The 57,671-nt window shown below is 46.6% G+C and carries 54 protein-coding genes and 1 pseudogene; 8 read left to right on the top strand and 47 right to left on the bottom strand.

Translation table 11 applies throughout. The annotated features are described in order from the left end of the window. Positions 1 to 111: 111 nt before the first annotated feature. Together ytfJ and ligD (L7E55_RS02625) are read right to left on the bottom strand one after the other, a co-directional pair. Complete coding sequence (gene ytfJ, locus L7E55_RS02630) at positions 112 to 576, bottom strand: GerW family sporulation protein (RefSeq protein ID WP_277442453.1); 465 nt, start codon at positions 574 to 576, stop codon at positions 112 to 114. Positions 577 to 667: 91 nt separating this feature from the next. Further along, positions 668 to 1,561, bottom strand: coding sequence for a non-homologous end-joining DNA ligase (gene ligD, locus L7E55_RS02625; RefSeq protein WP_277442452.1), 894 nt, complete (start codon positions 1,559 to 1,561; stop codon positions 668 to 670). A 253-nt stretch (positions 1,562 to 1,814) separates the two neighbouring features. On the opposite strand from ligD (L7E55_RS02625), the gene L7E55_RS02620 reads away from it, so the two are divergent. Further along, positions 1,815 to 3,158 (top strand): serine hydrolase domain-containing protein, encoded by a 1,344-nt coding sequence (locus L7E55_RS02620; RefSeq protein WP_277442451.1) that lies wholly within the window; start codon positions 1,815 to 1,817, stop codon positions 3,156 to 3,158. 20 nt (positions 3,159 to 3,178) lie between these two features. Here the strand turns inward: L7E55_RS02620 and ligD (L7E55_RS02615) are convergent, their stop codons facing one another. The 10 genes from ligD (L7E55_RS02615) to L7E55_RS02570 all read right to left on the bottom strand — a co-directional run bounded on the left by ligD (L7E55_RS02615) (position 3,179) and on the right by L7E55_RS02570 (position 13,375). Next, the gene (gene ligD / locus L7E55_RS02615; protein ID WP_277442450.1) at positions 3,179 to 4,135 is read right to left on the bottom strand and encodes a non-homologous end-joining DNA ligase; all 957 of its coding nucleotides are present in this window, start codon (positions 4,133 to 4,135) and stop codon (positions 3,179 to 3,181) included. 17 nt (positions 4,136 to 4,152) lie between these two features. Next, positions 4,153 to 4,998 (bottom strand): non-homologous end joining protein Ku, encoded by an 846-nt coding sequence (gene ku, locus L7E55_RS02610; RefSeq protein ID WP_277442449.1) that lies wholly within the window; start codon positions 4,996 to 4,998, stop codon positions 4,153 to 4,155. A 47-nt stretch (positions 4,999 to 5,045) separates the two neighbouring features. Beyond that, positions 5,046 to 7,523, bottom strand: a complete 2,478-nt coding sequence (locus L7E55_RS02605) for a mannose-1-phosphate guanyltransferase (RefSeq protein WP_277442448.1) — start codon at positions 7,521 to 7,523, stop codon at positions 5,046 to 5,048. A 22-nt stretch (positions 7,524 to 7,545) separates the two neighbouring features. Further along, positions 7,546 to 8,787 carry a glycosyltransferase family 4 protein gene (locus tag L7E55_RS02600; RefSeq protein WP_338091152.1) on the bottom strand — a complete coding sequence of 414 codons (1,242 nt, stop codon included), beginning with the start codon at positions 8,785 to 8,787 and terminating at the stop codon, positions 7,546 to 7,548. Between the two features lie 155 nt (positions 8,788 to 8,942). Next, the gene (locus L7E55_RS02595; protein ID WP_277442446.1) at positions 8,943 to 9,320 is read right to left on the bottom strand and encodes a carbohydrate-binding protein; all 378 of its coding nucleotides are present in this window, start codon (positions 9,318 to 9,320) and stop codon (positions 8,943 to 8,945) included. Positions 9,321 to 9,512: 192 nt separating this feature from the next. Beyond that, entirely contained in the window at positions 9,513 to 10,013 is a 501-nt protein-coding gene (locus tag L7E55_RS02590; RefSeq protein ID WP_277442445.1) for a 3-isopropylmalate dehydratase small subunit, read from the bottom strand. Positions 10,014 to 10,021: 8 nt separating this feature from the next. After that, positions 10,022 to 10,159: a hypothetical protein gene (locus L7E55_RS02585; RefSeq protein WP_277442444.1), complete on the bottom strand. Its 138-nt coding sequence runs from the start codon at positions 10,157 to 10,159 to the stop codon at positions 10,022 to 10,024. A gap of 10 nt (positions 10,160 to 10,169) precedes the next feature. Continuing rightward, positions 10,170 to 11,423: a 3-isopropylmalate dehydratase large subunit gene (locus L7E55_RS02580; protein ID WP_277442443.1), complete on the bottom strand. Its 1,254-nt coding sequence runs from the start codon at positions 11,421 to 11,423 to the stop codon at positions 10,170 to 10,172. Positions 11,424 to 11,425: 2 nt separating this feature from the next. Beyond that, entirely contained in the window at positions 11,426 to 12,559 is a 1,134-nt protein-coding gene (gene nifV / locus L7E55_RS02575; protein WP_277442442.1) for a homocitrate synthase, read from the bottom strand. Positions 12,560 to 12,808: 249 nt separating this feature from the next. Further along, positions 12,809 to 13,375, bottom strand: a complete 567-nt coding sequence (locus L7E55_RS02570) for an acetate uptake transporter (RefSeq protein WP_277442441.1) — start codon at positions 13,373 to 13,375, stop codon at positions 12,809 to 12,811. A gap of 688 nt (positions 13,376 to 14,063) precedes the next feature. Here L7E55_RS02570 and L7E55_RS02565 point away from each other — a divergent pair. Both L7E55_RS02565 and L7E55_RS02560 read left to right on the top strand, forming a co-directional pair. Further along, on the top strand, positions 14,064 to 14,441 hold the full coding sequence (locus tag L7E55_RS02565; protein ID WP_277442440.1) for a carbonic anhydrase: 378 nt from the start codon (positions 14,064 to 14,066) through the stop codon (positions 14,439 to 14,441). 106 nt (positions 14,442 to 14,547) lie between these two features. Then, positions 14,548 to 15,759, top strand: a complete 1,212-nt coding sequence (locus L7E55_RS02560; RefSeq protein WP_277442439.1) for an L-lactate MFS transporter — start codon at positions 14,548 to 14,550, stop codon at positions 15,757 to 15,759. Between the two features lie 89 nt (positions 15,760 to 15,848). On the opposite strand, the gene gatB is transcribed toward L7E55_RS02560, so the two are convergent. The 6 genes from gatB to pcrA form a co-directional block, all read right to left on the bottom strand. Continuing rightward, positions 15,849 to 17,288 carry an Asp-tRNA(Asn)/Glu-tRNA(Gln) amidotransferase subunit GatB gene (gene gatB / locus L7E55_RS02555; protein ID WP_277442438.1) on the bottom strand — a complete coding sequence of 480 codons (1,440 nt, stop codon included), beginning with the start codon at positions 17,286 to 17,288 and terminating at the stop codon, positions 15,849 to 15,851. A gap of 66 nt (positions 17,289 to 17,354) precedes the next feature. Continuing rightward, on the bottom strand, positions 17,355 to 18,818 hold the full coding sequence (gene gatA, locus L7E55_RS02550; RefSeq protein ID WP_277442437.1) for an Asp-tRNA(Asn)/Glu-tRNA(Gln) amidotransferase subunit GatA: 1,464 nt from the start codon (positions 18,816 to 18,818) through the stop codon (positions 17,355 to 17,357). A 21-nt stretch (positions 18,819 to 18,839) separates the two neighbouring features. Beyond that, entirely contained in the window at positions 18,840 to 19,121 is a 282-nt protein-coding gene (gene gatC / locus L7E55_RS02545) for an Asp-tRNA(Asn)/Glu-tRNA(Gln) amidotransferase subunit GatC (protein ID WP_277442436.1), read from the bottom strand. A 128-nt stretch (positions 19,122 to 19,249) separates the two neighbouring features. Then, a complete protein-coding gene (gene ligA / locus L7E55_RS02540) occupies positions 19,250 to 21,271 on the bottom strand; it encodes an NAD-dependent DNA ligase LigA (RefSeq protein ID WP_277442435.1) in 2,022 nt (673 codons plus the stop codon). Between the two features lie 88 nt (positions 21,272 to 21,359). Continuing rightward, positions 21,360 to 22,232: a lipid II flippase Amj family protein gene (locus tag L7E55_RS02535; protein ID WP_277442434.1), complete on the bottom strand. Its 873-nt coding sequence runs from the start codon at positions 22,230 to 22,232 to the stop codon at positions 21,360 to 21,362. Between the two features lie 206 nt (positions 22,233 to 22,438). Then, entirely contained in the window at positions 22,439 to 24,646 is a 2,208-nt protein-coding gene (pcrA, locus tag L7E55_RS02530; RefSeq protein WP_277442433.1) for a DNA helicase PcrA, read from the bottom strand. Positions 24,647 to 24,915: 269 nt separating this feature from the next. Between pcrA and nadE the strand changes: the two genes are divergently transcribed. Then, a complete protein-coding gene (gene nadE, locus L7E55_RS02525; RefSeq protein WP_420851998.1) occupies positions 24,916 to 26,796 on the top strand; it encodes an NAD(+) synthase in 1,881 nt (626 codons plus the stop codon). Between the two features lie 267 nt (positions 26,797 to 27,063). Then, on the top strand, positions 27,064 to 28,911 hold the full coding sequence (gene asnB / locus L7E55_RS02520; protein ID WP_277442581.1) for an asparagine synthase (glutamine-hydrolyzing): 1,848 nt from the start codon (positions 27,064 to 27,066) through the stop codon (positions 28,909 to 28,911). An 80-nt stretch (positions 28,912 to 28,991) separates the two neighbouring features. On the opposite strand, the gene L7E55_RS02515 is transcribed toward asnB, so the two are convergent. The 19 genes and pseudogenes from L7E55_RS02515 to L7E55_RS02425 all read right to left on the bottom strand — a co-directional run bounded on the left by L7E55_RS02515 (position 28,992) and on the right by L7E55_RS02425 (position 47,691). After that, on the bottom strand, positions 28,992 to 29,393 hold the full coding sequence (locus L7E55_RS02515) for a DUF134 domain-containing protein (protein WP_277442431.1): 402 nt from the start codon (positions 29,391 to 29,393) through the stop codon (positions 28,992 to 28,994). Positions 29,394 to 29,410: 17 nt separating this feature from the next. Further along, the gene (locus tag L7E55_RS02510) at positions 29,411 to 29,938 is read right to left on the bottom strand and encodes a gamma carbonic anhydrase family protein (RefSeq protein WP_277442430.1); all 528 of its coding nucleotides are present in this window, start codon (positions 29,936 to 29,938) and stop codon (positions 29,411 to 29,413) included. Between the two features lie 278 nt (positions 29,939 to 30,216). Beyond that, entirely contained in the window at positions 30,217 to 30,369 is a 153-nt protein-coding gene (locus L7E55_RS17565; RefSeq protein ID WP_338091147.1) for a phosphoribosyl-AMP cyclohydrolase, read from the bottom strand. 52 nt (positions 30,370 to 30,421) lie between these two features. After that, the gene (locus L7E55_RS02500) at positions 30,422 to 31,378 is read right to left on the bottom strand and encodes a Ser-Thr-rich GPI-anchored membrane family protein (RefSeq protein ID WP_277442429.1); all 957 of its coding nucleotides are present in this window, start codon (positions 31,376 to 31,378) and stop codon (positions 30,422 to 30,424) included. A gap of 217 nt (positions 31,379 to 31,595) precedes the next feature. Then, entirely contained in the window at positions 31,596 to 32,183 is a 588-nt protein-coding gene (locus tag L7E55_RS02495) for an imm11 family protein (RefSeq protein WP_277442428.1), read from the bottom strand. Continuing rightward, positions 32,180 to 32,473 (bottom strand): annotated as a pseudogene (locus tag L7E55_RS02490) (AHH domain-containing protein); the annotation flags it as partial. The pseudogene L7E55_RS02490 and the gene L7E55_RS02495, both read right to left, overlap by 4 nt. An 18-nt stretch (positions 32,474 to 32,491) precedes the next feature. After that, positions 32,492 to 38,017, bottom strand: a complete 5,526-nt coding sequence (locus tag L7E55_RS02485) for a GLUG motif-containing protein (RefSeq protein ID WP_277442427.1) — start codon at positions 38,015 to 38,017, stop codon at positions 32,492 to 32,494. Positions 38,018 to 38,280: 263 nt separating this feature from the next. Beyond that, a complete protein-coding gene (gene hisI / locus L7E55_RS02480) occupies positions 38,281 to 38,667 on the bottom strand; it encodes a phosphoribosyl-AMP cyclohydrolase (RefSeq protein ID WP_277442426.1) in 387 nt (128 codons plus the stop codon). Between the two features lie 52 nt (positions 38,668 to 38,719). Next, a complete protein-coding gene (hisF, locus tag L7E55_RS02475; RefSeq protein WP_277442424.1) occupies positions 38,720 to 39,478 on the bottom strand; it encodes an imidazole glycerol phosphate synthase subunit HisF in 759 nt (252 codons plus the stop codon). A 2-nt stretch (positions 39,479 to 39,480) separates the two neighbouring features. After that, on the bottom strand, positions 39,481 to 40,221 hold the full coding sequence (gene hisA, locus L7E55_RS02470; protein ID WP_277442423.1) for a 1-(5-phosphoribosyl)-5-[(5-phosphoribosylamino)methylideneamino]imidazole-4-carboxamide isomerase: 741 nt from the start codon (positions 40,219 to 40,221) through the stop codon (positions 39,481 to 39,483). Beyond that, positions 40,215 to 40,826, bottom strand: a complete 612-nt coding sequence (gene hisH / locus L7E55_RS02465; protein ID WP_277442422.1) for an imidazole glycerol phosphate synthase subunit HisH — start codon at positions 40,824 to 40,826, stop codon at positions 40,215 to 40,217. The genes hisA and hisH overlap by 7 nt, the downstream gene beginning before the upstream one ends. A gap of 50 nt (positions 40,827 to 40,876) precedes the next feature. After that, entirely contained in the window at positions 40,877 to 41,467 is a 591-nt protein-coding gene (gene hisB, locus L7E55_RS02460) for an imidazoleglycerol-phosphate dehydratase HisB (RefSeq protein WP_277442421.1), read from the bottom strand. Positions 41,468 to 41,484: 17 nt separating this feature from the next. Further along, complete coding sequence (gene hisC / locus L7E55_RS02455) at positions 41,485 to 42,564, bottom strand: histidinol-phosphate transaminase (RefSeq protein ID WP_277442420.1); 1,080 nt, start codon at positions 42,562 to 42,564, stop codon at positions 41,485 to 41,487. A gap of 1 nt (position 42,565) precedes the next feature. Beyond that, positions 42,566 to 43,891, bottom strand: coding sequence for a histidinol dehydrogenase (hisD, locus tag L7E55_RS02450; protein WP_277442419.1), 1,326 nt, complete (start codon positions 43,889 to 43,891; stop codon positions 42,566 to 42,568). A gap of 66 nt (positions 43,892 to 43,957) precedes the next feature. After that, positions 43,958 to 44,257, bottom strand: coding sequence for a YerC/YecD family TrpR-related protein (locus L7E55_RS02445; protein ID WP_277442418.1), 300 nt, complete (start codon positions 44,255 to 44,257; stop codon positions 43,958 to 43,960). An 87-nt stretch (positions 44,258 to 44,344) separates the two neighbouring features. Continuing rightward, the gene (locus L7E55_RS02440) at positions 44,345 to 45,919 is read right to left on the bottom strand and encodes an adenylate/guanylate cyclase domain-containing protein (RefSeq protein ID WP_277442417.1); all 1,575 of its coding nucleotides are present in this window, start codon (positions 45,917 to 45,919) and stop codon (positions 44,345 to 44,347) included. An 89-nt stretch (positions 45,920 to 46,008) separates the two neighbouring features. Further along, positions 46,009 to 46,800, bottom strand: a complete 792-nt coding sequence (locus tag L7E55_RS02435; RefSeq protein WP_277442415.1) for a hypothetical protein — start codon at positions 46,798 to 46,800, stop codon at positions 46,009 to 46,011. 266 nt (positions 46,801 to 47,066) lie between these two features. After that, positions 47,067 to 47,213, bottom strand: coding sequence for a hypothetical protein (locus L7E55_RS02430; RefSeq protein ID WP_277442413.1), 147 nt, complete (start codon positions 47,211 to 47,213; stop codon positions 47,067 to 47,069). Between the two features lie 340 nt (positions 47,214 to 47,553). Further along, positions 47,554 to 47,691, bottom strand: coding sequence for a hypothetical protein (locus tag L7E55_RS02425; protein WP_277442412.1), 138 nt, complete (start codon positions 47,689 to 47,691; stop codon positions 47,554 to 47,556). A 413-nt stretch (positions 47,692 to 48,104) separates the two neighbouring features. Between L7E55_RS02425 and L7E55_RS02415 the strand changes: the two genes are divergently transcribed. Then, positions 48,105 to 48,296: a hypothetical protein gene (locus L7E55_RS02415; RefSeq protein WP_277442411.1), complete on the top strand. Its 192-nt coding sequence runs from the start codon at positions 48,105 to 48,107 to the stop codon at positions 48,294 to 48,296. Positions 48,297 to 48,468: 172 nt separating this feature from the next. Here L7E55_RS02415 and L7E55_RS17655 read toward each other — a convergent pair whose 3' ends face one another. After that, entirely contained in the window at positions 48,469 to 48,750 is a 282-nt protein-coding gene (locus L7E55_RS17655) for a YmaF family protein (protein WP_420851995.1), read from the bottom strand. Positions 48,751 to 49,257: 507 nt separating this feature from the next. Between L7E55_RS17655 and gad the strand changes: the two genes are divergently transcribed. Further along, entirely contained in the window at positions 49,258 to 50,160 is a 903-nt protein-coding gene (gad, locus tag L7E55_RS02410; RefSeq protein ID WP_277442580.1) for a glutamate decarboxylase, read from the top strand. A gap of 461 nt (positions 50,161 to 50,621) precedes the next feature. Here the strand turns inward: gad and L7E55_RS02405 are convergent, their stop codons facing one another. Continuing rightward, positions 50,622 to 50,960, bottom strand: a complete 339-nt coding sequence (locus tag L7E55_RS02405; RefSeq protein ID WP_277442409.1) for a hypothetical protein — start codon at positions 50,958 to 50,960, stop codon at positions 50,622 to 50,624. Positions 50,961 to 51,368: 408 nt separating this feature from the next. On the opposite strand from L7E55_RS02405, the gene L7E55_RS02400 reads away from it, so the two are divergent. After that, entirely contained in the window at positions 51,369 to 51,692 is a 324-nt protein-coding gene (locus L7E55_RS02400; protein WP_277442408.1) for an ORF6N domain-containing protein, read from the top strand. A 668-nt stretch (positions 51,693 to 52,360) separates the two neighbouring features. Here L7E55_RS02400 and L7E55_RS02395 read toward each other — a convergent pair. The 8 genes from L7E55_RS02395 to L7E55_RS02360 all read right to left on the bottom strand — a co-directional run bounded on the left by L7E55_RS02395 (position 52,361) and on the right by L7E55_RS02360 (position 57,496). After that, on the bottom strand, positions 52,361 to 52,651 hold the full coding sequence (locus tag L7E55_RS02395; protein ID WP_277442407.1) for a type II toxin-antitoxin system RelE family toxin: 291 nt from the start codon (positions 52,649 to 52,651) through the stop codon (positions 52,361 to 52,363). After that, a complete protein-coding gene (locus L7E55_RS02390; protein ID WP_277442406.1) occupies positions 52,644 to 52,883 on the bottom strand; it encodes a hypothetical protein in 240 nt (79 codons plus the stop codon). Before L7E55_RS02390 ends, L7E55_RS02395 begins: the two co-directional genes overlap by 8 nt. 672 nt (positions 52,884 to 53,555) lie before the next feature. Next, positions 53,556 to 53,774 (bottom strand): hypothetical protein, encoded by a 219-nt coding sequence (locus tag L7E55_RS02385; protein WP_277442405.1) that lies wholly within the window; start codon positions 53,772 to 53,774, stop codon positions 53,556 to 53,558. Between the two features lie 28 nt (positions 53,775 to 53,802). Further along, on the bottom strand, positions 53,803 to 54,135 hold the full coding sequence (locus L7E55_RS02380; RefSeq protein WP_277442403.1) for a hypothetical protein: 333 nt from the start codon (positions 54,133 to 54,135) through the stop codon (positions 53,803 to 53,805). Positions 54,136 to 55,256: 1,121 nt separating this feature from the next. Then, positions 55,257 to 55,421: a hypothetical protein gene (locus L7E55_RS02375; RefSeq protein WP_277442402.1), complete on the bottom strand. Its 165-nt coding sequence runs from the start codon at positions 55,419 to 55,421 to the stop codon at positions 55,257 to 55,259. A 521-nt stretch (positions 55,422 to 55,942) separates the two neighbouring features. Continuing rightward, a complete protein-coding gene (locus L7E55_RS02370) occupies positions 55,943 to 56,251 on the bottom strand; it encodes a hypothetical protein (RefSeq protein ID WP_277442401.1) in 309 nt (102 codons plus the stop codon). 437 nt (positions 56,252 to 56,688) lie between these two features. Continuing rightward, entirely contained in the window at positions 56,689 to 57,198 is a 510-nt protein-coding gene (locus L7E55_RS02365) for a hypothetical protein (protein WP_277442400.1), read from the bottom strand. Beyond that, on the bottom strand, positions 57,191 to 57,496 hold the full coding sequence (locus L7E55_RS02360) for a hypothetical protein (protein WP_277442399.1): 306 nt from the start codon (positions 57,494 to 57,496) through the stop codon (positions 57,191 to 57,193). The genes L7E55_RS02365 and L7E55_RS02360 overlap by 8 nt, the downstream gene beginning before the upstream one ends. Positions 57,497 to 57,671 lie beyond the last annotated feature (175 nt).

The raw sequence follows: 57,671 nt of genomic DNA, 5'->3' as shown, positions 1-57,671 counted from the left end.
AAATTTATTTTTATCGCCGTAATTAAAAAGGATGCCAGGAAGCATCCCCTTTTGTAAATATAATCCGCAGATCTAAATATATTTCCTTATGCAATATAGATATTTTCAGTTTTACTGCAATGGCTGGGTAGATATAGATGAAGCCGGTTGGGCGGCAACGTTCACTTTGGCTCCCACTTGTGACTCACCACAGCCAAATATTGACTGGATTTGTGAAAGTAAATGCGGCGCCATGTCGATTAAACGATCAGCCAACAAATTTCCGTCCACCGGGAGCATTCTCACCTGCCCGTTGCCGACTACCAAAAAACCAATCGGCTTTACTGAAACCCCCGCACCGCTACCGCCCCCAAAAGCAGGCTCTTGCGCATCACCTTCATTTTGTTTAGAATCCCGGCTGGCTTCAAAATTGCCGCCTCCCGCCACAAAACCGCAAGCGACACGTGAAACAGGAATGATCACTGTTCCATCCGGCGCCTCAACGGGGTCGCCGACAACTGTATTCACATCCACCATTTCCCTGATGCTTTCCATAGCCGTTTTCATCAAACCTTCAATAGGATGGTTTTCGGGCATAATGGTCCCCCACATTTCCTTTTTTAAATAATCTGTCCTGTAAAAAAAATAAATATACAGGGGAATTCTGCAACAGACAGGTTAGCTATTTTCAAACCATTTTCAACAATTCATCCAATAATTGTCTCCGGCTGAGTACCCCTCTGTAGATATCCCCTTGTGTTTCAACACGGGTAAAGATTGTCTTCACGTTAAAATCCTGTGGGTGTATATCTCCTTTTTCCACCTCGCTCCAGTCCAACGGAGTTGAAACAGGAGCGCCGGGTAAAGGCCGCAGGCTGTATTGAAAGGCCATCGTCTTACCCCTGCCGTTTTGCAAATAATCCAGATACACTTTACCCGCTCTCTTTTCGATTTTTCTCTCGACAGTCGCTTTATCCGGATATACTCCCGCCACAGTTTCCGCCACGAATTTCATGGCGGCTGTAACAGCTTGCCACGGGTAAACCGGTTTAATCGGGATGAATATGTGCAGCCCGCTGGCCCCGGATGTTTTCGGGAAACAAGTCAGATTGAATTGCTCCAGAGCGCCACGGACCAATAAGGCTACCTCCATTGTGTCGCGGAAAGTTGCCCCTTCAGCCGGATCCAAATCCATGACAGCCAGATCGGGACTTTCCAGGTTTTCTAACCGTGCCAGCCAGGCATGCATCTCAACACAACCAAGATTAGCCAACCACAGTAATGTTTGCATGTTATTACATACAACGTAATTTACCATTTTGCTAGAATGCTTCACTGGATACCTCATTATCCACTGGGGAGCAAAGTCCGGACATTCTTTTTGATAAAACGCCTCTCCTTCAATACCATCCGGATAACGTTTCATAACAATCGGCCTGTTATAAAGATGGGGTAAAATATTCGTTGCAATACGGCAGTAATAGTCTATCAAATGGGCTTTTGTCAGCCCTTCCGCTAACATCACCTTGTCAAGACTGGTCAATTTTAATTCATTTCCATCAATCCTAACAACTTTATCCATAACTACTACACACCTTATATTTTTAATTAAATTTAAAAGGCCGTTTGTCTATATTAAATTTCTTATGCCAAACAATTGATTTATTGCCTTTGGTTGCACAGTATTTAAAATATATGTACTTACCTGAAAAAGCGTGAATATTAATTCATGCTTTTATTATTTGATAATATTCGAACAATATTACTTATTTGTTCAAAAAATGTTCACATATAAAAGTTATAATGGCATTAGAAAATGGGGGGAGTAATAAGCCATGAAGATATATCACAATGGAATACAATTTCATAGCAAGTTATTGAAAATAAGAACAATATGTATTGCGTTATTCATTATATATTCCGTTGTTTATTTAACTAATATACACTTACTATTGGCAAATGCATTGGAATTATCCTCTAATGCTATTTCAGGGCAGAATATTTCTTATAATAATTTAAATAATGAACTAGATAGCGCTATTTTAGCGGAAATGAATAAATATGATATTATCGGGGTTTCAGCGGCATTTGTTAAAGACGGACAGGTTATCTGGTCAAATGGTTATGGGTGGTCGGATCTAGAAGAAAATAAGCAGGCCACTCCCGATACGATTTATAGGTTAGCTTCTATTTCCAAGACTATTACCGCCACTGCGTTAATGCAACTTTGGGAACAGGGTAAGTTCGGACTTGATGATGATATAAGTAATTATTTGGGATTTGAAGTCAGAAACCCTAATTATCCTGATGATAAAATAACCTTTAGAATGTTGCTCACACATACTTCCAGTATTTTGGACGGAAGCAGTCAGGGAGGTTACAACAAGGCTATAAATTCGACAAATCCGCCGCTCTTAAAAGATCTTTTAGAGCGCAGCGGTTCTGCATACAGCGATTTGACATGGGGTAATTACAGGCCGGGTACCAACTTCAACTACTCAAATTTTTGCGCTGGAATTATCGCCTGTCTGGTAGAAAAAATTTCCGGGGAAGGTTTTGAACAATATACTATTGACCATATATTCAAGCCGTTGGGGATGGATGCCGCATATGACGCGGCTGATATAACCAATGTTGATGATATTGCCGTTCTATATCGTCTGAGCGGCGATGACATTGTCCCTGTTTATGACGACTTTCAGGCGGGTGAAAAACCTCAAAAGAGAGAATACGGATTGCCCCTGGGCAATTATTATATTGGCCCCGCCGGCGGAGTACGGGCTAGCGTGACAGATCTGGCGAAATTTATGATTGCCCATATGAATGGCGGAGTATATAACGATGCGCGCATATTAAACAAGGGTACGGTAGATTTAATGCAGCAGATGCAGTGGTCCGGCAATGGTTTAGGCGGTTTTTACCGGCAAATGGGATTAATTTTTCACATTACCGATCAGTTGGCGGGACGAACACTTGTTGGACATGCAGGTGAGGCCTATGGCTTAGTTAGTGACATGTATTTTGATCCCGTCAATAATTGCGGGGTGATATTCGTAACCAACGGGGGGAATTACAGCTTTTTAAGCAACGGCTTTACCAATATTGAAACCGCTGTAATAAACCATATATTTAATAAGCTGGCCAATTCGCCTGTTGCATTGACAAGTAATATGACTTAGACTTCCTTATATAGCGGCTTTCATTCTCCTGTCACTGCCGGGCACTCGTCAGGTGACTTGTCCCAACGCACACCCTGAAAAACAGGATGCCGGAGATACCCGCCGGCTGTAGCGGTAAGGTACACCACCGTACAAACCAGCAAGGGCCGTACCCACCTGGTGCGGCCACGTTCATTCACCGGGAGGTCCTCCAGAGGCGCGTCCGCCGTTTCAATTTTATGCAATCCGTCCAGTAAGATTTCTGCTTCCCGGCTGTTAAAACCTGTCCCCACCTTACCCTGGTAAACCAGTTCGCCGTGCCTTATGCCGCCCAGTACGAGTGACCCCAGACCCCGGCCGTTCACACCGGGCTGATAACCACATATAACCAGATCGGCTTCCCTGGTATTTCTGAACTTTTTCCAGGAAGCCGACCGGCGGCCCGGCAGGTAGACACTTTCCACTTTTTTAGCAACGGCGCCCTCCAGCCCTTCTTTGACACAGGCGTTGTAAAAATCAATACCGTCCCTGAAAACATAACGGGACAGCAAAATATCGTCTCCAGGCAAAACCATTTCTTTTAGGATGTTCTTTCTGTCAGCCAAGGGCTGTCTCAGCACTGACTTCCCATTAGCATATAACACGTCGAAAGCTATAAAAACAACCGGGTAAAAGCCAGCCCGGCTGTTTTGACCAGCACCGGCCATCTTGCCGCGCGACTGAAGACTGGCAAAAGAAGGCTTCCCCTGCACTAAAACAACTATCTCACCGTCAATAATCGCCGGCAACCGCCGCACTTTTTTATGCAGGCCGGCCAACTCAGGAAATTTGCCGGTTAAGTTGATCAGGTTACGGGAACGGATCACTGTGCCCGCGTCAAGATAAGCAAGACCACGATAACCGTCCCATTTTATTTCGTACAGATAAGCGGCGCTGTCAAATGGCTCCGAACTGACTGCCAGCATCGGGCGCAACAGAGGTAATTGTTCTCCATTCATTGCCGTGATCGCACCTCTTACGATGTTTTTCGCTTCGCCGCAACCTTTCCCGTTCGAGCCCTTGTTTGTGCATTCCCCTTTTTATCCCGTTCTTCCCTGGCCAATTCTATACTTGCTTTCAACGCTTCCATCAGGTCGACAACTTTACCGGCTTCAGTTTTCTCCGGCACCGCCACGGCTTCACCTGCTATTCTGGCCTGGATTACTTCCATGAGGGCTTGCCTGTATGTATCGTTGTATTTTTCCGGCTGAAATTCGGCTGACAGGCTGTTAATTAGATTCACCGCCATTTTAACTTCATTATCATGCAAGTCAACCTGGTAATTTAATTCCGGCAAGGTGCCGGCTTGTCTAATTTCATCAGGATAATGCATAGTACTCATGACCAGGATATTCTTGCTCTCCCTGATCGCCGCCAAGGCTTCCCTGTTGCGTATGATTACCCTGGCTACCGCCACTTTTCCGGTATCTGCTATGGCCCGTCTAAAAAGTTCGTAAACCTTGGCGCCACCCTCGCCGGGAGCCAGGTAATAAGCCTTTTCATAATAAACCGGGTCTATTTCCTCAAGATTTACAAAATCCATTATTTCTATGCTTCTGCCGCTTTTGGCCCCGGCTAGCTTTTCAAAGTCATCTTCGTTAATAATGACGTACTTCCCTTTTTCATATTCATAGCCTCTGACAATTTCCTCCATAGGTACTTCAACCTGGCAATGCGGGCAATAACGCTTGTACTGCACCGGACTTTTACATTTCTCATGCAGGTAATTGAATTTGACGTCCTTCTGCTCAGTCGCGGAATACAGCTTTACAGGCACATAAACCAAGCCGAAGCTTAACGCGCCTTTCCAGATCGGGCGCATTTCCATCACCACATTTCAATTTTAGATATTAAATCAACCGGCCTGTTTTAATTTTTTACACCCGCTATGTCGGCTATTTTATTAATATAAAACTCGCTAAGAGACTCGGCGATTTCCATAGTGTTGCCTTCACTGAAAACCCGGCAGACGGGCTCGTCAGGGTCCGGCAGCACCAATGCCCAGCCATCCCGGTGATAAACTTTAACACCGTCAAGTAATTCCAACCGGCTAGTAGGAGGATCTTGAATCAAATACCTGATTACCCTGCCCTTGGCATCCCAGGAAACCGGAACTTCCCGCTTGTCCGTATAAAACGACGGTATTTCATCCAGCATATCCGATAGAGAAGCATTGTGACGTGCCATTAACTCTAATACTCTAACCAAAGCCGAAAGAGCGTCAAAGTGCAGGAAGAATTGGGAAATTCCCTCCAAGCCTGGATTACCACCGGTCAGCACTTTATCCAGGAAATCCTGCAGGGCGGTCTTTGTCCGCACCACCTTGCCCTGATAGCGCTCGGCCAATGTCTCTATCGCCCTGGGAGCGGTTACCGGGACCACAACCGAACCTCCATGCCCCTTCAGGATAACCAAAGAGATTAAAGCGACAAGTAAATCGTCTTGCACGACCCGCCCTTTGTTGTCTATTAAAATCAGGCGGTCAGCGTTGGGATCCAGCACCGCGCCCGCGTCGGCACCGGTTTCCATAACATTGCGGGCCAGAGACGGCAGCATTTCCTGGTAGGAGCGCCAACTGCGGTATTCTGTGCAACCCCTGTTAAGGCCATCGCCTTCCAGGGAAAGCCCCAACTCCCCACAGATACCGGCAACAAAAGTTTCAAGGTTGATTCGGTCATAGCACAACAGCAGTTTAAAACTGGCTTCCCGCAGGCTGCGCCCGTTCAGCCCGGCGCATACGGCTGAAATATAATCCCTTGACATACTATGCACTGCCGCCGGCGGTATAATCCTGCTTACTTCAACCCGTGGAAAATCTTCCCTGGCCAACGCGTTCTCGATCTTTCGCTCCATACCTCTGGAGATGTTTCCACCCCGGGCGTCCGTGAAGACCATGACCACCTTATCAGATGTCAACGGCGAAACCTTGATATGCACACCTCCCTTGCAGTTCAGGGAGCGTACACTGTAACGGTGCATCGGCGTGATCCCGGTCCCTAAATCTAAAACCTCGGCACCCGCCGACTGCATTCCGCTTATTACCGCTTCCTTGATCATGAGAGACGCGTTGTAATTATCGGCACTCACGGCCAGACGCGCCCCAACCCCGGACACAGAGCCAAAAGCGGCGCCCACCCTGGCGGCAAATTCAGGAGTGACTTCCACATTGATGAGACCGCTGATTCCTTCGAAACCAAAAATTTTCTTCGGCGAGCATGTCCCCCAGATCAGGCTCTGTTGCACAGTAGCCCCGGTTTCCACCAGCTTGTGAGGCCACAACTTGACATCGGGCTTTAAAAGACTGTTTTCCATGATAATAGAATCGTCGCCTACCACTGCGCCTTCATAAATGCCGGCCTGGGACTGTACCTGCACCCGGTTGCCCACCACCGCGCCCCGAAGAGCCGCGCCGGTTCCCACGTAAATATTGTTCCAGAGTACGCTCCTTTTAATAGAGGCCCTCTCTTGAACCAGGCAGCCGGGGCCGAGCACAGTAAAGGGTTCGATTATCGCTCCCGCACCCAGTTGGCAGTTGGCCCCGATCAGGGCAGGACCTTTTATTGATGCTTCCGGATTGATGAGGGCACCTTCTCCCACCCAGACGCCAGGTGATATTTCCGTACCCGGGATATTTATGTTAACCTTACCTGACAGGGCTTCATGATGTGCTTGCAAATACTGTGTAAGATTGCCAATATCACACCAGTAACCTGAGAGAACCAGACCGAATAAAGGCTTTTGATTTCTTAACAGCAGCGGGAATAAGTCCTGGCTGAAGTCAAATTTCTGACCGGGAGCGAAATATTCCAACACTTCCGGTTCAAGCACGTAAATACCGGTGTTGACCGTATCGCTGAAAACTTCACTCCAACCGGGCTTTTCCAAGAACTGAGTAATTTTTCCGTCCTTACCGGTGATCACTACCCCGTATTCCAGCGGGCAATCAACTCTGGTAAGCACCAGGGTAGCCATCGCACCCTGCCTTTTATGAAACTCCACCGCCCGGGAAAGATCCAGGTCTGTTAATGCATCCCCGCTAATTACCAGGAAAGTCTCACCGAGAAAACCGGACGCGTTTTTAACGCTGCCGGCAGTTCCTAAAGGAGTTTCCTCCACAAAATACTGTAGATTTACACCATACTCCGCGCCGTTAGAAAAATGATCACGAATTGCTTCCGGTTGGTATTGCAGGGTCACACCTATATCAGTGATGCCGTTTTTTTGTAAAAGCTCAACAATATGAGTCATGACCGGCCTGTTTAATACCGGAACCATTGGCTTGGGTCTGCCGCAGGTGAGCGGTCTGAGACGTGAACCTTCACCGCCGGCCATAATAATTGCTTTCATGAGACATCCTCCGTTTGCAAGTCTAACTATACCTGGTCAACATCCGGCCAAACCGGTTGAATATTCTTTCCTGCCTTCCGGCAGCCGACCAGGCGGTACTCTGATGCGCTTCCAACACCTCCCGGTAAACCGAAGCTGTCTGCCAGGCGATTTTTCCCCAATTGAATTCATTTAAAACGCGGTAATAAGCGTTTTCTCTCAATTTATCGCCGAACTGAGGCTGTTTTAAGACTGACAAAATGTTCTGCGCCAGGGAATGGCTGTCACCGGTATATGTTTTAAGGCCGTCTATGCCATGGTTTATAATTTCACCAAGTCCGCCGCTATCGGCAACTACTACCGGCGTCCGGGCCGCCATTGCTTCCAGGGCCACAATCCCAAAAGGCTCGTATAAACTTGGGAAAACAGCCACGTCGGCCCAACTGTACAGGTTGTTCCGAACCGTATCATTTATGTATCCGGTAAAGTACACCCTGTTTGCGATGCCGCTTAGCATAGCCTGTCTTTTTAGGGAATCCATAAAGGGACCTTTGCCCGCTATAACAAATTTGGTCTGGGGATGATGAGCGAGAATCTCTGGCGCCGCGTCCAGCAAAACTTGAACTCCTTTTTCCCTGACCAGCCTGCCCACGTAGAAAACTATCCGCTCATCCGGGGCGGCATAATCACTGCGCCGGGCATCGCTTTCCCGGACTTTAAAATTTGTATGATCGACACCGTTTGGAATAACTTTTATTTTATCCTGCGGAATCTGAAAAACGTGCCTCAATTCACCCTCCATATAATGGCTGCAACAAATTACCCGCCAGGATTCGTAGGCGAGCCACCACTCAATATCGCTGATATGCCTTTGTGTGTCATTATGTAAACCATTATTACGTCCGTATTCAGTAGCGTGCAAGGTAGTAACCAGCGGAATCTTCCAAGAGTGTTTGAGCGCCCGCGCGGCATAGGCGACAAGCCAATCATGGGCGTGCAGAATGTGGATTTCACCCAAATCACTTGAGATTGAAATGGCGCGTTCCAACAAGGCGACGTTAAACTGAGCAACCCAGGTAACAAAATCAGGTGATGATATTTGGTACGGCTCAACCCGGTGCACTTTAACCCCATGCACTTTTTCAAAAGCGGGAGTCCCCTGGCCGCCTGAGGTAATCAGGTGAACATCCACACCATTTTCCGTCAAAGCGTTAGTCAAGTCATATACGTGCTGAGCCAGCCCACCGACACTTTTAGGCGGGTACTCCCAGGACAACATCAGCACTCTCAATAATTCCAAACCCCCTTCATTTATTTTTTCATATAAAACAAATTAGCTTTTAGCAACCTTTGGGTATATTACGAGGCTCATGTTCGGACAGAGAGTATAGTTGCCAAGCGACCCAAAATCCCTACCGGGATTTTGGGTAGAGGTTCCTACTAATAACTTTGGCTGCCGTCATGAATCTGAAAGCTCCAGTTTGTCCCGTTATTGTTATCCCAATTATTCGCGCCGTCCTTGAAGCAAAAGCTTAACCTGCCCTCAAAGTTTTGCACGGTAATGTCACTCACCCAACCCCAACCCGTACGTTCCATCCGCATATCTTTCACATCGCGCCAATTTTTGTCCCGGCCATAACCATAGTGCAAGTAAACCTGTCCATTCCCTTCCTTGCCAAGCAAGCCGTTATAGAAAATCGTCACTTCCTGGCCAGCGGTAATCGGGGTTGGATCCACCACAACGCCACCAGGGTATTCAGCTTCATGCATAGCTTTAAGTCGCGCTTCACCTTCACCGAATCTAGTCGGGTTAGCCAAAATAATCAACTCCTCGGGAAAATTTTTCTTTATTAGTATGGTTTGCAAATAAATTTTTATACAAAATGAGTTCTCTGTATAAGCGCCAAAATCGCCGCTAAATTAACGAAAAAAAACGGATGGAATCATCCATCCGGTCTTATTACTTAATTATTTTATATTTATCATTACATAATTAAATTTTTGTCTACCTCAATCAAAATTAAACCCGCCAAATTTCCTGAAGTGAGCAGCCAGGCCACCGTCGTTCAATATCTTGATCATTACAGCCGGCAATGGTTTTATCGGAATCACATTACCTTTTGTTTTATTATTAATCACTCCGGCCGCCAGATCAACGATTATTTCGTCCCCCTGGCCGATCTGGTCGGTGTCGCATTCCACCACGGGCAAACCCGTATTAATAGCATTACGGTAAAAAATACGGGCAAACGATTTAGCCAACACAGCGCTTACGTCCGCGTATTTGATGGCCAGGGGAGCCTGCTCGCGGGAAGAACCACAACCAAAGTTGGAACCGCCGACAATGAAGTCACCGGACGCAACTTTTTGATAAAAATCCGGGTCAAGATCTTCCATTACATGTTTGGCCAGTTCTTTCATGTCAAGCGTTTTAAATTTATATTTGCCTGAGATAATATAATCCGTATTTACATCATTGCCAAACTTATGGGCTTTTCCATTAAACTGCATAAAAACACCTACTTTGCAAATATTCTTATATGCTTATCAAGATTGCTCAGGCGTATGGCGTAGCGCTTATCAACAGGCTCATCTTCGCCTTTTAAAATCGCCCTCCAGGTAAGCGCCACGTCATACTGAACTAACTTTATAGTCATATATTTTTATCTATATGAACTCCCGTGGGTCGGTAATCTTCCCGGTCAAAGCGCTGGCGGCTACTGTGGCGGGAGAAGCGAGGAAAATTTCAGCATTAGAATTACCCATCCTCCCTTTAAAATTACGGTTGGCAGTTGAAATAACCGTTTCACCATCAGAAGGCACACCATTGTGCGTACCCACGCAAGGTCCGCAACCGGGTGTAACTATAGCCGCGCCAGACTCTACCAAAGTTTGGATAATCCCTTCCGCCATGGCATCCAAGAATATCCGCCGGGATGCCGGCGCCACGATCATGCGGACCTCCGGGTGGACTTTGCGATTAGCCAGAATGCCGGCGGCAATACGCAGGTCTTCCAGCCGGCCGTTAGTGCAAGTACCGAGCAATGCCTGCTGAATAGGCTTCCCCGCCACCTCGCCGACAGGAGCCACATTGTCCACTTTGTGAGGCTTGGCCACCTGGGGCTCAAGCTTTGACACATCATATTCACGCACCTTAGCATAAACCGCGTCCTGATCGGCAACTACCGGGGCAAATTCACGTTTAGTGAACCTGTTCAACCAGTTATATGTTTTGTCGTCAGCTTCCATTAAACCAGCTTTAGCGCCCATTTCAATAGCCATGTTGGCAATAGTAAAACGCGCCTCCTGAGAAAGGGCGGCAATCGCTTCGCCAACATACTCTGCAGCCATGTATGTAGCACCGTCGGCGGTAACATCTCCAATCAAATAAAGAATCAAATCTTTGGAAAACACGCCTGTCGGCAGTGTCCCATTACAAACAAATTTAAAAGTCTCCGGAACCTTAAACCACATCTGACCTGAGATCAAACCACCCGCCAGGTCGGTGGAGCCTACTCCCGTGGAGAAAGCATTCAGCGCCCCATAAGTGCAGGTATGCGAATCGGCGCCAATAACCAGGCTGCCCGGCCCTACCTCCCCGCTCTCGGGGATAAGCTGGTGGCACACACCTTCGCCGATGTCATAAAGACGGAACGCCTTTTCCTTAACAAATTCCCTCATTAACTTGTGCAGGGCGGAAACTCCCTCATTCGGGCTGGGAGCGCTGTGATCAATCACAAAAGCAACTTTTTCACGGTCAAAAACTTCCTTCCCGTCCATGTCCTTAAATGCATTAATTGCCAAAGGAGCAGTTCCGTCCTGACCCATTACGTAGTCGACCCGCGCCACTACTATCTCGTTGGCGCGGGCAGTGTGGCCACAGTGACTGGAAAGAATCTTCTCAATGATTGTCTGGCCCAATATTAATCCCTCTTTCCAAAATAGTCTTCGTAAAAATAAACCAGTTCTTTATCAAAAAGCGGCCGCTTCATTGAAACCGCATGAGAACGGATACTTGGCAGCAATTCTTGTGCCTGGTGTTCAGTTAGGATTATCCCGTATTCAGCAAATTTGGACCTTAATGCCGCCGAACCGGAATGCTTGCCGATCACAATCTGGCGCTCAAGCCCGACTTCTTCAGGGGTAAAGGCTTCATATGTCTTTGGATTTTTAATGATACCGTCGGAATGAATCCCAGATTCATGCGCAAACATGTTAGAGCCGACAATAGCCTTCCAGGCGGGCAATTCCCTGCCAGAAGCCCGGGATACATATTCCGCGATTTCAACAAACATTTCCGTCTTAAAATTAAGGTTTATATCAAATAAGTGTTTTAAAGCCATTACCACTTCTTCCAAGGCAGCGTTACCGGCCCGCTCACCTAGTCCCATAATAGTGACCCCGGCGTAATTGGCGCCGGCTTTTACACCGGCTATGGTATTCGCCGTAGCCATCCCGAAATCGTTATGGGTATGCATCTCAATGTCTATGTCAACGTTATCTCTAATCTGTTTGATCCGCTCATAAATGGTAAACGGATCCATGATGCCGACAGTATCGCAATACCGTAGACGGTTGGCGCCTGCTTCCTTGGCCGCCTTGGCAAACTGAATCAAAAAATTTATATCGCTGCGGGAAGCGTCTTCCGCGTTGACCGATATTTCCATACCCTCTTTTTTAGCAAAATGGGTGGCATTGACCATTTGTTCAATTACCCACTCTCTGGTGGTTTTTAGCTTATACTTGATATGAATATCCGAGGTGGAAATTGAAATCGCCACCGCATCCACACCACATTCCAGGGAAGTTTCAATGTCTTTGAGCACCGGCCTGTTCCAACCCATGATGCTCGCCTTTAATCCGGCCTTGCAAATAGCCGTGATAGCTTCTTTTTCATCCCCGCCCATGACCGGTATGCCGGCTTCGATCTGGTCCACTCCCAGTTCATCCAGGAACTTCGCAATCCGCAACTTTTCCCTGTTGGCAAAAACAACACCCGCTGTTTGTTCCCCGTCTCTCAAGGTTGTGTCGACGATAATTATTTTTCTTCTATGCACGATGTCTAATCACCCCTCAATCAACCAACTAAAAATCTTCAAACAATAAAATTAAAAAATACGGGATTAATCCCGAAAATTATCTAAATGAATAGTATCATAAAATTATGCAACTTTAAAGCACAATTGATTTTAATAATGATTCTAATATTGTATACAAACAGAAAGAGCGCTACCATTTGCTGGAGCGCTCTTTCTTATACCCCGAACGCTTTAATTTTTTGTCTTAATACCAGGCATCCACATCGTTTAAGATTTGCTATATAATTCTTCCAGCACTTGAGCTAAAGCTGTGTATATAGCCGAAAAACCGCAAATAATTCCTTCCCAACCGGCAATATGTGTGATTGCGATATTACCCGTCCAGTCCCCCGCGGCAAGCAGGAAAAACAGCACTGCCAGTGAGCCAAACACAAACTGAAGGCGCCGATTGATTTTAAGCGTCCCAATGAACATAACCGCCGTAAAGAGGCCCCACATAAAAAGATATGCGCCCATAGCAACGCTTTCCGTAGCATCTCCCCATTTAACTTTGGGTATGACCAGCAAACCAACTAGGGAGAGCCAGAACAATCCATAAGACGTAAAGGCTGTTGTACCAAAGGTATTGCCTTTTTTCCATTCCATTATGCCCGCAATAATCTGCGCTATACCGCCGTAAAATATACCCATGGCCAGGATCATGCTACCCAGCGCAAAAAAACCGGCATTATGCAGATTAAGAAGCACTGTCGTCATCCCAAACCCCATCAGACCAAGGGGGGCAGGATTAGCTGTGGAATCCACAATTAATGTTCGGTTAGAATTGTCTTGCATGTCTTATCCTCCTTTTTAAATTTTCAATAACAACTCTCAAAACCATATTCTATTAGTTAGCATCAGAATGGTAACAATTTTTCCCCTCCAGAATAATACCAACTGATCATAAAACGTTGACCGGCAAGTAATGCCCATCCTTAAAGAAATTAAAAAATTAAACGAGTATTTCTAAAAAATGGTCGTTATTACGCTTTAGTTATAAGCAATTGAAAGTGAACAACTCCGTTACGCGGATTAAACTTTTGCCGCTTGCGAAAGCCCTATACATGCAGAAGGCTGTGTAAGTATTGCCTTTAGGGGCAGAAAATAAGTTTTAGTCCCTGAGAACACAGAACAAAGGTTACATATAAAGGGCGGCAAAAATACTGATAGATAATGTTAGTTAACGATTAAGCTTCGCCCAAGTTTTACGAGTTCTACCACCGCCTTTTTAGTAGCAAAAATTATATTGACCGGGATTAAACCCGAAGCTTATCTAATCGAATAATACCATAAATTTTTGTTACTTTAAAGCGAAAATAATCCTTAATATCAACACATCAACCAGACATATATATAATAATTAACCAAAGACAACATACCTTGCCATTAAAAGCAAAGAGATGTATACTAACAATTAAGGTTAAATCATAATGGGGAGGTTTTTTTTAAAAAGTTAATTATAATATTAGAAAGGAGGTGTAAAATGGCTCACGGAGTTTTTGGAACAGCTATTAACTGTATGGATGGCAGAACACAGTTGCCGGTGAATGAATACTTAAAAAGTCATTATCAGCTTGATTTCATTGACACCATTACCGAACCGGGCCCGGTGAAAATACTGGCTGAAAATCAGCCGGGGGTAGCTTCCATCCAGCATAGGGTAAGTATTTCCGTTGGAGCGCATTGCTCGAAGTTAATTGCTGTTGTGGCTCATCATGATTGCGCCGGTAATCCGGTCCCCAAAGAGACGCAATTAGAGCAATTAGAATCAGCCGTTAATACTGTTCGCGCGTGGAATTACGAAGTTAAGTGTATCGGTTTATGGGTGAATGAGAATTGGCAAATCGAGCCTGTGGGTTAGTCTTTGGTAATCATAGTTTTTTAAAACATTAGTTATTAAGTTTGTTATTAGCAATAGTTATTGAAAAGACATTTAATAACAATTTTAATTACGGGAGGAAAGAAAGTTGCCGGAGGAAAAAACAACGAATCGCTGGCTTGTTGTGGTCGGCGCCTTATTAATTCAAATTGCCCTGGGCGCAGTTTATATCTGGAGTGTATTTAAAGGCCCCTTGATGACAAAATTCAAATGGGATGCGGCACCAACAAATTTGACTTTTTCAATTATTATTCTCGTTTTCGCTATAGGGACAGTAATTTTCGGTAAAATGCAGGATAAAATAGGTCCCAGGTCAGTGGCCACCATAGGCGGTATACTACTGGGAGTAGGTCTTGTATTAGCCAAATGGACAACATCTCTCGGCTGGCTCTATATAACTTTTGGGGTCATCGGTGGTCTGGGTATCGGGGCCGGTTATGTTTGCCCGCTATCGACCTGTGTAAAGTGGTTCCCGGATAAGAAAGGCTTGATCACCGGTCTGGCTGTGGCCGGATTCGGCGGTGGCGCTTTAGTTTTTACCCCGGTAGCCAAAAGCCTCATCGCTTCCAAGGGAGTTTTGGATACATTTGCTTACCTCGGCATTATTTTTGGTATTTGCGTAGTAATTGGCGCTCAATTTTTGAAAAACCCTCCGCCTGGTTATAAGCCCGCCGGCTGGGAACCGCCGGTACTGGCTACCGGAAAAGCAAGCGGTGGTGACTACGACACCGGCGAGATGGTAAAAACAGCTCAATTTTATCTAATGTGGATTTCTTATCTTTTTGGCAGCGCCGCGGGTCTGATGATTATCTCTAACGCACTGCCAATTGCTACCGCGCAAGGTTTAGGCGAAGCTTTAGCAGCGTCCGCCGTAATGACTGTTTCCGTATTCAATGCCGCAGGCCGGTTGATCTGGGGTACGGTTTCCGACAAACTAGGCCGTACCAAGACCTTGCTGATAATCTTTACGCTTTGTGGCATTACCATGATCGGCTTAAAGGCCCTTACCGGAACTTCCATCCTCCTCGGGGTGTCCCTGGTCGGTTTCTGTTTTGGAGGTTACCTGGCAATATATCCTTCCATGACTGCTGATTATTTCGGAACTAAATCCCTGGGTATGAATTATGGCACAGTATTTATGGCTTATGGTATTGGCGCGCTCCTCGGCCCAATGCTGTACGACCTGATGAAGAGCCCGGTGGCTGGTCAGTTAAGCTCCACCCCGCTGATTATTTCCGGCGTGCTCTGTTTTGTCAGTCTGGCACTGATCCTCATGCTGAAGCCACCGGCAAAAGCTTAATCGCATAAAATCACCTTTATAATAATAAAAAGTTACTCATACAAATAGGTATGAGTAACTTTTTATTATTATATGTGAAATAAAATTGTTTAACTTAAACGTTCCTTCAGCAGCTTGTTCACCAGTTCAGGATTGGCCTTGCCCCGGGACGCTTTCATCACCTGGCCGACCAGGAAACCTAAAGCGCGGTCCTTGCCGGCACGGAAGTCTTCTACCGACTTTTGGTTCTTGGCTATGACATCATCCACAATAGCCGCTATAGCCCCTTCATCACTGATCTGGACCAGTCCTTTTTCTTTTACGATAGTTTCGGCATCTTTACCTGAAGCAAACATTTCTTCAAATACTGTTTTGGCAATTTTGCCGCTAATCGTTCCTTTTTCTAATAACTGAAGCATAGCGGCCAGTTGTTCCGGCTTAATCGGGCAACTGGTTATGTCTGTGTTATTTGCGTTGAGCAGCCGGGAAAGATCCCCCATTACCCAGTTGCTAACTGCTTTGGGGTTTGAGTAGGCAGCCACGCAGGCCTCAAAGTAATCGGCCAACTCCTTGGTGTTTGTCAGCACCATGGCGTCGTAGGCGGGTAAACCGAACTCGCTTACATACCGTTCCTTGCGGTCGTCCGGCAACTCGGGAAGCGAACGCTTGATATCCTCCACCCATTCCCGGTCAATCACCATCGGCACCAAGTCCGGGTCCGGCAGGTAACGGTAATCATGCGCGTATTCTTTGCTGCGCATGGAAAGGGTAACTCCTTTTCCCTCGTCCCAGGTGCGGGTTTCCTGAATAATCCGGCCCCCGTCCTCAACAACCTCAATTTGCCGCTCGACCTCATAAGTGAGGGCTTTCTGTAAAGCTTTAAAAGAATTCATGTTTTTTATTTCTGTTTTAGTGCCAAATTCCTTGCTGCCGGCGGGGCGCACTGAAACGTTGGCATCACAACGCAGGCTGCCCTCTTCCATTTTGCAATCAGAAACACCGGTATATTGGATAATCGCTTTTAATTTATTGAGGTACTCGTACGCTTCTTCCGGTGAGCGCAGGTCGGGCTCGGACACAATTTCTATCAGGGGTACCCCGGCCCGGTTGTAATCCACCAACGAAAAAGGCGTGGTGGTAATATTCCCTTGATGCACCAGTTTGCCGGTATCTTCTTCCATGTGCAGGCGGGTAATCCCGATCCGTCTCGTTTCCCCGTTAACTTCTATGTTGAGATAGCCGTGTTCGGCGATAGGCAAATCATACTGGGATATTTGATAATTCTTGGGCATGTCCGGATAATAGTAATTCTTCCGGTCAAACTTGGAAAAGCTCGCAATCCGGCAATTGAGCGCCAGCGCGGCACGGATTGCATATTCAACCACATTTTTATTGACAACCGGGAGAACCCCCGGCAGCCCCATGCAAACCGGGCAAACGTGAGTATTGGGTTCGTTGCCGAATTCGGCGGTGGAATCACAGAATATTTTGGACCTGGTCTTTAACTCCACGTGTACTTCCAGGCCAATAACAGTTTCATACTGGGTCATTTTAACCCTCCCAAATCAGTCGTCGGACGTCGGACGTCAGACGTCGGAATTAATATTAAATCAATATCAGGCTATAACTTCCGGAAACTCTTTGTGGTAGCCGGTATTCTGTTCGAACGTGTACGCCACCCGGAGCAATGTTCCTTCGTCGAAATGCTTGCCCATCAGTTGCAGTCCGACCGGCATTCCGTCCACAAAGCCGCAAGGCAATGAAATTCCCGGGATTCCAGCCAGGTTAACCGATATCGTGCAGATGTCCGATAAATACATCTGAAGCGGATCGTCAACTTTTTCACCGAACCGGAAAGCCGGGGAAGGAGACGTCGGTGACAAGAGCACGTCATACTTTTCAAAAGCACGGTCGAAGTCTTGTTTGATCAACGTCCGCACTTTTAGCGCTTTCAGGTAGTAGGCGTCGTAATAACCCGCGGATAACGTGTAAGTACCCAACATAATCCGTCTTTTAACCTCAGGGCCAAAACCCTGGCTCCGGGACTTCATGAACATATCAATTACGTCTCCGGCGTCCGCCGCCCGGAAACCATACCGCACGCCATCGTAACGGGCCAGATTTGAACTGGCTTCAGCCGGCGCAATGATATAATAAGTCGGTAAAGCATACTCGGTATGCGGCAGGGTGGTGTATTCCACCACCGCTCCCAGCGACTCCAACAACAGCATTGCTTTTTTAACGGCGACGCGTACCTCCGGCAAGATTCCTTCAGCCATATATTCTTCAGGAACTCCTATTTTCAAGCCGCGTACGTCATTAACCAGAGAAGCGGTGTAGTCCGGCACTTTATAGTTTGCCGAAGTGGAGTCCTTGGGGTCGTGTCCGCTGACAGCCTCAAGCATCAGGGCGCAGTCGGTCACATCCCTGGCAAACGGTCCGATCTGGTCCAAAGACGAGGCAAAGGCGATTAATCCGTAGCGGGAAACAGCCCCATAGGTGGGCTTCATGCCAACCACGCCGCAAAAAGAAGCAGGCTGGCGAATGGAACCACCCGTGTCCGAACCTAGGGCGCAAACGGCTTCACCGGCGCAAACGGCGGCAGCCGAGCCGCCACTGGAACCACCGGGCACCCGCTGTGTATCCCAAGGGTTTCTTGTAGTAAAAAAGGCAGAGTTTTCGGTTGATGAGCCCATGGCGAACTCGTCCAGATTCGTCTTTCCCACTACAGTCGCACCGGCGGCTTCCAGCTTTTTCACCACGGTAGCGCTGTAAGGCGGAATGAAGTTGGACAATATTTTCGAACTGGCGGTGGTACGCAAACCGTCGGTGCACATATTATCCTTTACAGCGATAGGAATGCCGGAAAGCGGAGTAATTGCCTCACCATTCCGGATTTGCTTGTCCACCGCGCGGGCGCTCTCAAGCGCACTTTCTTTTGTTCTGGTAATATAGGCGCCAATTTTATCCTCAACGTCTTCGATCCGATCAAATACAGCATTGTTTATTTCTTCCGCCGATATTTCTTTTTTTATTAAAAGATCATGCAATTCGTGGGCTGTTAGCCGGTAAAGCTGCAATTATTAACACCTCCTGAACACCTAGACAATTTTGGGCACCTTGAAGTAGTTTTCATCCCTGTCGGGACAGTTCGACAGAGCGTCCTCGCGGGACATGTGCTGTCCCACTTGATCTTCACGGTAAACATTCTGCAAAGGCAGGACGTGCGCCGTAGGCTGCACATTTTCAGTATCGAGACGCTCCAGGGACCGGAAATGCTCCAAAATGTCGTTGAGTTGCCTGGTAAACATCTCCTTTTCTTCGGCGGTCAATTCCAACCGGCCTAAAAGAGCGACATGGTCAACGTCTTTTCCAGTAATCAAAAATCCACCTTCTTTCTATTATAAACCTACAACATTATACCAATATGGGCAATAATCGTGCAAGTTTGAGCTCTGTTTAGATTTTCTGGCATATCCCAAACATATTGCCTCAAGTATTTTTGAAAATTTTAATTCCCGGCGATTATTTTTTTGAACTCATTTTCATTCAATATCGTAATTCCCAATGCGAGGGCTTTATCATATTTCGAGCCGGGGTTTTCTCCCACAACAACATAGCTGGTGTTGCGGCTCACGCTTGATGTGACTTTGCCCCCCAGGCTTTCGACCAGTTCCTGCGCTTGTTGCCGGCTGAAATCCTCCAGAACGCCGGTAATCACAAATATTTTTCCGTCAAGATATCTACCGCCACTATGACCTTCTCTTTCACTACGGGTATTGACACCCGCTTTAATCAGCTTATCAATCACCATTCTGTTCTGCCCGTTGGCAAAAAAATCAACTACACTACTGGCGATCTTAGGGCCTATTTCCGGGATATTCACCAACTCCTCCGGAGTCGCGGACATCAATCCGTCCAAAGAACCGTATCGTCCGGCTAAAATTTTAGCTGCCCGCTCGCCAACATGGCGTATGCCAAGTGCGAAGATTAACCTGGACAGTGAGGCGCTCTTGCTTTTTTCAATAGCTCCAAGCAAATTACGGGCAGACTTCGAACCCAAACGTTCCAAAGAAGCCAGGTCATCGTAGTGAAGAGTGTAGAGATCCGCCGGGTCGCCAATCAAACCGGCTGATAGCAGCTGTGATATCACAGCCGGCCCAAGTCCGGTAATATCCATGGCGTTGCGCGAAGCAAAATGAATCAATTCTTCCCAGAGCCGCTCCGGGCAAGCCATTCCGGTGCAGCGTGCCGCCGCCTCACCCCCGGCCCGCACAACTTTTGAGCCGCAGGCCGGGCATTCCGCCGGCATTGACCACACCTTTTCCGCTCCTGTTCTTTTCTCAGGCAGCGCGGCCAGTATTTCCGGAATTATATCCCCCGCTTTTTGGACCAGCACCAGGTCTCCGACACGAATATCTTTCTCTTTTATATTGTCTTCATTATGTAAGGTCGCTTTGCTCACTGTAGTACCGGCCAAGCGAACCGGCTCCAGCTCCGCCGTGGGTGTAAGGACTCCGGTGCGGCCTACCCGGACAAAAATATTTTTTACTCTGGTAACCGCCTGCTCGGGCGGAAACTTATACGCGATAGCCCAGCGCGGGCTTTTCGCGGTTGCTCCCAGCCTTTCCTGAAGCGGCAGCGAGTTTACTTTCAGCACCAGCCCGTCAATAGCGTAGAGAAGGTTGAAACGTTCTGTTTGCCAGTGATAACAGTAGTTAATCAAGTCTTCCATGTTTCTGAAGATTTTGTATTCTGGGTTTACTTTAAATCCTTCTTCTCTTAATAAATTCAGCACGGCAATATGTTCCGGCAAGTCAACTCCCTCGCTGTAACCAATACCATAAGTAAAAAGATCCAGCTTGCGTGACGCAGTGATGCGCGGGTCCAACTGGCGCAGCGTTCCGGCGGCGGCGTTGCGCGGGTTGGCGAACAATGGCTCCCCCGCTTCTTCCCTGGCTTCATTCAGCATGGAAAAAGATCTTTTTGACATAAAAACCTCTCCCCTTACTTCCAACCGCGGCACAGGCCGGCGCAGGCGGAGTGGAACGCTCCTGATCGTTCTTAAATTCTCGCTGATATCCTCCCCAGTCTCACCGTCGCCCCGGGTAGAACCCCGGACAAAGATCCCGTCTTCATAATACAAAGAAACGGCCAGGCCATCGATTTTCAATTCAACAACATATTCTACGTTTTCACCTGAGAGCGCTTGCCGCACCCGCCTGTCAAAATCCCGCAGTTCGCCCTCGTCGAAAGCGTTGGACAGGCTAAGCATGGGAGTAAGGTGGCGCACGGTGACAAACCCTTCCCTGGACTTCCCGCCTACTCGCTGAGTGGGTGAATACGGTGTTACCAGGGCTGGAAATTTCTTTTCAATTTGCTCCAATTCGCGCATCAATTTATCATACTGCGCGTCCGGAATAACCGGGTCGTCCAGTACATAATAGCGGTAGTTGTGCGTTTCCAATTCCCGGCGCAATATTTCCGCCCGTTCACGGGCCGACTCCAGTGTCAACACCGTATCCAGATCCATAACGACACCTCCGGCACCAAGTTTACAAAAAAAATCCGGCTACTTGTTAAAGATTACTAACCACCAACAGCCAATAGCCAACCACTAATCAGGCCAGCCATGTTGCAACGTACTTAATAAAGTAAGCGGACGGCAAAAAGATTGCCTGCGCGAAAATCGTACCCAAAAACCGGGTAACGGAAAGATAAAGAGCCATTTGTTTGACATCGTCTTCACTACGCTCTCCCCTTATCGCTTGATCAGTAATGGACGCCGCCGTAGGGTCCACAACGGTTGCCGCGAGCACAGTGGCAATGCCGTTAATCACTGCGGAAAGGAGAGCAGCCGTTGAGCGATAGTCGGGGAAAAGCGCCCCTGCGTATAAGGATGACAGTACTCCGGTGGTATAGACCCCCGTTACGATAATATTCAGAAACAGAAAAGTTTTCGGCAAAGCTATCCGGCGTAACGTCAACGACTTAAATGAATTCCTCCGGGGCAGATAGAACTGCCGGGAAAGACTGAACAACCGGCGTGGTGAGATGATCACCATGCCAATCATCCGGGGAACAGAACCACTCTCTTCAAAAAGGAAAATGGCACGTATAAAAATATGCACAAATGCCGGGATTAAAGCAGTTCCAACAATAGTCCCCACCGTGGCCGCGGCAATAACAAAACGGATGTCATGATCAAGCAAGGCAAGCTGTTCCATGTAAACCGGCTGGTTAATGAGCTGGTCACCCGGAATTTTGCCGATAATCTGAGCTTCACCGGTGTTGATTGCCCGCTCGACAATTGATGAAAGAAGCGGCCCCTGGATTGTATTGGCGGTGCTCGCCAGCAAAAAAATAACGTTAAATAAAGAAATAGCGGTGGCTAACCTGCGTGTGCGCACGCCGGACAGACGCACCGAGTAAGTCAGGGTATTGATCATATGTATTACAGCAGTAAGTGCAGCGACGATCAGGAGACGATCCATAGCACCTCCATTATATTAACACCAATATTATTACCGATTGTTTCCTTATCCATAATTATACAAATTCATTTTATCATAGATAATTAATTCTGTATTTGTTAATTTAAAGTAGTCAGGAGTCAGGAGTCAGAATTCAGAATGTTTCAAGACAATAAGCCCATTCCCATTCTGACTCCTGACTCCTGAATTCTGACTCCTGTATTTTACTAATTTGCTTTTTCCAGTGGAGCGTACCGGGCCATTAAATCCTTTATACCTTCCCCGGGAAAGGCCACCTGAAATACAATGTCTTCTCCCTCACCTTGAATACCCACAATAGTACCAATACCCCACTTTTTATGTTTGACTTTGTCACCCATTTCCAGTTGTCCAGCAGTATTCAAAGTCCGGCTTACCTTTGGCTTAAAATGTGCCGGTGCGCCGGCAAAACTTGATCGAGTCGTCTTTTGTTGCCATTCATTCTCATTCGTGAAATCATCTCCGTTGATCCGGTTATCCCCGTTCAACAAATGCGGCGGTATTTCTTCAAGAAAACGTGACGGCGGGTTATATTTCATGGCGCCGTAAATGTTTCGCTTCCAGCAACGAGTCAGGTAAAGCCGCTCCATAGCCCTGGTTATACCTACATAGCAAAGCCGCCTTTCCTCTTCCAACTCACCTGGTTCCGTTAAAGCGCGAGAGTGGGGGAAAATCCCTTCTTCCATGCCGGTTATAAAAACCACCGGAAACTCAAGCCCTTTAGCGCTATGCAGCGTCATCAGCGTCACTTGGTCAGTACTTTGATCATACTTATCAGTATCTGTAACTAACGCAACATTTTCCAAAAATCCCTGCAGTGTGTTTTCATCAGCCTCCTGGTCAAATTCACCGGTGGCAGAAAGCAATTCATCAAGGTTTTCCAACCTGGTTCGTGAATCCACCGTGTTTTCTTCCAGCAGTTCCTGCCGGTAACCCGTCTGCTCCATCACCACCCGCGTCAACTCAGTGACGCTGATTTGATTTAATTGCTCAGACAGGTACCGGATTAACTCCCCCAGTTCCTTTCCTTTATGGCGAACCTTGCCTGACAGTCCGGGAATTTCAGCAGCCCTTTCGAGCGCCTCAACCGGGCTGATATTCAGCTCACTGGCAAAGGCAGTGATTTTACTAAAAGATGCCTGCCCGATACCGCGCTTTGGCACGTTGATAATCCGGGCAAGACCGACTGAATCGAAATGGTTGAGAATCACCCTGAGATAAGCCATGATATCCTTTATTTCCTTGCGATCGTAGAATTTCAAACCACCAATAATAGTGTACGGCAGGCCAGCCCGCACGAATATTTCTTCAATCACCCGGGATTGGGCATGGGTGCGGAAAAGCACGGCAAAATCTTTATAATATTTTTCTTCGCGGTCTTTTAGAAAAAGGATTTGTCCAGCCACATAATCAGCTTCATCGCGCTCGTCCGTACCGCAGCAGGCTACCAGTGGCGCACCCGTACCGGCAGCCGTCCACAGGCTCTTCTCCTTGCGGCCGGGATTGTTCCGGATAATCTCGTTGGCTGCTTCCAGGATAGAACTGGTGGAGCGGTAGTTCTGCTCGAGGGTGACCACATGAGCATCCGGATAATCCCTTTCAAAGCTCATAATATTTTTAATGTCCGCCCCCCGCCAGCCGTAAATCCCCTGGTCAGGGTCACCCACCACAAACAAGTTCCGGTGAACTCCGGCCAGCAAGTTTACCAGCACATACTGGGCATGGTTGGTATCCTGGTATTCGTCAACCAGGATGTAACGGAATCGATCCTGATAATAAGACAAAACTTGCGGATAACTCTGGAACAACCTGACCGTGAAAAAGATTAAGTCATCAAAATCAACGGCATTGTTGCGGCGAAGTTTTTCCGAGTACAGATAATACACCTCGGAAACCTTTTTGCTGAAGGGATTGATCGCCTGGCGCTCAAAATCGACAGCGTCGACCAACTGGTTCTTTGCTTGGGATACGGACCAGGCTACCGACCTGGGCGGGTACTTTTTATCGTCCAAATTCAACTCTTTAAGACAGTCTTTAATTAAAGTTAACTGGTCATCCGCGTCATAAATCACAAAATTCCGGTTACGCCCGAAAAATTCTTCCTGGCGTCGCAAAATACGCACACAAGCGGCGTGGAAGGTGCAGATCCACAAGTCGCGGGCCGCATCGGGAACTATCGAATTGATCCGCTCCCTCATCTCCTGGGCGGCCTTATTCGTAAAGGTAATCGCCAGAATACGGTGCGGCTGTACCCGTTTTTCCTTTAAAAGGTACGCCACCCTGCTTGTTAAAACCCTGGTTTTTCCGCTCCCCGCTCCGGCCAGTACCAAAAGCGGCCCGTCCCCGCTGGTAACGGCCTCAACCTGCGGTTGGTTCAAATTAGCAATTAGGTCCATAACTATACCCTTTCCCAAAAACTTTATACCCATATAGAAAAAAATCAAATGAAACTTGGATCTGATAACGGGTATCGTTTTATTTATAATTGTTATTATAATCCTATACCGTTCTCCTGATTAGGGCAACCAAAAATGTCCGTAATAACCCTTCTTATTGTTGCCCGTTTGCACGTGTTTACCGCTTGATCAATTCCTGCTGAGTGTTAAAATGTAAAGGAATATGCTGGACAGAGGTGAGGTTTTTGCTGAGAATAGCTTTGGGCCAAATGGAGGTAATACCCGGGAGACCGGATTTAAATACCCGGACGATGCTGAAGATGCTGGAAGAAGCACGTATGCGGCAGGCACAAATAGCCATATTTCCGGAAATGTGCATACCTGGTTATTTAATCGGAGACACATGGGAACAACAAGCCTTTCTCCGGGATTGCGAAAGACATGGCCGTATAATTACAGAAGCTTCCCACGACTTATGCGTGTTATTCGGCAATGTGGGAATAGACTGGGACAAAACAGGTGACGACGGCAGAGTGCGCAAGTACAACGCGTTTTTCATCGCCCAGAATGGCAAACTGCATGGAGACGAGAATTTCCCCTACCCTTTCCGGATCAAAACATTACAACCAAATTACAGGGAATTTGACGACACCCGACATTTCTACAGCCTGCGCAAGCTGGCCCCGGAACTGGGGAAAAGTGTCGAGGACATGCTTCAACCGGTGCATATGAACATAGCCGGGGAATCTGTCAATCTTGGCTGCATTCTTTGCGAAGACGGCTGGAGCGAGGACTACAGCGTTAAAACCATAGCGGCCGTTCACCAGAATGGGCCTGTGCACCTGTTTGTGAACATATCCGCTTCACCGTTCACCCTAGGCAAAAACAACAAGCGCAACCGGGTCTTTTCCAAGCAGGTTGAAAGCACCAGTGTTCCTTTAATTTATGTGAATAACGTAGGAACGCAAAATAACGGCAAAACTGTCTATACATTTGACGGTTTCAGCACCGTATATAACGGTAAGGGTGAAATAATTGACTACTGCCAACCTTTCACCCAGACATTAAAATGTATTGACCTGGACTTAACCCAAAAGGGAGAGGATCATTCTCCGGTCACAGTACCCGACGACCGGGGTATGGACAGCGTTTACCAGGCTCTTAATTACGGGATAGATAAATTCGCACGTTCAATAGGCATTGAGAAAGTGGTAATCGGCGCTTCGGGCGGCATCGACTCAGCTGTCAGCGCCGCTTTGTATACAAAGGTGCTGGGACCGGAAAACATCCTCCTGGTAAATATGCCAAGCATATACAACTCCCCGACCACCAAGGATTTAGCCGCAAAACTAGCCCAGAATCTAAGCTGTCAATATACAGTCATGCCTATTCAGGAATCAGTCGATTACACTATTAAACAAATCAACGATACTCCGGTTGTCAATCTCAAAAACGGCCGTCAATTCAACCTCACCGTCACTCCTTTCGCGGCCGAAAATATCCAGGCCCGCGACCGTTCATCCCGGGTTCTGGCCGGGCTGGCGGCAGCCTTTGGCGGCGGTTTCGTTTGCAACGCCAATAAAAGTGAAATGACAGTCGGTTACTCCACACTATACGGGGATCTGGGCGGTTTCCTGGCCGCACTGGCTGATCTGTGGAAACACCAGGTCTACGCTCTGGCCGGTTATTTAAACGAACATATTTACCAGAGAGAAGTCATCCCTCAAAAAACCATTGATATCGTTCCCAGCGCGGAACTTTCCTTTGATCAAGCCGTGGAACAGGGCAAGGGCGACCCGATTTTTTATCCGTACCATGATTACTTGTTTCACGCCTTTATGGAAGATTGGAACAGGTCGGCGCCTGAAGATATCCTGGACTGGTACAGGCAAGGCGTCCTGGAAGAAAAAATCGGCTGTCAGCCCGGCCTGACCAAACAGCTTTTCCCCAGCGCCCGCGAATTTATCGCCGACCTGGAGCGCTGGTGGAAACTATATACCGGCATGGCTGTCGCCAAAAGAATTCAAGCCCCGCCGGTCCTCGCAGTAAGCCGGAGGGCTTATGGATTCGACCACCGGGAGGCGCAAAACGGGCTGTTAAATACTGCCCGGTACTTTGAGCTAAAAGAACAGCTCTTGAATACAATCTAAAAAGACTAACTTAATAGCACATTAAAATTTGGCCCGAATATATTATTGTTGTACGACAATAACATGAAGCTCGGGCAACGGCGCCGTGAGTAATTCATTTACTCCGTGCGCTTTATTTATTTTGCGGACCAGATTCTGCCAATAAACTCGTTGGGGACATTCCTCCGACCCCAAAGATAGACCCTAAAGGGAGGTGTGTCCCCTTTCATTATTTTTTTAAGCATTAAGAGATATGGTTTTAAGAATAAAAAGGAGCGTGAAAGCCTGATGTGCGGGATAACTGGTTGGATAGACTGGGAAAAGGACCTTAATCAACAGCGCCATACTCTGGAATCAATGATTGAAACATTAGCCTACCGCGGGCCGGACGCCGCCGGAGTGTGGCTTTCGACGCGCGCCGCGTTAGGCCACCGCCGGCTGGTTGTGGTTGACCCGTCGGGCGGCGGACAACCGATGACCCGCCGGCGCGGGGAGCACACATACACAATCACCTATAACGGTGAGTTGTACAACACGCTTGATTTGCGGCGGGAGTTGGAAACACGGGGCTATAATTTCCTTACGAAAAACTCAGACACTGAAGCGCTTTTGTTCGCTTTCATGGAATGGGGTCCCGCTTGCGTGGAACGGTTTAACGGTATTTTCGCGTTCGCGATTTGGGATGAATCCGAACAGAGCCTTTTCCTCGCCCGTGACCGTCTTGGCGTCAAGCCGCTATTCTATACCCAGCGCGGCAGCGCCTTTATCTTCGGCTCTGAATTGAAAGCGCTGCTTGCCCACCCGGAGGTCCGTCCCGAAGTCGGTGCAGAAGGACTAGCCGAAATTTTTGTCATGGGGCCGTCCCGCACGCCGGGGCACGGAATCTTCCATGGGGTAGCGGAACTGAGGCCGGGACATTGCCTGACATACAGCCGCAGCGGGGTCCAAATACAACGGTACTGGGCGCTGGAAAGCCAGCGCCACGAAGACGACTTGGACACCACAGCCGCTCACGTGCGGGAACTCTTTCAGGATACAGTTGAACGCCAGCTTGTCGCGGACGTGCCAGTCTGCACACTCCTGTCAGGCGGTCTCGATTCAAGCGCGATCACGGCGCTTGCCGCTAGGGCGTTCAAAAAAGCCGGACTCGAACCGCTTCATACCTATTCAGTTGACTATGTTGGCAACGACCATCATTTTCAACCGAACCGCTTTGAAACCAGCGCTGACGAACCTTGGGTGAAACGTGTTTCCGATTCCTTCGGTACAATCCACCACAGAATCTTAATTGACACTCCTCAATTGGCCGAGGCGTTAGTATCAGCCGTGCGGGCAAACGACTTGCCCGGCATGGCCGACGTAGACTCCTCTCTCTATCTGTTCTGCCATGAGATAAAAAAAGGGGCCACAGTCGCCCTCTCCGGTGAATCAGCTGACGAAATATTTGGCGGGTATCCCTGGTTTCACAATAAAGAAATGTTAGAATCCGAAACTTTTCCATGGATTAGCATGGTCCGGGACAGGACCGGCTTGCTCTCGCCCGAACTGGTTGAACTGATCAAGCCTGAAGAATACATTGAGGAACGTTACCGGGAGGCTTTGTCGGAGGTACCCCGCCTCTCTGGTGAACAGCCGGCCGAAGCCCGCATACGCAAAATATTTTACTTGTGTATAACCCGGTTTATGCCCACGCTGCTTGACCGCAAAGACCGCATGAGCATGTCGAACGGCCTTGAAGTAAGAGTGCCGTATTGCGACCACCGACTGGCTGAATACGCCTGGAACATTCCCTGGTCCATGAAAACCTGTGATGGAATGGAAAAGGGTATCTTGCGCCGGGCGTTAAAAGGCGTTCTGCCGGACGACGTGCTGACACGGCGCAAGAGCCCGTATCCGAAGACACATAACCCCGCCTACTTGACTGCTGTCAAGGAATGGGTCTTAAGCATCCTTGATGATCGCACCTCACCCTTGCATCTGTTGGTAAATACCGCTAAACTTCGTTCCATGGTACAATCCAGCGACATGGTCTTTGACCGGCCGTGGTTCGGCCAGCTTATGCGCGGTCCCCAGCTTCTCGCCTACCTGGCCCAGGTGGATACCTGGCTGCGTGAATACCGGGTTGTCATTCGGTAAGCGTTGACATACAGATTGACATAATAAGCAAAGAAGCCCTCGGATTTCACCTTTCGGTGAAACGAGGGCTATTGATTTAATTAATTCACCCGGTGCCAATTGTTTGCGTTACATGCCGGGCATCTGGTGCGACGGCAGCAAATAATATCTTCCCAATGGTGGCCACAATTTTTACAGGCTAATTCAAACTTGGCCAGTTTGAAATTTCCGCCGGTTACTCTTAATGCAGACCCTTTCACCAACGCGCCGGCTATTTTTTTCCTGGCGGCAGTGATTATCCTGTAAAAAGTAGGCCGGGAAACAGACATTTTCTCACTGCATTCTTCATATTCCAGTCCTTCCAAATCTCTAAGGCGAATTGCTTCCAGTTCCTCAACCGTTAAGTGTATTTCTAAAAGTTCCGACATTGGAATTCCGGAAGGTTTGAAATAAGTGAACTGTGGCAACTGCTCGACTCTCCTGTATTTTGGCGGTCGCGGCATCTATTACACCTCGGCAGCTAATCTATTTTTTCCATTCCGTTACGCAAGTATTGTTGAGCCAGATCAACATAAAGTTGTTTGCCCCACGTCCAAAACTCAATGTCCCGGGGTTCAACATTCCTCATTATACGGGCCGGGTTACCGGCTACAACGACTTTTTCGGGCACACTCTGATGACTCTTAACAACACTTCCCTCAGCGATAATAGCCCAACTACCAACTTTGGCATGAAGACTCAAAATGGCGCCCATTCCGATGACAGCATAATCTTCAATATCTTCCGCGTGAATTATCGCGCCGTGCCCTACGGTTACACTCCGCCCAATCCGGCAGGTACCGCAAGGCGGCGCGTGTATAACCGTACCTTCCTCAATCGCCGTACCCGAACCGATGACAATAGTGCCGTAATCTCCCCTGAGAATGGCTCCGTGTCCTATGTAACTATTTTCACCAATTTGAACGTCACCGATAACCATGGCCAACTCGCTCACATAACTTCCCGCGCCAATTACCGGCTCTCTACCCGCGAAACGATACAACGACATAGAATGCCCCCAAATAATTATGAAATAATGTTTATTATAATACGATTAAAAAAAGATAGTCAAGCCGGTAAACTTAGAAAGAGGCACAAAAGCCCGCTGCATCCGGCCGCAGGCCACGCAACGGGCTTTATCTTCGTTTTCACTTAAGATTGCTTTCCATAAACCTGATCCGGATCAAACAATTTCTCGCCGACTATGGCAACGGTTCCGTCCTGCTCCAACCGGCAATGAAAACAGGTGCGGTATCCTTCATGACAGGCCGCCCCTTGTTGTTCCACCTAAAGCAGGAGTGTATCGCGGTCGCAGTCGTAGAATACCTCTTTTACCCGCTGTATGTTGCCTGAAGTCTCTCCTTTATGCCAGAAGACCTTCCTGCTGCGGCTCCAGAACCAGGTTTCACCAGTAGCCAGTGTCTTTTCCAATCTTCCCATGTCTTCCTTCTTTCCCGATAGAATCCGTAGCTATCTCAAATACTATCGCATACTAAGGTGACGAATTGATGGTGAAGGTGGCGTCGCTTAGATCGTATACATTTGTGTCGCTGTTGCTGGTAATCCTGATCTGGTAATCGTTACCGGCTGCCTGGCTGCCGGGGATTGTCCAGCTGTATGTGCCGGATTCCGGGGTGACGCTGCTGACTATGACTTTCTGGAACACGCCGCCTTTGTATAGGGACAGCCTGGCGTCTGTCGGACACCCTTCTCCGGCGTAAGTCCAGGTGAGCTCTTTGGCTGCTCCCGCCTGCCAGTTCTCGCCGCCGTTGGGGCTGGTGAGGGTGATGGGCTTGCTGATGGTGAAGTTGGCGTCGCTCAGATCGTACACGTTTGTGTCGGTGTTGCTGGTGATCCTGATCTGGTAATCGTCCCCGGCTGCCTGGCTGCCGGGGATTGTCCAGCTGTATGTGCCGGATTCCGGGGTGACGCTGCTGACTATGACTTTCTGGAACACGCCGCCTTTGTATAGGGACAGCCTGGCGTCTGTCGGACACCCTTCCCCGGCGTAACTCCAGGTGATTTGTTTGGTGGCTCCCGCCGGCCAGTTCTCGCCGCCGTTGGGAGCGGTGAGGGTGAAACCGCTTGTATGCTCCTCGACTGTTGTAAAAGTAAAGACATAATCATTTTCCAGAGAGTTGCCGGCTCTATCTTTTACAGCGCCAGCGGGGACATAAACCGCGTAAGTTACACTGCTGCTGCTGAAGTCACTTATGGGATCAATAGTGAGCATATCGTTGTTAATATTGTATATATAGTTGACTACTGAATTGTCACTAGTATTTCTAATGTTGATATCTTTGAAGTATACGTCCTCAACTACCGTTTCGGAAAAGGTAACGTATACAGATGCGCTTACAGATACATCTGTAGCACCATCGGCAGGATTAGTATTCTTAACAGTTGGCGGGGTCGTATCCGATGACGAATGGTGGCTAACGCTAAGCATGTTGCCCCCGGGATCATATGTATAGTCTATCTTTTGGCCATTTGGGTAGGTTACCGAGGTTAAGCGGTTAAGGGCATCATATTTATAAACTGCAGCACTTGCCTGTAAGGATGCAGATAGATGAATGAGCAAAAAAAGGACTATCATTCTAATATAAGAACTGGATTTAAACATTATTTTCACCTCGCTAGTTGTTACTCGTTAAATTTATATTATTTTACGACGTATACACCTGGTGGAAAGAGTATCCAGTGAAACCGTTGGCCACAAAAATATTTCTAAAACGATCGGAAACAATTATATATTGCTTAAACTCCATTAGTCGGAAGATATCATATCCTTCAATAATTGTCCTACGTAGAACTGGTTTACGGATACACCGTACTTTACCCCTTCGTTCCGGCAAAAAGTAATCGTCTTCAAATACATCATAGTCGGATTTCTCGAAATCTAAAGCCGGTAGAAGATTCAAGATGTTAGCAATGGCAAAACCTTCTATAGGCGAGCCGTCAGGACGGAGCACATGCACAGGTAGGTATTGTATGCCAGTAACACCTGCATTATCCAAAGCTTTGCGCAAACGGGCCGAGTAGATTGGTGGACTAATGGCATTCTGAAGGACATCATCGGGATCTCCATCGTATTTTGGTTCGCTGGCTTGAAACCATGCTGATTTATCCCACTTCTCTATCAATTGTCCTCTAACAAGTTCAAATTCCTCTACTCCTTTAAGAACAACGGTATCTGCTATAAAAGGGTTTTCAACAATGTTATCACATTCGAGGGGATCATACCATTTTTTCATGGCAAACCAACTCCTTTTACAATATCCGGATTTTTAATGAGTTCATCTTTTAATTCATCTAATTCCTTTAGTAATGCATTTTTATAGTCTTCTCCAGAGAGGTCCATAGTAGCTTCATTAAGTCGCCTTAGTACATATTGACGATATTTTAATGAATGTCTTCCCACATGTCCCTCTAAGAAAAATATATTCTTTTCATTTTGTAGGCTCATTCCAGCTCTATTAAATATTTGCTCAAATTTTTCCGTAAACCCACTTTGGATCGCCTTATCAGAAGCAATATGGTGTAACTGTCCCTTGGTTCCCTTTCACCCATACATTCCCAAAACAATTCCACTAGCTTCATCAATGTCAGTTCTAGTTTCCTCATCAATTAGGCTTTGCAGGGCCAGTTGGGCGAAGTCTTGTTCCTCTTGAGAATAGTTTCCTTTAATGATGAGTAATTCATTTAGTACTTTAATCTGGTCCGAATACACTGACAAATTATATTCTGCAATATCTTTATCCCACCAATTATAATCTCCATTCAAGATATCTGTTTCATTCTGTATCTGTTCTTCTAAGGTAATATACTGTTCATATAACTCCTCATAGTTATAATTTGCAAAATCCACATTGGCTGCCCAGTAAATTCTTCCACTTCTATGCCCCGTTGGATCTACAAGCAATACCGGGTTACCCTCGCAGTAAATATACCGGTTCTGCGACTGCGGGTTGCTAACTTGACCAGTTAACGTGTCTGGGCTCAGGAACCTTTTGGCAACCGGGTTGTAATAGCGCGCCCGCATGTAGTACAGGTCACTGGCATCAGTCATAACGCCGTAACGGCCGTTAAACAGGAACGGCGTTGCGGTGTTTCCGCTCCGGTAGATTAATTCTCCATAAGGGGCGTACTGGAAGCGGTCGGTCACCTGGCCGTTGTCATCCGTCAGGGCGATGGTGCTACCCCGCATGTCGAAGTGGTAGCTGCGGTATTCTCCTCCTTGATCTTCCTGGCCGATTAGGCCCAGGCCGTAGATGTAAAAGGTCTGTTTGTTTTCTTCGTCTCTTTGGACTAATACTTGGCTTAAGCGGGCGTTCGGATTGACTGTGTAGCTGGTTTGACGGTCTCCGTTGCTGGCCCGGACGCGGTTGTTAACGGCATCGTAAGTGTATGTGATATTCCCCGCCCCGGTCAGCCGGCCGCGGGTGTCATAGGTGAAGTTGACCATGTTGCCGGCCAGGGGCCCTTTTGTCATATTACCGTCGGCGTCGTATAGGACGGTCTGTCCGTTATACGTAGCCAGGCGGTTATCGGCAGCGTAGGTCAAGGCGGTGTCGTCCATGGTTAATTGCCCTGTTTCGTTGGAATTCTTCTCTTCGGTTAGATTTCCTGCAGGGTCGTAGGTGTAATCGTACTGGCTGATGATACTGTCGCCTGTATTTTTATCTTTTTGCTGCGCCAGCCGGCCGGTGTCGTCATATGCGCGGGTCGTCTCCGTGCCGTTCGGGTGAACTGTCCGCACGAGCCTGCCGTTGGGGTCGTACTCGTAGGTGGTGATCCGGCCTGCCCAGTCGGTTACTTTCACTAACTGATTGTCGTCATCGTATTCGTAGTTAACGCGCCGGCCCCCAGGATAGGTGAGGGTAATCAGGTTACCGGCTGCGTCGTAAGCGTATTCAATAATGTTACCCTGAATGTCCATGTATTTGACCAAGCGGTTTAAAGCGTCATACCAGCGTTCGGTTGCGCCGCTGCTGTCGGTGGCGGTTAGCATGTTGCCGTTTTGGTCGTAGGTAAGGGTCACTGTCCCGTCGGAACTGGTGAGGCTGACCAGGCGGCCGGCGGCGTCATATTCGCAAGTGGTTGTCTGGCCTCTGGCGTTGGTTTTATGCGCTACCAGGTTCCTGGCATTATAAGCCAGGGTGGTGCTGCCGGAAGCGGCGGTGGTTCTGCCGGTCAGGCAGTCGGCAGGGTCATAGTTGAAGCTTGTCTCGTTGCTGTTAGGGTCTACCATGGCCGTCCGGTTGCCGTGGGCGTCAAAATCCTGGCTGCCCTGGCCGTTCAGGGCATCTGCGGTTGTTTTCAATCTGTTCAGGTCGTCGTAATAAAATTGGGTGCTCTGCTCCAATGGATTGGTTACTTTAACCAAGCGGCTCAGGCTGTCGTATTCATTGTTAGTGGTGTTCCCCAGGGCATCACTGATGTTTTCGGGGTTGTTCAACGGATCATAGCTGACGGTGAGGATTTGTTTACCCAGGGCATCGGTTTTTCCGGTTAGATTGCCTGCGGCATCGTAATGGTTGGTGATTGTGTTGCCAAGGGGATCGGTAACGCCGGTGAGTCTGCCCAAGGCGTCATAGCTGTAAGTGCTCGTGTTCCCGCGTGGGTCGGTGATTGTTACCAGGCGGTTTTCCGCGTCGTATCCATAACTGGTCTCGTGGTTTAAGGCGTCAATTATACTGATAAGTTTTCCGTTGCCGTTGTATGCGTAATTGGTGATATAACCCTTAGCGTCAGTTTTCGTGAGTATGTCGCCGCGCCAATCGTAAGTGACACTTGTGGTGTTTCCCAGGGGGTCGGTGACAGCGACCGGGTTGTCTGCAGCGTTATAAGACATGACGGTTTGTTTGCCTTCGGCGTCGGTGATGGTGACTGGCCGTCCGGCCTCGTCATAATCGTACGTGGTGGTGTTTCCCGCCGGGTCGGTGACGGTTTTCAGCAGGCCGTCTTGGTAGGTGTAGCTGGTGGTGCCGGAATTAGGAGCGGGGGTTGTTTTGCTGAGCAGTAACCCGCTATTGTCGTAGGTATAGGTTGTGGTATTCCCCAAGGTGTCGGTTATGCTGGTTAAATTATTGCTTGCATCGTAAGTGAAATTAATTTGTTTACCGGCTGCGTTCTTCACGGACAGGAGGTTGTTACTGCCGTCGTAGGTTATGATGGTGGTGTTTCCAGCCGGGTCGGTGATATTAAGGAGATTGCCGAAATCGTCATAGCCGCAGGCGGTGGTATGGTTCAGGGCGTCAGTTACTCTGGTACGGCAGTTGTTGTTGTCATAGACAAAGATTTCGGTGCTGTTATCCGGGTAGGTGATAGCGGTGCCACGGCGCTTTTCATCCCAGGTGACAGTGCTGGTATTACCCAGGGCGTCGGTTACGGTCGTCTGCCGGTTGGCCAGATCATAGCTATACTGGGTGGTGCTGCCGCAGCCGTCGGTCTGCCTGATTACCCTGCTGTTGCTGTCGTAGGTGTTGCATAAGAGAGCATTACCGACGGGAGAGATAATTTCGGTCAGGCCTTGCGCGTCGTAGTTATATTGGGTGATATTGCCCAGGACATCCCGCACTGTGGCCAGGTTGCCGCTGCTGTCATAAGTATAGGCGACGTTCCGACCGGCAGGGTCGGCTACACCTGTCAGATGGTTGTCGGTATCGTAGGTGAAGGTAAGGACGCGGCCGGCCGGTTCGGCGGCTGAGGTCAGAATGCCGTTGGTATAGGTCAGGGTTAGAGTGTTGCCGTTTTTATCCGCAATACTGGTCAACCGGCCTTCAACGTTAAAAAAGTACTTGGTCTGGTCCTTGAAAGTGAGTGTGTAACCACTGCCCGGGCCAGCGGTAATTGTCTCGAAGCAGCCGGGGGGACGGGTATATACGCCATTGTCAGAAGTAAAGGTGTAGGTATGACCGTCGGCATAAGCTACAATGACGCTCCCGTCGTTTAATGTAAGGTTTGTGTTGTAGTTATGTGTCCAGCCCCGGCCTTGGGGACCTGTATAGTTGTCCTGAGAGTTGTAAAACCGGGTAAACTCCAGGGACGGGCCTATTGACGGAATGGCCAGGTCTGTTTGTTCCAGGATGAAGTTGCCGGTGGAAAGGTTGACTGAGCCTTTTCCGTATTGGCAGTAGGGGCGTTTGCCCAACGCGGTTTTGTCGTTGTCTGTTTGCAGGTACGGATAGCTATTACCTTCGTCTATCGCCCATATTGCGGTAAAATCCCATCCGTCAAATGTGGCCTTCTGTTTCATTTGCGCCGTGGTTCTTCCATTATTACCGGAATTGCCGGCGTAGCCGTCGCCGCCGATGCAGGAAGTTTGTTCCGTGGTATTTATATCCCAGTAGCAGTTGTTGATGACTGCCGAAGAACAATTATAGCCCACCAGAGCGCCAACGAAAATACCCGTGCTTGACACTCTCCCGGCGGCATAGGAATTATGCATATTACTACCGCAGGTTTCACCGGTTAGTCCGCCGATAAAACCAGTGCCTGTCACTGCACCGGTGGCATAGGAGTTGCTTATATCAACGGCGTTACCAGCCAGCCCGCCGACGTAAATATCACCTGTCACTCTGCCGGTGGCATAGGATTTATTTATATTACCGACCTCACCTGCCAGCCCGCCAACGTAATCATCAGCGCCTGACACTGTACCGGTGGCATGGGAATTAATCACATTGTGATAAGTACACCCTACCAGACCGCCGACGTAATCATCATCACCGGACACTCCACCAATGCCTGTCACTGCACCGGTGGCATAGGAATTGTTGATATCACCAACATGAGCATAGCCTGTCAGCCCGCCGACAAAACCAATGCCTGTCACTGTGCCGGTGGCATAGGAGTTATTTATATTGCCGTCTAAAGACCCGCCAACCAGCCCGCCAACGAATATATCATTACCGGACACTGTTCCGTTGGCATGGGAGTTGATTACATTATTGTAAGCGCACCCGATCAGTCCGCCAACGTACTCATTGCCGGACACGCCGCCGGTGGCGTGGCAGTTGCTTACAACTCCATCAGTGCTGCCCACCAGACCGCCGGCGAAAAGACCGGTACATGACACTCCAACGTCTGTATGGGAGTTATTAACATATTCCTCATCTGAATTCACATATCCCTCTTCTGAACAGCCTACCAAACCGCCAACGAATCTGTCTCCTGACACGTTGCCGGTTACAGAAGAGTTATTTATTTTGCCAAAAGCAACCCCAACCAACCCGCCGACAAAAACGGAATCATTTGAACCAACAATGTTTACGTCTTCCAAATTGGTGTTGCTAATCTCGCTGGAATCGCTGGTACAGCCGAACAGTCCCAAGAACAAGTCGCCTCGAACATACAATCCGCTGATAACTTTACCATTGCCGTCAAAGTACCCGTTAAACGGGTTGTCCTCGTCCCCAATGGGCGTCCACCCGTTTGCCTCCTGGCCGAAGACGGATAAATCAAGATCGTTCATTAACTTGTAGTGAACTGCTTCACCAACTGTATTTCTAATCGAATCGAGATCTTGCGCGGTATAAATCAAATAAGGGCTGGACGAAGTTCCATCACCTTGCAGTGCGGTAAATGTATTTAATCGACTTGGGGAGCCGGCGCTATAGGTGGACTTGGTCACCGTATCTTCCGCAGCTGCATCAAATGTCTCCCGTGGATATGTTGTAGTGAGACCCGGTGAAAAAGTTGACAACGGCTGCAGTATTATATCCCCTGTTTTTCGCTTTAACAGTATGGTTTCCGCCCTGTCATGCGATTTTTTATCAAACTGGGGCAGGTAGTATGCTTGTTTTCCGTCACTGGTCACATATACCGAGTCGCCAAATGTTCTGGCATATTTTTCAACAACCTCGTCGATAATCTTCCCCTGGTCTGAAATAAAGGGTAAACGAATAGCTTTTGTTTCTTCTCTAAGCCCGTACGGTAACTTTTTACCCACTTTTTCAGGTTTGTTCAGGTAATCTGTTTTTTCTTCCGCTTTTACGGCCGGAACATTGAACCATAACAGACTGAATAACGCAATAATTAGGGTAATTAGCTCAAGTTTTCTTTTGTTTTCCCATAATTTTATCAATTCCATCCCCCCATGGCATACTTTAACAAATAAATCTATATTATTACTATATTTCCTGCTATTTTTTCGACATTAATTTTATCCTAATTACAACATATTTCGACATATTATCCTATGAATATTTTCTAATAGGTGGTTGGCAAACCCAAATTGTCGTTGGATAGGATGGATTTTATGGATTTATTATTAACGTAATCCCAGTAATGGTTAAAGCCCGCTGCATTGGCCGCAGGCCGCGCAACGGGCTTTATCTTCGTTTCCATTTAAGATTGCTTTCCATAAACCTGATCCGGATCAAACAATTTCTCGCCGACTATGGTAACGGTTCCGTCCCGCTCCATCCTGTAATGAAAACAAGTGCGGTATCCTTCATGACAGGCAGCCCCTTGTTGTTCCACTTTAAACAGGAGGGTATCGCGGTCACAGTCGTAAAACACCTCTTTCACCCGCTGGACGTTGCCTGAAGTCTCTCCTTTATGCCAGAAGACCTTCCTGCTGCGGCTCCAGAACCATGTTTCACCAGTGGCCAGGGTCTTTTCCAAAGATGCCTGATTCATATAGGCCATCATCAAAACCTCTCCATTATTTGCGTCCTGGACTATGGCCGGAACAAGGCCTGCTTCGTTGTATTTGATCATGCTTAAATCCATAACTAACCCCCATTACGCTAAAAACTATCATACTCGCCACACTGGGCGTGAACTAGATTCTCACCGCGATGCCAACAGACCGCAAGTATTCCTTCGTCTCCCGGATCGAATACTCACCATAGTGAAATATTGAGGCAGCCAGCGCGGCGTCAGCTTCTCCTTCAGTCAGACCTTCCGCCATGTGCTGTAAAGTACCAACCCCACCGGAGGCGATTACCGGTATATTCACCGCTCTCGCTATGGTCCGGGTTAAAGGGAGATCAAACCCGTCTTTAGTGCCGTCCCGGTTCATGCTGGTGAGCATTATTTCCCCGGCTCCAAGTGATTCCACTCTTTGAGCCCATTCCCGCGCATCGATCCCGGTGGGAGTACGGCCCCCGTGGATGTAAACCTCCCAGCTGGCCGGTCCCGACTGCCGGGCGTCAATGGCAACCACGATACACTGGCTGCCGAACCTGCCCGCTGCCTCAGCCACCAGATTCGGATTCTTGACCGCGGCGGTATTGACTGATACTTTGTCCGCGCCGGCCGTAAGGATGGCGCGGATATCCTCCAGAGTGCTGATTCCACCACCCACGGTGTACGGGATAAACACTTCGCCGGCAGTGCGGTAAACCATGTCAAGGGTGGTTTTACGCTCCTCAAAAGAGGCGGTGATATCCAAAAATATCAGTTCATCCGCCCCTTCCCGGTCATAAAAAGCGGCTAGCTCGACCGGGTCGCCGGCGTCACGCAAATTAACGAAATTAGTTCCTTTAACAACCCTGCCGTTAGCAACGTCCAAACAAGGAATAATCCTTTTCTGAAGCATAATTACGCCTCCGCTTCTTCCCCGGCGGCAATGGCCAGCGCTTCTTTTAGGGTAACTGTCCCGGCATAAAGTGACTTGCCTATGATCACTGAATCGACACCCAAATGCTCTAATTTTTTCACTGCTCTGAGGTCGTCCGCGGTGGAAACACCTCCGGAGGCGACTACTTTTAAACCGGTAGCCCTGGCAAGTTCCCCGGTGGCTTCCAGGTTTGGTCCCTGCAGGGTACCGTCACGCCTGATATCGGTAAACACGACTCGCTGGACACCCCGGTCTTGTATTTCTTTGGCCAGTTCCAGGGTACTCTTGTTCACAGTCATACCCCAGCCTTCAATGGCTACACGCCCGTTTCGCCCGTCAATGCCTACCAGTATAGCCTCCCCGTACTTGTCGCAGGCCTCGGAAACCATTTGCGGCTTCAAGATAGCCGCCGTCCCGAGGATCACTCTTGTCGCGCCCAGTTCCAGCAAGCGTTCCACTGTTTCCAGGCTTCTTATACCCCCGCCTATCTGCACCGGCATTTTGACGGCGGCCAGTATTTCACTGATTACGTCCAGGTTCTTGGGAGCGCCTGCGAAAGCGCCGTCCAAGTCAACAACGTGCAGCCAGCGGGCGCCCTGTTCCTGCCAGTGAACGGCCATTGCCACCGGGTCGTCAGAATAAACTGTTTCCTGATCCAACTTGCCCTCCACCAGCCTCACACACTTGCCGGCACGCAAGTCAATTGCGGGAATAATTAACATCCTTCAACCACTCTCCCAAAATTCTCTAATATTTTCAAGCCCAGGGAACTGCTCTTTTCCGGGTGGAACTGAATTCCGTAGACATGCCCCTTTCCCACGATACAGGCAAAATGCACTCCGTACTCAGTCAGCGCCAGGGCCAGTTCCTTCTCAGCCGGGTCGACATAATATGAATGGACGAAGTAAAATGAAGAACGGTCGGGAATCCCTGCAAGAAGCGGATCCGGGCGTTGTATCTCCAACTGGTTCCAGCCCATATGCGGTATCTTCAACCCTTCCGGCAAGCGGCGCACCCGCCCCGGGAAAATACCCAGTCCCTCGTTGATTCCCCACTCCTCACTTGTTTCAAAAAGAAGCTGCTGTCCCAGGCAAATACCCAGGAACGGCTTCCCGGCTGCAACCGCCCGGTGAATGGCGCCGTCCATGCCGGCTGACCGCAGGTTGGTCATGGCATCGGCAAATGCGCCCACTCCGGGAAGAACCACGCCGTCGGCTTCATCTACCTGCCCGGGACTATCAACCACAACAGTCTTAACACCAACCTTCTCAAAACCTTTATGAACACTTCTCAGATTTCCCATTCCGTAATCAATAATCGCAATCATTTTATCCTCCAACAAACATTGCTTTTAGATAGAGATTCAATAAATTAACCTTACAGAACGCCTTTCGTGGAAGGAATCCCGCTCACGCCGCTCGCGGCGGCAGCTTCCCGCAGAGAATGTCCCAGAGCCTTGAAGACGGATTCAATAATATGGTGCGTGTTTTTCCCCGCCATCAAACGAACATGCAGAGTAAACTCACCATTTATGGCCATCGCCCTTAAGAATTCCTCAACCAACTCGGTCTCAAAATCTCCAACCCGCTGCGCGGGCATGGGCACGTCGAAAGCTAGAAACCCCCGCCCGCTTAAATCAACCGCCACTAAAGCCAATGCTTCATCCATGGGGATTATTGCGCTGCCATAGCGTTTAATCCCTTGTTTCCCGCCCAGAGCTTCCTTTATCGCGCGACCCAGGCAGATACCGGCGTCTTCAACGGTATGGTGCCCGTCAACATGTATATCACCATGCGCCACAATATCCAGATCAAAATTAGCATGCTTGGTAAAGAGCTGCAGCATATGCTCAAAAAACGAAATTCCGGTATATATCCGGGAAACCCCTGTGCCATCCAGATTTATAGACACATCTATTTCGGTTTCATAGGTTTTGCGATTGATTGTACCTTTGCGCAATTCGTTCATAAGATTCACCTTTCAAACTAAATTTGCGACTTTAGGATATCGTCGAGAGCCTTCAGGAACACCTCGTTTTCCCGCCCGGTCCCCACCGTCACCCGGAGACAGCGTGACAAGGCCGGATCATCCAAATAGCGGATTAAAACTCCACGTTCCAGAAGACCGTCGTAAACCTTTTCCGACGGCAGCATGGTGCGAAACAAAATAAAGTTGGTCTCGGTGGGAAACACCTCTATACCGGGCAACCCAGCCATTGCGGAAAAAAGGTATTCTCTATCCGCCAGGATCTTTCTTACTCTTTCCTGGAAAAGCGGCAGGTTGTCAATCACAGCCCTGGCCGCCGCCTGGGAAAAAGAATTAATGTTATACGGCGGTTTTGCTTTAAGCAACTCTGTCATAACCGGTCCGCGTGCCAGGAGATATCCTACCCGCATGCCGGCCATGCTGAGAGCTTTGGAGAACGTCCGAAGGATAACCAAATTAGGGTACTTTGTTAATAACGGAGTGCTGGTTTCACCGCCGAACTCTCCATAGGCCTCGTCCACCACCACTACGGCATTGGTATTTGCCAGGATCTCCTCAATAATATTTAATGGAACAGCGTTTCCGGTCGGGCTATTGGGATTGCAAATAACAACAATTTTTACCTCGGGTTTTGCCGCTGTTTTAATTAATGACTTGACATCGACACTAAAATCCTCAAGGCGGGGAACCTTTAATTCCCTGGACAACGCGATACGCCCGTGTATTCCGTACATGGAAAAGGTCGGAGTTGCCACTGCGAACGCCGCCCCTGCGCCAAAAGCAAGCATTACCGTCAGGATAAGTTCGTCCGAGCCGTTGCCGATCATGATGTTCTCCGGAGCAACACCGGTATAAGCCGACAGTTTTTCGCGCAGCTTGACGGCATTTGTATCCGGATAGCGATTAAAGTCCTGCGAAAAAATACTTTGGAAGATTTGGTTTGTTACTTCAGCAGGGAAATCGTAAGGATTTTCATTATCGGCCAGTCTGATTATGTCAGGGTAGGCAGGAGCATCATATGGAATTAATGTTTTTAAGTCGTCACGAATCAAGGTATTAATATCAAAAACTGATCTCATCTTATGAACCCTCATTTTCTTTAATTGCTACGTGCTCAAGCATCCTTACCCGTACAGAGTTGGCATGGGCTGTTAAGCCTTCAACTTCCGCCAGCTTGACTATGGCGCCGCCTACTTCATTCAAACCAGCCTGTGTATAAGAGATTAAACTGGTTTTCTTAATAAAAGAATCCACACCTAGAGCTGAGTAAAACCGTGCCGTGCCTCCCGTCGGAAGAACATGGTTCGGTCCCGCCACGTAGTCGCCAACCGGCTCGGGAGTGTGGCGTCCCAAGAAAACAGCGCCGGCATTTTCCACTTTGTATAGCCAATTAAACGGCTCAGAGATCATTAACTCCAGGTGTTCCGGAGCAAAGCGGTTGGCCAGGTCAAAAGCCTGATCCAGGTTTTCGGTAACAACTATAGCTCCGTAATTTTCCAGGGATTTTTCAATTATCTCTTTTCTGGAAAGCAGCGACGCCTGGCTAAATACTTCCGCTTGTACTTTGAACGCCAGCTCACCGCAGGGGGTCAACAAAACCACTGAAGCCATTTCATCATGTTCGGCCTGCGACAGCAAGTCGGCAGCCACGAATGACGGGTTGGCGGTATCGTCGGCAATAACCAGCACCTCACTCGGCCCGGCCAACATATCGATATCCACCAGTCCATAAACTTGTTGCTTGGCTAGAGTAACGTAAATGTTGCCTGGACCAGTGATTTTATCAACTTTGGGAACAACAGCCGTCCCGTAAGCCAGGGCCGCAATTGCTTGCGCTCCGCCCATTTTATAAATCTCATTCACCCCTGCCTCAGCCGCCGCGACTAAAGTATGGGGGTCTATTTTTCCATCGACGGCAGGCGGAGTAACCATAGCGATTTCTTGAACTCCGGCAACCCTTGCCGGCACCGCGTTCATCAACACTGATGACGGATAAGACGCTTTGCCGCCGGGAACATAAATGCCTACACGGCGTAAAGGCCTGACCATTTGACCTAAAACAACTCCATTACCGCCTGTATCGAACCATGATTGCTGTAATTGCCTGTTATGGAAAGCGGTGATATTATGTAAAGCAATACGAAGCGCATCGAGAAAACTATCGTCGACTAACCGGTAAGCAGCCTCCACTTCATCATTAGTAACCCTAAGTTCCCCCGGTGTAAGCCTGCTCCCGCCGAAAGCGGCGTTAAAATCGCCTACAGCCTCGTCACCCCTGGCTTGTACTGAAGCGATAATACGGGCGACCTGGAGGGCGATTTCCGCCTGATTATCCATCTTCCTGATGAATATTTTATCCAGTAGGGAATCTCCAGCCTTAACTATCTTTACTATTTCATGTTTCATCTTGATACTCCTTTAATACGTTAAAGCAATGCTATAATAAAATAATAAATTCCCCTCTGCTACCTGTCAAGAAAAATCTTCACCCAACCGCTCCAAAACCAATTTATATCCATCAGCTCCGTAATTAAGAGCCCTTTTTACCCGGCTGATTGTTGCCGTACTGGCCCCGGTGTATTGAGTAATTTCTCCGTAAGTCCGGTTTTCCACGAGCATTTTAGCCACCTCAAGCCTTTGGGCCAACGACTTAAGTTCTGCGACTGTGCAAAGATCCTCAAAGAACTGGTAGCATTCGTCAATATCTTTTAAAACTAATATGGCTTCAAAAAGCTTATCCAGGATTTCTTCCTTTAATTTCCCAGAGTACAAGTTTACCCCTCCGGTTTTATAATATTGCTCTTCATCATTTTAATAAGTTAAAGCATCAAGAGCAAGCATAACCGTCTCACCATGACTTCATGCCAGCCAGTATTCCCCAAAAAGTTCTTTCCACTTAGCCATAGATTTTTCTTTCTTTCCTGAACGATAATATGTGACACCTTGAATTGCCGTGTTAAAAGCATTTGTTATATTAGTAGAAAAAATTTTAAAAACCGGTGAACTGGCAAATATATACTCGTCTATATAAGTATTCGATTTACTGGGATCAAGAATGTATGGCTTCTTTATTTTGCCGTAATAATTATATGCATATCTAAACCATTGATAAATTGATTCAAACGATATTTCCAGCTTGATTTGCGAAGCAATGAAATCAGTTAGCAGCTCAAGGTGAAAAGATTTAAGCACCGTGCAGTTAATCCGTTGCCACATTTTTAGTAAACGAATAAAAGGCAAGAATGTGGGACCGTTACGCTTAACCGCCTGCTCCATCCACTGTTCCGGGATTGCCGGGTTGGCGGCTACCCAGAAATCTCCCTTAGGAACCATAAACTGCCCCTGTCCGCCATTAATTACAGCAAGTACCGGCGTAATTAAAAAATCAATCCCCTGCAATGAAATAATAATACAATTGTTATTATTTATAGTAATAGAATTAGGGTATCCTTGAGATAGAACGTGCGCAAGACCCCGCGCAGTTTCTTCCACATCACGGTACTGGTCTGAAGGAGGTGTCATCACCGTAATCAAATCTACCGGTTCCAACGGTTTTATCATCGAACCACGCGCGAATGTGCCGCTAAAAGCCAGCCTCGCTATATTCAAGTCATAGGCTTTTTCAAAAGTATGACTTATATTTTGGTACCCGATAGCTATATTTTCTAAATCCTCTTTCTTCAATGTCCATTGTTCCAGCATCTTGCCCAGTATCTTATCTTTGACCTCGCACGTCACCGGCGTTTGCCCTGCCAACGGGGGCAATTCAATTCTAACGCGAGAGGCGGCTTTTTGCGCTTTTTTACTAATCACACCTGTAACACCATTAGATGCGCTAAACTGCACCTCGGGAACAATAGCCTCTTCCTCAACAAAACCAATACTCTCCAGAGACAGCTCATAAACAGGAATGCCACCGATACCTTTCAACTCACGCATGCCAACAAACCGGGAAATTAATTGATTAAAGTCCATCAGAAAGGGTTTGATCATATCCATTGTTGTTTCGTCCGTTAATATTTGATTGGGGAGTGACTGGCTAGTTAGCCGGGCGCTCCGGTCAACAGTATTTCCCAGATAATCCAATCCGTTGATGTCGACCTTTTTAGCAATGCCATGAACCAACCCAACCTTGGTACGAAAAGGATACTGATTCATATGTATTGCTTGAATAAATTCGATTGACGCGAGGATACCTTCCAGTGGAATTTTAAAAACAACCATGATGGAATCCCCGATATGTTTAATTATTCTACCATTAAATCGCTGGCAGACCTCTGCCGCAACCTGATTGTGTTTTAATGCCAGGTCCACTCCCTTTAGCTGCCCCATCTGTTTCTTTAAATGTGTTGAATCAACAAGATCAAAAAAAGCCACACATACTGTTTCCAAAACGCCTAGTCCCTGATATTGATCATATAAGGATTCTGTCACGGTTCTTTCCACCTCCGTTGCCATAGAGCAGTTAATATACATATTTCACACGACAGGTTTTTTTCCTCTTTATAATATTTATTTAAAATTCACTTTCCGGGTGGTTTTTCGGGTTTTTTGAAATCCAGTAACTGCCCCATATTGGGGGGTGGTTCAAAACTTTCCGGGGATATATGTTCAATTTCCGGAAAGTATGATTTAATTTGCTCCATCACTGATCGAATAATTTTTTGCGTATCCTTGTCGGTATTTTCAATAGTAAGATTCAACGCTAATCCCAATAAGAGCATCTCGTCATGTGATAGATTAAGCTCAAAGTTATTCAACGGAAGTTCATTTATTTTTGATATTGCCATAAGACATACGCCGGAAATTATAGCAAACGATTCATTTTCAATTTTGTTTTTTGTTATTTCATCATGAATATTCGTGAGTGTTCCAATAACAGCGTTTAATAGCACCGGCACGTCTTCAGGCAATATTTTAAGGTTGTATAAAGCGGAAAAGACATAACTATCATCCCCGGTCCGCAGGATTAATTCACCCCTGCTTCCGACGAAACCTACTATACGCCCGTTTTCTATTTCTATTTCTACCAGTGAACCGTTGATATATAAACTAGTCGCAAAATTATTTCTTAGTAATAATGAAAATTCCGGGTCATCGGAATCATCCTTAATATACTCTGGTTTAAAAAATTTACCGGCCTCCCCGGGCTCGTAATCAATCTCAACATCCTCAAAAAAAATTATTTGCGCTTCTATCAGTTGTTCCTCATAGTAATGCTCAATCAATACGTAATCATCTATTAAGTCTTCAAGCATTTCAATAATATCATCCGTTTCGAAAACAATTCGGCTGTTGACCAAATTATAATCCACTTTTTTCTCCCTTCCCAAAATGATGTATTAAAAATACGGTTTATATTATTAACGTGATCTACTTATTAGTAAACCTAAAATTAAGTATATTCGATAGCTTGTGACAAATTCCTTTCCAGGGGTTGTCTAAAAAATGAAAAATCACCGATGAAATCGCCGCATTCCTTAGCAGCATCAATCCTAATTGGTCTAAAGAAGAATGGATGACAATACTGCACGAACACCTGGCACTGACTTAATCCGAAGCTATTGCCATACTAACCCATCTATTTTCGTTTCGAAAAGCTTTTCTTTTTATATTTAACCCGTTTTTCTCTCGTGGCGATTATTCCTGCGACAAACAATAAGGTAACAGCTATGACAAAATCATTTGAGGGCATGGAAAAGGCTCCGCCAACGGCGGCAAATATCATCAGCGCCCCGCCCAGACCCGGATTCGCTAATACAAGAAGTGCCCCCATTGTGCCCAAAATATATACCAATAAGGGAAACCAGAAATAAGTATTTATTTTAATAAGGTATATATTCTCCGCAAGTCCTAACCCTCCACCGATAATACCTAAAATAAGAGCTGCTATTGTTTTACTATTGATAAGATTCCCCCCCCAGTTCATCTTTATAATTTCATTATATACTTATCTTAGTTTCTTGCCCAAGTAAAATCAATGTAAAACCACCTGCGTAAATTTAAATAAGCATATATAAACATTGGATAACAAAAGCCGGGTGTTAGCTTCCCGGCTTTATAAAACCTTATTGATTTTCCTTTGTATCAGTGTCCTCATCATTATTATTCTTTTTTGTGCTGAAATCATAATCAGGAGTTATTGTAGTAGCTGGTTTGCGAACAACATTACCCTTATATTTGTTCTTATCTCCATATCTACTCAAAAAATCACCTCCTTTAATATAATTATTATTTGTTAAAACATTTGGCGTTATAAGTAATAAATAATGTCAGTTAAACCTATAAAAGCAGTTTCCTAAACTGATATACATGCTTGGTAATCTATAATAAAATTAGCTAAAACATAAAATTAGACACAGAAGATAGCCAACAGGATAATTCAGGAGAAATATAATTATTTTCTATCCTATAAATTATGTCAATTCCTTGCTAAATTTATCACGTTCTTCCCAGAACAATCCGTGACCGCTGCATTCAAATGGCACAAGCTTTGATTTTTTAATTCCTTCTTTTTGTGCTTTAGCCAATGGGATATGAAGGGGGGTTTCATTAACATGTTTATAATATTATAACCACCGGTGCATAGAACCGGTGGTTATCAAACGCAGTCTTCAATTTGGGGGTTTACAGTTTAAATACAGCCGCAGCCGCAGCCCACGCCAAAAACGAGAAGTATCAGAATCAAGAAGATGATGAACGCCGGGCTACCAAAGCCAGTTCCACAACCTGTGCCGCAACCAGCGCCATCTACGCCGAATGCCATTTATATCACTCCTTTCGTTTTTTATATAATATGCAGGAGCGATAATATTGTTAATTGTGGTCATGCACCCACATTAATCCAATGGCATAAGTTATATAAACACCAGCACCGACTGTCTATAGACTCCTTCGACAAAAACCCGGTCCATCAATGGGCTGGGTTTTTGTTTATTAGCTGGTCTATTCATTATAAAAAAGATTTGCACAGAATGAGGCTCTTATTTTGAAGGGTTTGTAACATTTCCAAAACGGTGTGAATGCGGGTGAGCACCATTAATACTTGTTGTTCCAGAAAAATAATGGACATGCCCCCATTGGATCGGTATTGGCGGTCCTGTTTCAACATCCATCAGATGGTCATGCATTTGCTCTGTTGTTGTCCTGACATATATATGATGGGTATGTGATGGACCCTCCGGGGATGGAGTAGTAGTCCCTTGATACAAATGCATATGGCCGTCATCATATGACGTTCCCCCATAGAAATTATGCGTATGCATAATTAGGCACCATCCTTTTTTGATTATTTTATACAATTATGGTGCCAAATGTTACCACGAAGATTGATAAATTGCTGAACCAGGACACGGTATACCTTGATCAAGATTCTTTTTAATCCTAATTTGATAAAAGGAATTTGGTACCTATTTTCGGATTTTCGGTATAAGCACAATTAAATATAAGTTGTAGTGTGAATAAAGTGCACTATTTGGAAAACAATATGATCATCAATAAACAATCTAATAGTGTTCAAAAGATCCAGTAATCGCTGTAGTTATTTTATAAGATATTGAGCTAAAAGGAGTAATTGTTATGTTGGCGAAAAAAGTAAATCCACCTGAGATATCCGAGACAAAACAGGAGATATCACCAACCTACAGCATGAGGTATTTCACAGAAAGTATCCCCAAGTACCGCATACCAAGGGATGGAATGCCGGCAAATGCCGCCTACCAATTGATACATGATGCATTACATTTTGATGGCCGAACCGCTTTTGAACTCACATCTGCTGGAATAAATTTGCGAGATATTTTGATGTTGAGCCCAGGATTATACCCATGGAAAAAGACCGATTTTGCATCGATGCTAAGTCAGTTATGGAACGGATCGATGAAAATACAATCTGTGTCGGTGCTATTATGGGAACTACTTTTACCGGGGCTTGTGAACCCGTTAAGGAAATAAATGATTTACTAGTCCAGGTTAAAGAAAATAAAGGTTTGGATATCCCGATTCATGTAGATGCCGCTAGTGCCGGTTTTATTTTGCCTTTTATTAATCCCCAACTGGAATGGGATTTCCGTTTGCCCCAGGTAAGATCCATCAATGTATCGGGACATAAATTCGGACTCGTTTATCCGGGAGTTGGTTGGCTGATATTCAAAAACCATACTGATTTACCTGAAGATTTAATATTCTATGTCAACTATCTGGGTGACACCATGCCAACTTATACCCTGAATTTTTCCCGGGGTTCCGGTATGGTGCTGGCCCAGTATTATAACCTTCTGCATCTGGGACAATCCGGCTATACTAATGTTATGAATAACTGCATGGATAATGCCAGATATCTGGCGAATAAACTCACCGACTCCGATATATTTGAGTTGGTAAATAATCTAGAACTCCCTATTATAACATTTAGATTTAAAAATACCCCTGACTTTACCCCCTTCCAATTATCGCAAAAACTACGTGAAAGAGGTTGGATGCTGCCGGCTTACAACCTCCCGGATAACACCGATGATATGACTGTGATGAGGGTTGTTGTCAGAGAAACCTTCAGTCGGGATATGGCAGAGACGTTTTATGCTGACTTGATTAAGGCATATCAAATACTTAACGAAACGGAAAAGGAACACTTGAAACCGAACGTATCACCTCGGCGAGGACATCATGTGACCTAGCAAGTAACGTATATTTATCATAACAGCATATAGTTGAAACTGGATTACATGTTACGCTTTCCCGGCTTTACGTGGAGGCGACTCCCGGATTTGAACCGGGGAATGGAGGATTTGCAGTCTTTAAGCCTGTATTCCACGCAGTTTTTTGTGTCTATCCAGTATCATCCAGTCTATAAAATCAGCTAAAAATAAGGACTTTTAACTAAGTGCATGTAAATAATAGACACAAAATAACTCAGTAATAAACAGTGGACGTTACTATTTTGTTACCGAAAACTTGTCCCTCATCCCCTGTATTATCTACCTTAATAAGCACCTTAACTTTTAAAAATATATTCGCGCAGACACACCTCCGGAAATAGGCTTCACAGGGTTCAAGGGTTCATTTTCCGCGCCGTTACTGGCTTTGAAGGCTGAACCCTTAAACTTCAAGGGTTCATAAGGGTTCAGGAAGGCTTCATTCAAGGGTTCATTTTCACCCCCCCCGGCCTTGCGCCGCACCCCGCCGGGGGGGGAGCCTCGCTCAATCGCTGAAGAGTCCACCCGCGCAGTGCCGCAAAACAAAAAGGCTGCCTTGTTATCAGCCCCTTACTATTACCATCCGACTGATACGCAATTTGCGTATCAGTGCCGCAAAACAAAAAGGTTCCAGGTATCAGTGTCCCATCTTCACCTATAGCGGCGGCAACATCGGTAAGGGTTTTTAATTCTAAAGGGACATTTTGTCCTTTTAGATTGTGACTCTTTTGCCGAACATCCCAATACTCTTTAAGGAACTTCGCCCGCCGCGCTGCCTTCATTGTTTTTGCTCGCCATTTTGTCGGTCAAAATTATTGCCTACATCCTTTATGTTCCAAACCCTAAGAATTTCTGAGGGTAGTCCCCTTCACGTTTGCCTTTTCACCAAAATGGTGAATAGCCCAAGTTTGCTTTTTCACCAAAATGGTGATTTGATAATAGCCCACATTTGCCTTTTAAGCCCCTTCTAATTTCGCGGCAAGGTAAATACCTTCGGAATTATTTTTAACCCCGTCCAGCGGCATCCTGTGCAGCCTGGGCTAGTTGTGGCAGGATTTTAGCCTCACATATACCCCCCCACGGTAAAAAAACAAACGGGGTACTACCCCTGCGGCCAAGAGAGCCTCTCCCGACGCTCTATATAAATTTGAAAGTTTTACTCTGAGGTAAACACCAAATGACATTCGCAGTTGGCGGAATTTTATGGAACCGATACAAAACATATCAACGACAACTTTACAAACAACAAAGATCGCTATGCATTATGTAAACATTATTTCATCCTTGAAGGTGAAGAACTAAAACAGTTCAAGGAAGCTTACCCGATTTTTTCGGGGAACCTCAAATATGCTCCAGTAATTTACCTCTGGACCGAAAAGGGTGCCTGGCTTCATGCTAAATCCTTGAATACGGATCGGGCATGGGAGGCACAAGAACCGCTACGGAAATTACGTATCGGTCGAATCAAAACTTTACGCAGGCTGCCGGGGAATTTTCAAATTCGCCAGCGCTGACCAATTCAAATAGTCCGGCGCTGGGCGATTCACCACCTTGAAATTCCCTTCGCTGCCTGCCGCTTAACCATTAACCGCTTTAAACCGCCTCTCGCCAACCGCCTCTCTCCAACTAGCCTTCACAATTGCCCCTAAAAGCTCTTTAAATTCCGCACCAAGCATAAAACCCTTCAAAATAAATTATCTCCGCGATTTAGGCCATTTCTGCGCATCTGAAGGCATTTGCAGAAAAACTCCTGTATATTTATGCAACCACCTGCATATTTATACTAACAAAGATATGCCCCCTAAGCGCAGGCAGCGCGGCATATTAACCTGAAAGGCAGGTGCTTTTATCCCTGCATAATTATGCAGCCTAATGCATATTTATGCAGGGATAAGGCAAAGTGATCCGACTCCTTAAAATTCAGGAGTCTAAATTCTTCATTGACAAATATATACTGTATCCACTTGCCGGCTTACTAAAGAAGCAGCTTTTGTTCTTCTGCCATACCTACCCGGATAACTTGCGGCATCCTCACCCGGCCACCACGTTCCCGGCTCACCCCTACCCCCCACGGGGAGATCAACGGGGAAAATTATCCATACAAAAAAGAGGGGATGTTTCCGGGATACCGGGATACCAGTTTACCACATTATTTCACAAAAAAAAATCGCCTTTTAGCGATTCATTTACCTCTTAACAATCTAGTAAGCCTTCGATAAATATTTTCCCTCGGTCCAAGTAAAACTACATAAACAATATCCTCGTCCCAGGCTATCCGGTAAATTATTCGATAATCAACTTTCTGAAACTTAAATTTTATTCTATAATATCCTTTAAAAGAACCTCTCAACAAAATACCCGCCTCGGGATCATGTTCCAGGGCGAGCATTTCAATTACGAACTTATTTTTAAGTTGTTCCGGAATCGATTTTAAATATTTTTCCGGTTCCCTTGTTAAATGGACATCAGCCATCTTTGAGGATGTCCCTCAAGGAACGTGTTTTACCAGTTTTTATATCTTCTTCGGCCTGTTTAATTTTTTTCGCGGCATCCCTATCCATCATTAAAGATAATGACGCCGCAAGACTCTTTAAAGCGTTTCCCCTACGCGCCCTGGTCCCGGAAGAAAACTTAACAGCAGCAGCGTCCATATTTTTTGTGCCTCCCCTCTTTTTATTTCTAACAACATAATGTTTCTTTACCATACTATACCATCCTTAACAACATGATTACAAGACACAAAAAATGTAAAAACACTACCTTCTTTGAACAATTTTCGCCAATGGTAATATATATTGTTTCCTTTATTAAGATATGAGAAACTCCACAGCGCTGTGGAATTTATCACCCAACGTCTCAAGGAAAAATAAAACCGCCACCGTACCGCATCTTTACCCCCCGGGAGGACCCGGCAACGCCACCCCCATCTCTCCAGGCGAACACCGCCGCAAAAACAAAAAGGCATCAATATTACGTTGATACCTTTAATATTTGACTCCTTAGAATTCAGGAGTCGCTTTATATTAAGGAAGAGGACTCCCCAGAATTGGGGCGTCATACAAGCGATAAACCGGACAGCATTAAGTAAAGGTATGGTTATTATACCCTCACCCACTCAGCGCGATTTTGCGTTGAGTAAAGTTACTCACCTGAATTTTAAAGAGAACTCACTCCACAAGTGGATAGAGTGGGATTTGTCCAGTTTTTGACCGATCAACACCATTCCGCAAATTGCAAACGGTAAATACTCAATTTGCGGATTCGTCAAAAGGTGTCCACTAATACCGCCCCCCCTCATACTTTATCCCCTGCAACTTCCCCGAAAAAATCGGGGAAGCTTATATTTTAGTTAAAGGGACAAAAATCCTATTACACTTCTAATTTACCGGTCTAGGATCGTCTGGTAAAAGCTCCGCCAACTCTTTAAGTGCCTTAATACACTCTGGCGGATCTACTAATGCTAAATACATCATCATTTTTAGACCCTTTGCAAGCATTTCGCTATAAGCTTGTGTTTCTGAAAGCTCATCTGTAAGCTGTTTAATTTGTTTAATAAGCTCTTGTTTTCCCTCGTCGTTAATAGGTTTATGATCCAAAAAGAACACCCCCCCAAGATATGGTTCTTTAATGTTCCTCTTTGGCAGCGGCGATTAACCTGGCAATTTCCTTGTTAAAATTAATCCGTTTGATTTTAACATCATGTTCCTCTTTTTGGTTTTTAGTATTGACAAACCTATGTATTTCAACTGTTGAGCCATCCTTATGACGATAAACAGCATACTCTTTTTTCCAGTGCTTTATATTTGTATTTGGGTACTTGTCCTTAATGGCCTTTATGTGATTACGGCTATTGATATTATGCCATTGATAATCTTCTTTGTTTCTATGCCAATCTTTAGAGTTTGTGTCCCTTACTACTGAAAGAATATATTCTTTGGTATGCTTGTCGAATCTCACAAAACAAATCTCCTTAAAAAAGAAAAAGCAGACTGTTAAAGTCTGCGTGGCCCTTGTAGGATTCTACTGAGTACAGCTTTCTCGGCCATACTAAGCGGACTCTACTCTTCCCTAGAGTCGTCTCTCGACGTTGCCAGGTTCTTCGGTTTCCCCCGAGGCTATAAGCCAAGTACCTACAGATAGCGCCGTAGGTCGTCAACCTGGTGAGTGGAATCCCCGACCGCTTGCCACAACAAAGGCCGTTCTTTGATGCTAAACATAATGTAGCACGTAGCATGAATCATGTCAACAAAATTTTGACCCTAAGAACCATCATTTTGATGATAGTTAACCTGTATTTTCTATATACACTGCCAGAATGGTATATAAACGGTCCTGAAGCGGGTTAGAAAAATTCTAAGTTGCACCAACAGAAAAGGGATTTAGTTTTCCGGCCTGCCGTGTCCCAGGGTATTTTGTTCACCGCGTGAACAAAAATCTCCAATCTTTTCGTCACTGGGTGACGAATTGAGATACGGCTTTACTGCCGGCGGTCTCGGTTAAAACTAGGGTGTTTAAAAGGTGACACATCCTTTGTAAATACCTTTTAACGATTCGGAAAAAATCTGAACAGGAGCCTTCAAATCGGACAGCGCTGTCCAATTTGCCACTTCGTTAAAAGGGATTCCATCATTTAAAATGACGGTATTTTTAGGCGGTAGGAATATTAGGGGAGGATCAGCGGAATACAGCTCCGGCCATCCAGTATGTTGCTCTACCTTTTATCCATTCGGCGGACGAAACTACTTTCTTAATTGCCGCTTTATAAACTGCGTGCCGGGCACGCGATATTCTTTACCCGGCCACCTTTTCCTAAAACCTGCGCAACCGGTGCGCAGGTTACTTTCTAAATATAAACCGCGCACCCGGTACACAGTATTCTTCCCCTGTGGTTTTCGGTCGCCCGGCGACTGATTGAATTTATAGTCCCGAAACTATGCCGCCAGGCGACATAGTTTTGACGCCGGGCGTCAAAATGTTTAATGAGGACTTTACTGCCTGGCGGTAAAATCTTCTGCTCTTTTTGAAGGGACATTTTGTCCTTTCAAACCAAAAGGTCTATTAACTTCATGCCTGTTTGTTCACCGGCTGAACAAGCCGGCTTTATTCCCCGTAATGGTAATATCGGCAATGGTTTTCAAAAGGACAAAATGTCCTTTTGATTTTAACATACGACATTTTGACGCAAGTCCATCCAGCAGGATTTCATAAACCTGTGCACGGTCGGTACAGGTTTCTTCCATCATCTTCACCCTGGCGGCGGCAACATCGGTAAGGGTTTTAATCGGGACATTTTGTCCTTTTTTACCTTTAGAAACTGCGACATTTTGTCGTAGTTATTGTCACCGTCAAGGCCATTTTGCCCCTGGTGTAGAGGGTCGGACAAAATGGCCTACCCTCAGATAGGTTTCATAAACCTGTAATTACCCATAACGGGCAATTTTTAAGGCAATATTCCTCAATTTTGGTTTAAGTGGAACTAGAACATTCCTCCTGCCCGTAAAGGTTTTAAAATTGATTTTGGAGGCGACATTTTGTCGTGTCCTCAGATAGATTTCATGTGCCTGTGCACCGGGTGCACAGGTTCCCCCCCCCTATGGTGTTCACGCGCCGGGCGACGATTAAACCTATAGTCCTCAAACTATGTAATTATAGAACTGTCGGTTTGATGGCCTACAATATCAGATGTACGAAATTCGTCCATAGCATTTAATTCGGAACTATCAAGCGGCAACGAGGATTATTCCGGTTTATTTAATGCCGCGGCTTATTGAGGGTGAACTCCAGAAGACTTCTTCGTACGAATTTCGTACGAAAAGGTATTCACGCCATATTCTTCTATCTGGTTATTTGTATTCACAAACCTGTGCACTTCAACGACGGAACCGTCTCTATGCCTGAAACGGGCATATTCCTTCTTCCACCACCGGATATTTGTCTCTGGAAATCTATTCTTAACGCTCTCTTTTACTTTGACGTTCTCGATTTTTACCCATTTGCGATCTATTCTCTTCCATTCCCTGCTCTCCGTTATTGCTGAAATTAACAATGATTCAACCGGCTTATCAATTTCCATGGCATTGCTCCCAAAAAGAAAAAGCAGACTGTTTTGTCTGCTTGCCTTAGGAGATTCTTCTCAGCGACCCGCCCGCCGCCATGGGGCCATTACTTGCGTAATGTACCAAGTTATCCAGGTTTTCCTCAAGGGACCACAGATAGCGCCGTGGCCGTCAACTTGGTGGGTGGAATCTCTAACCGCTTGCCTCGTCTAAGGCTAATATAATATTACGATCTTTAAAAACCAAAGTCAACTTATTTATACCAATGGCAACCAAACTAAACATCCCAAAAAAGATATTCGTAAGCATGTCTCCCGAAGAAGGTATTCCAATAAGATTTCATAAACCTGTACCGCACTATGACTTAAAAAACAAGAGGGCGTCCACCAACACGGACACCCTTTTATATGATTTAGTAACGGGGGTTTGGATAACAACCTCCTGCCCTGAAAGCTTACAACCCCGCCGCTCTTAACTCTGCCGCTTTAAACTCTGCCGGTATAAGCCCCTCCAGCCTGGCGGTGTATGCCTGAATTGCCGCATCCAGTTCGCTAATCCTTACTTCCAATTCCTCCGGCTCCACGCCCATTTTCCGGACTTCGTTCTCAAGTTGCTTCTTCTGTTCCTCCAGTCGCATCTTCTGGTTTTCTGCCAGTCTCTTACAATAATGAGTGTACGCCCTCACCGTTCGCCGATACGTAAAGTAGTCATTTATTACATCGGCTGCAACTCGCCACTCGTTATTTAAATATAGCTCTCGCATGGCGTTTACCATTTTAACTAGCGCCCGCTTTTCCTGGAATCTGCACCCTTTAAGCAACACTGCCATAGCCTCATTAAACTGCCGGGCCGCTCCAAGGTCCTCCGGCTCACTGACCGTAATATGGCCGCTTATATGGCGAAAGTAATTCTTGACAGGAGTAACGGGAGTTATCGTTTGGAACTGTTTTAGCTGTTCACTCATTGATCAGCCCTCCTAAGACAAATTTCATGCCGTCAGAAAAACCCTGGCGGTAAACAAATTCCTGTTCAAGCTTATCTTCCTCGGTATTGAGTTTTTCATACTCATCAAGTAATTTCTGAAGCTCCGGTGAAGAAGAAATTTCTTCTCGAACCTTGTCAAGTATTTCCTCTTGGTAGTCAAGCAGCCGTTGCCGGTCGGCGCGGGGAACAACGGTTTCCTTTAGGCAATGGTCAATGCGTTGGGCTATAAACCCCTCGGTAAAAGTTTTATCCAGCGTGGAATCTTTAAATTTAAACATAGAATCACCCCTTGAAAGTATTTAATTTCTACCCGAAGGGGATTATAATCTCATCTTTGACAGTTACAAACTATAAAAAGGCTTGAAAACCCTGTATTTGCAAGGAGTTCAAGCCTTTTTTGTTATTCTTAAAAAGTGAGTAATGTTATTATTTTTTAACCCTGCTTAAAATTTT

It is taken from the genome of Pelotomaculum isophthalicicum JI (assembly GCF_029478095.1).
Classification (GTDB): Bacteria; Bacillota; Desulfotomaculia; order Desulfotomaculales; family Pelotomaculaceae; genus Pelotomaculum_D; species Pelotomaculum_D isophthalicicum.
Note: the sequence above shows the minus strand (reverse complement) of the source record. Positions and strands in the feature narration are given on the sequence as shown.

What these genes read in the sequence shown, in the direction of transcription:
- L7E55_RS02510 (WP_277442430.1), bottom strand. Translation starts at nt 29,938, where the DNA reads ATGTCGTTGTATCGTTTCGCGGGTAGAGAGCCGGTAATTGGCGCGGGA.
- ytfJ (WP_277442453.1), bottom strand. Translation starts at nt 576, where the DNA reads ATGCCCGAAAACCATCCTATTGAAGGTTTGATGAAAACGGCTATGGAA.
- L7E55_RS02585 (WP_277442444.1), bottom strand. Translation starts at nt 10,159, where the DNA reads ATGACTATAAAGTTAGTTCAGTATGACGTGGCGCTTACCTGGAGGGCG.
- asnB (WP_277442581.1), top strand. Translation starts at nt 27,064, where the DNA reads ATGTGCGGGATAACTGGTTGGATAGACTGGGAAAAGGACCTTAATCAA.
- hisA (WP_277442423.1), bottom strand. Translation starts at nt 40,221, where the DNA reads ATGTTAATTATTCCCGCAATTGACTTGCGTGCCGGCAAGTGTGTGAGG.
- L7E55_RS02535 (WP_277442434.1), bottom strand. Translation starts at nt 22,232, where the DNA reads ATGGATCGTCTCCTGATCGTCGCTGCACTTACTGCTGTAATACATATG.
- ligD (WP_277442452.1), bottom strand. Translation starts at nt 1,561, where the DNA reads ATGGATAAAGTTGTTAGGATTGATGGAAATGAATTAAAATTGACCAGT.
- nadE (WP_420851998.1), top strand. Translation starts at nt 24,916, where the DNA reads ATGGAGGTAATACCCGGGAGACCGGATTTAAATACCCGGACGATGCTG.
- gatB (WP_277442438.1), bottom strand. Translation starts at nt 17,288, where the DNA reads ATGACCCAGTATGAAACTGTTATTGGCCTGGAAGTACACGTGGAGTTA.
- L7E55_RS17565 (WP_338091147.1), bottom strand. Translation starts at nt 30,369, where the DNA reads ATGGGAAGATTGGAAAAGACACTGGCTACTGGTGAAACCTGGTTCTGG.
- L7E55_RS02365 (WP_277442400.1), bottom strand. Translation starts at nt 57,198, where the DNA reads ATGAGTGAACAGCTAAAACAGTTCCAAACGATAACTCCCGTTACTCCT.
- L7E55_RS02620 (WP_277442451.1), top strand. Translation starts at nt 1,815, where the DNA reads ATGAAGATATATCACAATGGAATACAATTTCATAGCAAGTTATTGAAA.
- L7E55_RS02390 (WP_277442406.1), bottom strand. Translation starts at nt 52,883, where the DNA reads ATGGTAAAGAAACATTATGTTGTTAGAAATAAAAAGAGGGGAGGCACA.
- hisD (WP_277442419.1), bottom strand. Translation starts at nt 43,891, where the DNA reads ATGAAACATGAAATAGTAAAGATAGTTAAGGCTGGAGATTCCCTACTG.
- L7E55_RS02430 (WP_277442413.1), bottom strand. Translation starts at nt 47,213, where the DNA reads ATGATATTTGCCGCCGTTGGCGGAGCCTTTTCCATGCCCTCAAATGAT.
- L7E55_RS02500 (WP_277442429.1), bottom strand. Translation starts at nt 31,378, where the DNA reads ATGCTTAGCGTTAGCCACCATTCGTCATCGGATACGACCCCGCCAACT.
- L7E55_RS02360 (WP_277442399.1), bottom strand. Translation starts at nt 57,496, where the DNA reads ATGTTTAAATTTAAAGATTCCACGCTGGATAAAACTTTTACCGAGGGG.
- hisH (WP_277442422.1), bottom strand. Translation starts at nt 40,826, where the DNA reads ATGATTGCGATTATTGATTACGGAATGGGAAATCTGAGAAGTGTTCAT.
- L7E55_RS02570 (WP_277442441.1), bottom strand. Translation starts at nt 13,375, where the DNA reads ATGCAAGACAATTCTAACCGAACATTAATTGTGGATTCCACAGCTAAT.
- ligA (WP_277442435.1), bottom strand. Translation starts at nt 21,271, where the DNA reads ATGGATCTGGATACGGTGTTGACACTGGAGTCGGCCCGTGAACGGGCG.
- L7E55_RS02565 (WP_277442440.1), top strand. Translation starts at nt 14,064, where the DNA reads ATGGCTCACGGAGTTTTTGGAACAGCTATTAACTGTATGGATGGCAGA.
- hisI (WP_277442426.1), bottom strand. Translation starts at nt 38,667, where the DNA reads ATGGATTTAAGCATGATCAAATACAACGAAGCAGGCCTTGTTCCGGCC.
- L7E55_RS02495 (WP_277442428.1), bottom strand. Translation starts at nt 32,183, where the DNA reads ATGAAAAAATGGTATGATCCCCTCGAATGTGATAACATTGTTGAAAAC.
- hisB (WP_277442421.1), bottom strand. Translation starts at nt 41,467, where the DNA reads ATGAACGAATTGCGCAAAGGTACAATCAATCGCAAAACCTATGAAACC.
- ligD (WP_277442450.1), bottom strand. Translation starts at nt 4,135, where the DNA reads ATGAATGGAGAACAATTACCTCTGTTGCGCCCGATGCTGGCAGTCAGT.
- hisF (WP_277442424.1), bottom strand. Translation starts at nt 39,478, where the DNA reads ATGCTTCAGAAAAGGATTATTCCTTGTTTGGACGTTGCTAACGGCAGG.
- L7E55_RS17655 (WP_420851995.1), bottom strand. Translation starts at nt 48,750, where the DNA reads ATGCATACGCATAATTTCTATGGGGGAACGTCATATGATGACGGCCAT.
- ku (WP_277442449.1), bottom strand. Translation starts at nt 4,998, where the DNA reads ATGCGCCCGATCTGGAAAGGCGCGTTAAGCTTCGGCTTGGTTTATGTG.
- hisC (WP_277442420.1), bottom strand. Translation starts at nt 42,564, where the DNA reads ATGAGATCAGTTTTTGATATTAATACCTTGATTCGTGACGACTTAAAA.
- pcrA (WP_277442433.1), bottom strand. Translation starts at nt 24,646, where the DNA reads ATGGACCTAATTGCTAATTTGAACCAACCGCAGGTTGAGGCCGTTACC.
- L7E55_RS02590 (WP_277442445.1), bottom strand. Translation starts at nt 10,013, where the DNA reads ATGCAGTTTAATGGAAAAGCCCATAAGTTTGGCAATGATGTAAATACG.
- L7E55_RS02375 (WP_277442402.1), bottom strand. Translation starts at nt 55,421, where the DNA reads ATGATGGAAGAAACCTGTACCGACCGTGCACAGGTTTATGAAATCCTG.
- L7E55_RS02395 (WP_277442407.1), bottom strand. Translation starts at nt 52,651, where the DNA reads ATGGCTGATGTCCATTTAACAAGGGAACCGGAAAAATATTTAAAATCG.
- L7E55_RS02405 (WP_277442409.1), bottom strand. Translation starts at nt 50,960, where the DNA reads ATGAAGGCAGCGCGGCGGGCGAAGTTCCTTAAAGAGTATTGGGATGTT.
- L7E55_RS02605 (WP_277442448.1), bottom strand. Translation starts at nt 7,523, where the DNA reads ATGAAAGCAATTATTATGGCCGGCGGTGAAGGTTCACGTCTCAGACCG.
- L7E55_RS02370 (WP_277442401.1), bottom strand. Translation starts at nt 56,251, where the DNA reads ATGGAAATTGATAAGCCGGTTGAATCATTGTTAATTTCAGCAATAACG.
- L7E55_RS02515 (WP_277442431.1), bottom strand. Translation starts at nt 29,393, where the DNA reads ATGCCGCGACCGCCAAAATACAGGAGAGTCGAGCAGTTGCCACAGTTC.